The organism is Roseovarius sp. MS2, from assembly GCF_051447875.1.
Lineage (GTDB): Bacteria > Pseudomonadota > Alphaproteobacteria > Rhodobacterales > Rhodobacteraceae > Roseovarius > Roseovarius mucosus_A.
Map to the genome: position 1 here is coordinate 3,033,199 of NZ_JBKHVF010000001.1, position 57,671 is coordinate 3,090,869.

Sequence of the window (57,671 nt, forward strand, 5' to 3'; positions counted from 1 at the left end):
TCACCGTTCTTGACCATCTCGACCACCATAGGCGGCACCTGCCAGAGCGGGGTGTCCATCCTGGCCAGAGCCTTGAAATCCTGCAACATCGCGAGCATTCCGCGCTGATCGGCGGCAAACAACGGCCCACCGCGCGCGCGGTCATAGCCATAGCCGCGCACCATCAGAACATCGAGATCCGACGCGCGTTGCACCGCACCGCGCGCCAAAAGCTGCACCGCGGCCCCAACCAATGCGGCTTGCAAGGCGTGTCTTGGGGCCACCGTGCCCAATACCTCAGCCGGATCGCGCCCCGGTCCGGCTAGGTTTTTGGGCGGGCGTGGGCCCTCGCTCGGGTGGTCATAGAACCCGCGCCCAACCGCTCGGCCCACGGCCCCTTTGGCCAGCCGCTCGGCCAGAGGGTCATCCGCGCCGGGGGCAGGGCACCCAAGCCATTCCGCCACCGCACGCAGCCGGTTCGCGACCACCGGCAGCCCGTCAAAATCCATCATGAGGAAGGGTCCGGCGCGAAATCCAAGGCGCTGTGCCGCCTGATCTACCCGCTGGGGCGTCAGGCCAAGGCGGACCATTTCCAGCCCCGCGAGGCAAACCGCGCCCATCAGGATGTGACCCAGCCCCGGTCCCGCCGCAGGTTGCGCCGCGCGCACGAGTGTCACGCCCAGCCCGGTGCAAAGCTGCGCGAGACTGGCCACAATCGCAGGATCGGCGGTATCGGACACGGCCAGTTCCGCAAGGCGCAAGGTTTGCGCCGGTCGGTAAAGCCGTAGCCCCAGCGGCGCGCCCGCCAGCCCCCGCCCGTCATCGAGAGGCACTCTAAGCGTCCCGTCGGCAACCTCTGAGCCGCGCGTGCAGAGCGCCAGATCAACGGGTGCCATCCCGCTTGCCAACCGCGCGAGATGTGCAGCCCGGGTGGCGGCCTCCATCTTGCCGTGCGTGACCAATCCGTCGAGCGCGCGTGACACGCTGGCGCGCAGGTCGGGCGCATCGCTGCGCACCACTTTGCCGCCCTCTAGCAATAGCAGCGCCACATCCCCCAACCGCGCCCCGGCGAGGGCGATCCGACGTATGTCGCGGGTGGCTGCCTGCGCGCGCTCGGGCATGCCTGAGGCCCGGCGTTCGGCGGCGTAGATGTGCCGCTGCGCGCGGGCTTCGGGGCTGCGTAAACGATCCTCAAAAAGCGTCGCTTCAAAGGCTAACCCCTGCGCAAAGGGCAAAAGCTGCGCCGCCTCGACCGCGCGCAAGATATCCGACGCGGCACCGTTCTGGCCCTTGAGCCGCTCAGCCACTGTGGCGATGGCACGCTGATAGCCCGCCGGGTCGGACAGGCCGCGCGTGGCCTCTTGGCTGCGACGCCAGTGGCCTTGGTCGGCCAGCTTGCCGGCAAGGTCGACCGCGGCGGGCAGGGGATCATCGGCGGTGACTTGGGAAAAAAGGCGGCGCAGCCGTGGATCGGTGGCGCGCAGGGTTTGCCCCGCCAACATCACCTCAAGCGCCACCTGCGCCCCCAAAAGGCGCGGCAATCGTTGGGTAACGCCGCCTCCGGGTACCATGCCAAGCGTGATTTCAGGCGACGCCAATCGCGCCTCGGCCTGTGCGATACGCGCGTGCGCTGCCAAGGCGAGCGCCAAGCCCGCACCAAAGGTTGGCCCGTGCAACGCGGCGATCACCGGCTTGGGAAAGTCCTCGATCCGCGTGCAAAGCGCGTCAATCCACGGCTCTGCCAGCGACCCGTCGTATTCGGTAAGATCGACACCCGAAGAAAACCCGCTTCCAGACCCCGCAAGAACCACGGCGCGCACCTCAGCGGCGGTTGCCGCGTGATCCAAAGCGCCCGCCAGCTCTGCGCGCAATTCAGCCGATAGGGCATTGGCCACGGGGCGATCCAGCAGCAGCACCGCCACCCCGTTACGCAAGTCTTGGCGTATTTGCCCGGTCACACCGCCTCACCCCTGAAACGCTTCTACGCACAAGTTCTACGGGGAATTTCCCCATGCGCAAGCGTAGGAGGGAAAAAGCGGCGGATTCAGACCGGCATGTTGTCGAACTGCGCCTCAATGGCCTCGCATAACAGCATCTCGTGCAGGCTCTTGGTTTGGTCCGGAACGGCTATGCCTTCGTCATGCAAGCGCGCGATCATCCGGCGCAATTGCGGTTCCAGTTTGTGGCGGATGTCGGGATTGGCCTGCCCAATCTGATGCTCAAGGCGGTCAAGCTCGGTGCGCGTGTTGGTCATGATCATCCTCCCTGGTGAAATTACAACTATAGCGTGTTTTTGCTGTCGTTGGCGATAGTATAGAGACCTCGTAACAGCTGCGTGACTGGATCAAGGAACCTGTGCGGCACAGACCCGACAAAGCGGTGCTTCTGGAAGAACATCCAAACGCTCGACGGCGATCATTTCCTCACAGCGGGTGCAGGTGCCGAAACTACCTTTGCGAATGCGATCAAGCGCCGCACGGATTCGGCTGATTTCGTCCTGGCCTTGATGACCCAAATGCTCAAGCACCTCGTCACCTTCGCGCTCGATCGCGGCATCGTCCCAATCTTTGGATTTGGCCGAGTCGAGTTCTGCTTCAATGGCATGCAGGCGTTTGTCCAACTCACCGAGCCGCGCCATCAAGGCCAACCGATATCGTTCTTTGTCTAGCATCCGAAGCCTCCATGATTTTGAGTATCCTATCAGACGGCCATGTTTCGGTCATTGATACAGGTCAAGAGGGGGGCAGATCGGCGTCATGGTGCCGGCTCATATGGTCTCCCGAGGCCGGTCTTGGCTCTCGATGGGGATTAGATCGGTGCCTCTGCGCGGTTCTGTCGGTACAGGCTCCGGTTCGGTTTCGATAGAAGGTGGCAGGGGTGCGGCTGCGCCCGAAATCAGGCGCAATGCTCGCAATCCGTTCATCTGTCCAAGCTCTGCCGTGGCAACGATATGGCCGCGCGTGCCGACAAGTTGTGTGTCGTTCAGCGTCTCACGCTGGAAGGGCAGAAGATCACCGGGTTTGAGCGCCAGAATGTCACGTAAGGGCAGGCGCAACCGGGCCATGACAGCGTCAAGCATGACCGGTGCGTTGTTCACAACCTGTTCGAGATTTGCAGGGGCCTCGATTTTGGTGTTTGCGATCTTGCCCGAAGAGGCACGCGCCGGTGACGCGATCACGGGCAAGAGCAGATCAAGACGCCCCGTTTTTGCCCCCGGTCCCAGATCGACGGTGAGGCGTAGCAATTCGAAATCCGGGGCCACCAACAAGAGTGAGAGGCCGCGCAGATCCTCGACCATATCGCCAAACCCAAAACGGCGCGGTGGCGGCGCGTCGTGCTCTTGCGCCAGCTGACTTTCAAATTCTGTCAAAACTGCATCAATCAAGGGCGCGACCATCGCCGCGTCTGTGCGTGTGGCGGCGCGAGGCCGTGCCAATCCGGGGCGCACGGACCCGGTGGTCTGCACCTCGATCAGCCCGGCGAGGAATTGCGAATCAATACAGAGCGCGCCGCGTGCGCCCCCATCCCCCTCGAGCAGCACCAAGAGCCCCGCGTCACCCAAGCTGCGCCCGACGTGGGCAAGCGGTACACGCATCTGTTCGACAGTGGCCACAGTCAGGCCAAGGCCAAAGAGCGTATCTGCCGCACGCGCCAAGGACAGGCGCAGCGCCTTGACCGGTGTCATCTGGCGGCTGTCGGATCCGTCTCTTGCGGCCTGCGCCATCCGTTGAATGACCGAACTGTGATCCTGCGATCCCATACCCTGCGCCATCGCCCCTTTCTGAAGCTCTCGGGTGGACCCTAGGCAGGCTTGGTTACGATTTCATTTAAGCGGAGCAGAAACTTTGGCCTATTGCGCTGCCATGCGGGCGCTTAGTGGCAGGGTCACGCGGAATGCGGCGCCCTTTTGCCCGGGCAAATAGCTGACCGCGCCCCCCAACCGCGCCATAATCTCGCGGCAGATCGCAAGGCCAAGGCCCGCGCCGCCCGCCTTGTGCTGGCCGATACGCGAGAATTTCTCAAAAATCACGGCCTGTTGTGCGGGGGCGATGCCTGATCCGTTGTCGGTAAAGTCGATCACCAGTTCCCCATCGACGACCGCCGTACGAATCGTCAAAATCGGCGGTTGCCCGTCGCAATATTTGCGCGCATTGGCGATGAGATTGATGAATACTTGCACCAGCCGGTCCAGATCTGTGGTTAGGGCCACCGCCTCGGCCATGCGGTCGCGCATGACACGAAGCGTGCCACCCTGCACCCCGGCGGCGCGTTCCGCCCGGTCCAGCAGATCAGCCAGCGAACCGGTCTGCACATGCAGCACGACTTGGCCGTTTTCCAGCACGCTCAGATCCAAAAGATCATCCAAGAGCCGCGTCAGGCGCACGGCCTCGTCATGGATCACCGAGGCATATTTGCTTTGCTCCTCTGGGGTAAGATCGCCGGTATCGCGCAGAATTTCCGAGAATGCGCGGATCGACGTCATGGGCGTGCGCAGCTCATGACTGATCTGGCTTAGGAATCCGTCCTTTTGCACCGAAAGCTGCGTCAGTTTCTCATTGGCCTGTCGCAACTGCCGCGCGGTGCGGACCAGTTCCTGTGATTTTGCCTCAAGCTGGCTGGAATATTCCATGATCTGTGCGGTTTCATCTGCGACCGCCATCAGATCTTCCACCGAGACCGCGGCCCCGCCGACGATCTGACTGATCATCGCATGGGCCGTGGCAGCCCCGACAGAGCCCGACAATTCGCGCTCCAGCTCTTGCAGAAATGTGGGGCTGGGTTCGGGCAGATAGCCTGCCAAGCCTTGCCGCTGCGCTGCTTCTGCAAATAGCGCCTGCGCTTCGGTCGCCCCCATGATGCGCTGTGCCATGATCAACAGATCTTCGCTTTGCGCCATGCCGCCGGTCCAGCCGCCGGGCGTACCTGAATGATCGAACACATTGACGAATTGCGCCCCCTGCAACCGTTCCACAGGTTGAGGAAAGCTGAGCAGCGAGCCAAGGACAAAGGCGGCGGTGTTGAGCAGCAGTGACCACAGCACCGCATGCACCACCGGGTCCATCCCCTCAGAGCCAAAGAGCGCGCGGGGCCGCAGCCAGTGCAGCCCAAAGAGACCCTCGTCAAATACCACCTGGGGCAGCACCATTGAGGGGCCAAAGCTGGGCAGAAATAGGCAGTAGATCCAAACCACCGCCCCCACGATAAGGCCCGCCAAGGCCCCCGTGCGCGTGGCCCCTCGCCAAAAAAGCCCCCCCATCAGCGCGGGCATGAATTGCGCCACGCCCGCAAAAGCGATCAATCCAATCGCTGCTAGGGCGGTTCCGCCCCCAGAGAGCCGGAAATAGACATATCCAAGTAGAACGACACCCGCGATGCTCAGCCGACGGGCCAAAAGTGCCACGTGGCGCACGTCCCCGGACACCATTGCCGCCCCGCCCGAAAAATAAAGCCAAAGTGGCATCACCACATGGTTTGACACCATGGTCGAGAGCGCAATCGCCGCGACGATCACCATCGAGGTGGCGCTGGAAAAGCCACCCAGAAACGACAGGATCGCCAGCCCGTCGCGTCCGTCCATCAAGGGCAATGTCAGCACGAAAAGATCGGGGTTCGCTCCTTCTGGCATCAATTCCAGCCCCACCGCAGCGATGGGCACGACAAAGAGACTCATCAACATGAGATAGGTGGGAAACGCCCATGCTGCGGTGCGTAAATGGTCTTCGTCCTCGTTCTCGACCACCATCACCTGAAACATACGAGGGAGGCACAGGAAGGCCACTGCCGACAACATCGTCAGACCAATCCAGCGACTGCCCGAGACTTCAAAGTGGGCAATAGCCGAGGCATCAATCCGGTCGAGCGTCGCAGCCACTCCGCCCGACAGGCCCCAGACTACGAATATTCCTACCGCCAACAGCGCGCAGAGCTTGACCACCGCCTCAAGCGCGATGGCCATGACCACGCCATGATGTCTCTCGTTCGCATCCAGATTGCGTGTGCCAAAGAGAATGGTGAACAGCGCCAGCCCCCCCGCCACCCAAAGGGCTGTGGAGTGCATGTCAGGCAGGGTTGTGGCGGTGAGATCGGTTTCGGCAAACGCCGCGAAGGAGAGAGTGACGGATTGTAACTGCAGCGCGATATAGGGCGTCGTGCCGATCACCGCGACGACCGTTACAATCACTGCAAGCAGATTGGACTTGCCGTAGCGCGAAGATATCAGATCCGCGATCGACGTGATCCGCTGGCTACGGCCCACGCGGACCATCTTGCGCAGGGTCCACCACCAGCCGATCATGATCAATGTCGGCCCGAGATAGATTGTCACAAACTCCAGCCCCGAGCGTGCGGCAAACCCGACGGCGCCATAGAATGTCCATGCCGTGCAGTAAATCGACAGGGACAACGTGTAGACATAGGGCGACCGCAGCCAGCTTCCGCGCCCACGCAGCGCCGCGCGATCCGCAGCAAAGGCCACGGCGAAGAGAAAGACCACGTAGAGGATGCAAACAAGGATGAGGACGTTCAAGGTCGTCATCTAGCGCTCCTGTGAACCCTTCGGGTCTTCCTCGGTGTCCGTTGGGCGCAGCCGCGCCGAAATAACGCTCGCGATCACGGCAAGCACGATCCAAAGGCCAAAGATATAAAACATGGCCCGCGTGGTGCGCACCCCTTCGGTTTCCCACAAGAGCGGCACCGAGAACAGCACCGCCCCGGCAATCGGCAGCATCCGCGCCGCGTCTGACAGCCGCCGCAACCGATAGGTGCGCCGCGCCAGAAACATCGGGCCGCGCTCGGCGCTCATGGCACGACCAGCGCCCGCACCGCTGCCAGCACATCGGCATTTGAGAACGGCTTGGTCATGTATTGGCTGGCCCCGGCGCGCTCTGCCATCTCGCGATCCTTGGTCTGGCCGCGAGCCGTCAGCATCAGAACCGGCGTATCACCATAGACGGCATCGGCGCGGATTTCCTGAAGGATGTCAAAGCCACTTTTGCCGGGCAGCATCACGTCAAGAATGATGAGGTCGGGCGCGCGGGCGCGCACGGCGTCCATCGCATCATGGCCATTGGCGTGGGTCTTTACCTCCCAGCCATCCCGCGAGAGGATAAAGCTGACAGCTTCGATGATGTTCGGCTCGTCCTCGATCACCAGAACCCTCTTCGTCATGCAACCGGCCTCCCCTCCGTTGCGCGCGCGGTCACTGCCGTGCGTCTGATTTTCTCTGCGCCCATTCTGTCACATTCCTTCGGCGACAATCGACGGCTCGCGTCGTGCGGCGCAATCGGCCAGTGGACATATGCGGCAACTCACCCCAATCGGGCGCACCGCGCCGCCTGTCTCGCCGGGGTCTGGCAGCATCAGCATCAACGCCTGCATCAGGGGCGGGCGGTCGAAACCGGCGGGCCCGGTCTGCGCGGCTACGGCAAAGGCCTCGATCACTTCGGCTCCGCGTCCGGCCTGTCGCAGGCGCAGGCGCAGAGGCACCTGTGGTTGGCTCAGCACCTGATACAGCGGCCAGAGCGCGCAGGCACCGGCCATACGCGGTGTGGCAAACCCGGCAATCGGCTTGCGAAAGGTGAGCGTGCCAGAGGCATCGCAAATCACCAGCCCGACTTCGCCGACGTCGGTTTCCGGCAGGCTGGCCAGACGCCGGAACACCCGCGCCATATCTGCGCCCGTTGCCTCGGCCAACCGGTCGGGGCGCAGCCCGAGCGTGGCGACCCGTGCCAGAAACGCCCGAAGCGGCAGCGCTGCGGCATCCTCCATATACCGCAAGAGCGCCTCGCGTGTCAGGTTTTGGGCCGGGGTCGACATGCCCTCGGATGCGGCGGCGTCGATCAAACGCGCCACATCCCGCGGCCCCGCCATTTCGCGTTCCAGTTCGGGCAGGTGATAGCCGCGCGCTGCAAGATAGGCGTGCATCTCGTCCTGCGGCGAGGTCAATTCCGCCTCGGTATTGGGGGCCGCCTCGAGATACCGCACCAGCGCTTGCGCGCCTTCGGTCAGGCGGGCGCTGTCCTCGTTGATGTTGCGGTGAAATCGCGCCTGCCATTCCGGCTCAATCGCCTCGGTTTCCACGAGGATCGAGGACGTGGCGCGAATGGCCGTCACGGCCGAAATCACCTCGTGCAGGGAATCCGCAAGAAAAGGATCATGCGCCAGCCGGTCGGTCAGGGTCTCGATGGTGCGTTCCAGCGTCTGCGTGCGCCGATGCAGATCGCTCAAGAGGCTGGCCCAACCGGGATAGCGCCCGGCGAATTCCTCGGTTCGGTCCAGTTCTGGCCCATCGTTGCGAGGCTTGCCCGCCGCTTCGCGCAGCCCGGAAATCAGCGTGGCCTCAGCGCCTTGGGTCAGTTGTGACGGTTCAACCTTGAGCGCCTCTGCCAGCTTGAGCAGAGTCTTGCCCCCGATCCGGCGGTGATTGTGTTCGATCAGGTTGAGATACGACGGCGAAATCCCGGCCCTCTGCGCCAGATCGGATTGCCGCATGCCGTTCAGAACCCGCCGCTCGCGGATTCTGGTGCCGATCATGAGCCGGTCCGGCATCTGGCCTGTCCTTTTTCGGGGAAGAAGGGATGGTGCGAGAATTTTTTTACAATAGGCGCACGGCATTTGTCTATAAGTTTACAGGCCGTTTGTTCCATAAGATATTTGCTTTGCGCAAGATTGTTTCGCGTTTATCTGCAGGCGGTCTTTCCTGCAAGACATCCCGCTGAAACCGCTGTGGTACCGCCTCATCCGCCGTGTCGGCTCTGGCAACGGGTTGCTCTGTTTTTACGCATTCACGTCGCAAATTGACGCGACAGTCGGTTCCGATCCTCTCAGCCTGCAGAAAAGTGGCCTCGTGCCAACAGCCTAGAATTGGAACCCCATGGCCACGCTTTCGGCTCAGCCCGCCCCCGCGCCGTCGCGCGCGCTGCAAGGGATACTCTGCGTCGAGATCGCCATGCTGCTCTTTGTCGGGCAGGACGCCATGATGAAAACGCTGCTGACGATCTATCCGGTATGGCTGCTGATTTTCGTGCGCTCCATCGTGACACTTCTCGTGATGACACCGCTCATTCTATGGTTGGGCAAGCCGCATCGCCTGCTGACGCCTCTTTGGCCATTGCATCTGATCCGTGCGTTCCTTTTTGCCTCGGGATTTTCGATGTTCTATGCGGCTTTCCCGTTCATGGGCCTGGCCGAGGTCAGCACGATCTTTTTCTCTGCGCCGCTTATCACCGCGCTATTCGCGGCGGTGTTCCTGCGCGAAACCATCGGCTGGCATCGCGGGGTCGCCTTGGTGGCGGGGTTTGTGGGTGTGCTCATCGCGATGAATCCAACGGGCGAGAACTTTTCCCTTGTTGCGATCCTGCCGCTTCTGTGCGCCGTGACCTACGCAATTTCTCAGATCATCGCACGCCAGATCGGCGACCGGGAAAGCACGCTTACGGTGGGGCTTTATACCCTGACCTTTGCGGGGCTCTTGATCCTGCCCATGGGCTGGCTGGTCAATCAGGTGATCGAGATCACCCCGGCGACCTATCACCTGCGCTGGGAGATGCCGCCGCAGGCGTTGGACGATCTGCCGCGTCTTGCGCTGTTGGGGGCCATCGGGATGGCGGCCTACACGCTTGTCTCGCGCGCCTATCAGGTGGCGAATGCCAGCCTCGTCGCACCGTTTGACTATACCTATCTGCCCTTTGCCGCCCTGCTGGCCTATGTGCTCTGGGATGAAGTGCCCGCGCTGAATACGCTGGCAGGCATGGTGATCATCACCGCCTCTGGTCTGTACCTTGGATGGCGCGAACTACGAGCCTCGCGACATAGTGATGCCACGCCGGTTACGGCCGAGGCGATCTTTGCCCCCGGCAGCCCTCTGCCGCCGCAAATTCCCGAGGAAGAAACGAGCCGATGACCACTGTCACGATCCAACCTGAACGCGATATGCGTGGCTATGTCCTTGTTTTTCTTGCAGGGCTGGTCTGGTCTACGGTTGGCTTGGGCATTCGCTTGATCGACGAAGCACAGGTCTGGCAGATTCTGTTTTACCGCTCCGCGTCGATGACCCTGCTGCTCTATGTGGTGATCCGATTGCGCACGGGGCAAGATGCACTGCGTCTTGCGCTACAGATGGGCTGGCCGGGGGTGATTGGTGGGCTGTCGCTGGTGGCGGCCTATACCGGCGCAATCTTTGCCATTCAGACCACCTCTGTCGCCAATGCGATGATGCTCTTTGCCTGCTCGCCGCTTTTGGCTGCGATCCTCGGGCGGGTGATCCTGCGAGAATATGTGCGCCCGCAAACTTGGGTGGCTATCGTGGTGGCGGCCTGTGGCATTGCGGTCATGGTTTGGGACAAGTTCGGGGGAGCGGCGCTTGTGGGCAATCTGGCCGCCATCGGATCGGCAGTAGGGTTTGCGACCTTCACCATCACCCTGCGATGGGGCAAGGCAACCGAGATGATGCCGGCGATCTTTCTCTCGGGCCTTTTCGGCATGGCGCTCATGGCGGCGATTTGTTTCTGGCTGGGGTTATCGCTGCGGATATCCAGTGCGGATACGGCGCTTTCACTGGGTATGGGGGTGTTTCAGGTGGGGCTGGGGCTGATCCTTTACACGATTGGCTCGCGCACAGTGCCTGCCGCCGAACTCACGCTTTTGTCGTTGGCCGAGGTGGTGCTGGGGCCGGTCTGGGTCTGGCTGATACTGGGCGAGACGGCGACAACCAACACTTTGATCGGTGGAACGATCCTTTTGGGGGCGATCGCAGGTAATGCCTTGTCCGGGGCGCGGCGCAGGCCGCCGCCACCCATGCTCTGATCGGCAATCCGCTGCCGATACGGGTTCGTCCGATGGAACAAAACCCATCCCCCTGCGTTATCTTGGACAATGTGTTTGAACCAAGAACGGAAAGGGAAAGAACATGAACCGCAGTCTCATTCTTGCCAGCGTCACCAGCCTTGCCTTGGCAGGCTGCATGGAGGGCGTCAGTGACCGTGAACTGGTCGGTGGTGCCGCGGGTGCCGCTGGTGGTGCCTTGCTCGCCTCGGCCTTTGATGCCGATTCCGGCTGGACTGTCGTCTCGGCGCTCGCTGGGGCGGCGGCGGGCACGTTGGTGGCGCGCAACACCGCGCGCAATCAATGCGCCTATTCCAACGGCGACGGCACCTATCGCACGGTGCCGTGTTAACAACCGAGGCGGCGGGCGTTCTGCCCCCGCGTAGAGATTGTGGCGCCTGACCGGGGTCACATCGCCCCGGCCCCCCGCGCCGGGGCCCCCCACGCCCCCTCGGCGAGGTCCCGGGCCAAGCCCGGGGCATGTGCGGTTTCGGTCGAGCGCAACACGCCTTAAAACTGCTTGCGGGCCACGCGCTGAGCGATTTTGACAAAGTTGTGCACATGCACGCCCTGTTCGTCGAGGCGGTGATTGACTGATAGGCTGGTGTGGGCAATCTCTGGCTCAATGCGCAGAAACTTCATGCCCTTGCGCGGCGCGGTCGAGACCGATTCCGGCACGATGCACACGCCCTCGCCAATCGCCACAAGGCTGAGGGCTGTTTGCAAATCCATGCACCACAGGCGCAGAGGGGCGGTGAACCCTGCGCCCTCAATCGCCCTGAGCACAAAGTCGGCATAGCTGGGCCGGGGGTGTTCGGGGTAGAGCACAAGATTATGCGTCTCAAGTCGCTCCAGCTTGGCCACGGTGCGACCGCCGGTGTCGACCGTATCGGGCAGGGCCAAGATCAGCTTTTCCTCCATCAATTCCTTGGTAACGAATTCCGGATCGCGCAGCGCGGGCCGGGCAAAGGCCACGTCAAGCTCTCGCGAGACAAGCGCGCGATGCAGCTGCGCGTTGTTCATCGGGTTAAGGCTCAGATTGACCTCGGGGTAATTGGCGCGAAAGGATTTGATGATCGTTGGCAAGATGCCAAAGGTGGCCGATCCAACAAACCCCACACGCAGCCGCCCCTCTGCCCCTTGACCTAATCGGCGCACTTCAAGTTTGGTATCCTCGAGCTGTGCAAGTATCGACCGCCCGCGTTCGAGCAAGCGCTCGCCGGCCTGTGTCAGGCTGATGGCACTGCGGCCCCGGTTGAACAGGATCGCGCCCAACTCTTCTTCGATCTGTTTGATCTGGCGACTAAGCGGCGGCTGCGCCATGTCGAGCCGTTCCGCGGCGCGGCCAAAGTGCAACTCTTCTGCCACCGCTATGAAATAGGTTAGTTGCTTGAAATTCATGGCACCCTCCAGCCCCAAAACTAGCCTAGCCTGTTGCGGGCATAAAAAAAGCCCCCGCGTGACGGGGGCCTTGAAGTTCCAGGCAGGGAGGGTGGGTTATTCGGCGGCCACGGCCTGCGCCGCAGCGTCTGCCTTGAGCACAAAGTCGAATTCGAAATGCAGGTCTGTGCCAAGCTCTTTGGGGGCCGGTTTGAACTTGCCGATCAGGCTGTCCTTGACTGCGAACACGCTGTCATCATCCAGCCATTTGCTGTCACCGTCATAGATTTGGCTGATCAACTGACGATATCCGTCTTTCGAGATGATGAAATGCATATGTCCGGGGCGGTAGGGATGATGGCCCATGTAGCGCAGCAATTCGCCCGCCGTTTCCGTATCGGGGATCGGATAGGGCACGGGGCGCACGGCGACGAAGGCGTAGTGACCATTCTCATCGGTCTCGAACCGGCCGCGCAGGTTGTATTCCGGTTGATCGGGATCGAGGTTTTCGTAGATGCCATTGGGCGCATCTTCCCAGACATCAAGCGTGACACCGGCAATGCCGTTGCCTGCTGCGTCGCGGATATAGCCCTCGAAATAGGCGGTTTCCTCGGTGTCGTAATGTTTCTGGATGGTCGATGCCCCCTTGGGCAGCACAGGTGGATTCTCGCGGTAAAACGGCCCCAGCACGGTCGACTCGCTCTCGGGGCCGTCAATCGGGTTGGACAGCATGTCCACCAGCACTTCGACGCCGAGAATATCGCCCAAAAGGATGAATTCCTGCCGGTTCTCGTCGCAGGTCTGGCCTGCGCGCTTGAGGTATTCGCAGCCCTCAAGAAACTCGCCGTGTTGCAGGTTCACATCCTTGCAAAAGGCGTGCAGGTGGCGAATGAGCGCGGTCATGATGTCGCGCTGACGCTCAGTGATCTCACCGTGCTTGCCGAGGCTTGCGATCACCACATCGGTGATGTTCTCCAGATTTACGATTCCCATGGGTTCTCCTCCAAACGGGGTTTCATATGGCGTGGGGCAGGCCGGGGCGCACCCTGTGGTCCTCGTTGTCGATCAAGGCGGGTGTCAAACCAATGCCGCAGGCGGTATCGCGTGATACCCGTTCCGGCATAGATCAATCGCCCCCTTAAATGCCACCTCTAGCACAGACCTAGCATTATGAGGGAGGCAGAGGTGATCGACAGATTTCGCGAGATTGCGACACGGCTAGAGGACCAGCCCCATCTCTTGCGCCTTGGGCGGCTCTTTTCCGAGACGGTGCTGATCGAGATTGAGGGCGACGAAATTTATCTGACCTTTGACAAGGGCCGGATCGTGTCGGTTGTAGCCGGGCCAAGCCGCAAAACGCCGTGGCGCTTTGCGTTGCGCACTGATGCTGACGCACTGGAACAGTTCTGGCAGGCGCGCCCCGCGCCCGGATTTCACGATATCTTTGGGCTGGCCAAAATCGGGCGTGGGCGGATCGACGGCGACATTCTGAGCCTGGTCAAGAACCTGCGGTTTTTCAAAGAAGTCATGGCGCTTGCGCGGTGCAAAGAGGAGGCTGCCGCATGAGCATCGAGCCCATCACTGGACGTTACATCACGGTCGAGATCGCGGGCGCGCCGCGCCGCATTTATTTCGAAGAGGCGGGGCAGGGGCGGCCTGTTCTGTGCCTGCACACCGCCGGGGCCGATACGCGGCAATGGCGTCATCTGATGAACGATGCCAAGGTGACAGCGGACCATCGCCTGATCGCCTTTGACATGCCGTGGCATGGCAAATCCCTGCCGCCAGAGGGGTTCGAGACCGAAGAATACCTGCTTACGACCGAAGACTATATCGAGACGGTATTGGCGGTGGTGGCCGGATTGGGGCTGGAGCGCCCCATTCTGGCGGGCTGTTCCATGGGTGGGCGGATTGCGTTGCAACTGGCGGCGCTGCACCCGGAGCATTTCGGCGGATTTATCGCCATCGAGGCATCGGATTTTCAGCCCGCATGGTATGATATCGACTGGTTCCACCGTCCCGATGCCCATGGCGGCGAGATGGGCGCGGCGCTCGTGTCGGCCAATATCTCGCCCTATGCCCCAAATGCCGAACGCTGGAACACGCTCTGGATGTTCATGCAGTCGGGGCCGGGCGTGTTTCGGGGGGATCTGAGCTTTTACACGCGCGATGACAGTTTGATCGGGCGGTTGGCACAGATCGACACTGGCAAAACTCCGGTGCATCTGCTGGTCGGGGCCTATGATCTGACCTGCACGCCCGAGGATGCGAAACGCACGGCGGCCGCCATTCCCGGCGCGACGGTTTCGGTGATGGATGAGCTGGGCCATTTCCCGATGAGCGAGCATCCGCAGGGGTTTCGCCCGTTTTTTCTTGATGCCCTTGCGCGGATGCCGCGCGTGGCCGCGCAAGCGGCCTGAGAGGAGTTTCCGACATGACCAATCCCTGCATCATCTGCGTGGCAATCACGGGAAGCTTGCCGCAGAAATCCGACAATCCGGCGGTGCCGATCACTGTGACCGAACAGGTCGAATCGACCCATGAGGCGTTTGAGGCCGGGGCCACAATCGTGCATGCCCATGTGCGCAATGACGATGGCTCGCCCTCGTCCGACCCTGAGAAATTCGCGCGCCTCAAAGAGGGGATCGAGACCCATTGCCCCGGTATGATCATTCAATTTTCCACCGGTGGGCGCTCTGGTGCGGGTCAGACGCGGGGCGCGATGCTGTCCTTGCGGCCTGATATGGCCTCGCTTTCGGTCGGGTCCAACAACTTTCCCACACGGGTCTATGAGAACCCGCCCGATTTGGTCAACTGGCTGGCGGGGGAAATGCGCGAGTATGAGGTCAAGCCCGAGATCGAGGCGTTTGACCTAAGCCATATCCTCAAGGCCAAGGACATGGCCGATCAAGGCCAACTTCTTGGCACGCCCTATGTGCAGTTCGTGATGGGCGTTAAGAATGCGATGCCGGTCGACCGCGATGTGTTCGACTATTACATCCACACGGTCAAACGCCTGTTTGGCCCGGATGCGTCCTGGTGCGCGGCGGGAATCGGGCGGCATCAGGTCACGTTGAATGACTGGGCCGTGGCGGCAGGCGGGCATGCCCGCACCGGGCTTGAGGATAACGTGCGGCTGGATCGTGATACCCTCGCGCCCTCTAATGCCGCTTTGGTGCGGCGGGTGGTCGAGATCTGCGAGCGCCACGCCCGCCCTGTGGCCACCTGGCGCGAGGCGCGGCAGATGCTGGGCCTGCGTGCGCAACATGGTCTCAAGGATGGCAAAGCGGCGTGATTCTATGGTGAGTGGGCTGGTCCTTTGCCGGTCAGCCCGTCACCTGCCCATCCCCAACCACGATCTGCCGACGACAGAGCGATGCGATCTTGTCGTCATGGGTCGAAATCAGAAAGGTGGTGCCTTCCTCTTGGTTGATCTGGGTGATTAACTCCATCACCTGCATGGCTGACACACGGTCGAGATTGCCAGTCGGTTCGTCCGCCAGCACGAGTTCGGGGCTGTTCATCAGCGCCCGCGCCACGGCGACGCGCTGTTTTTGCCCGCCCGACAGGTTGGTGGCGGGGAAATTGATCCGCTCCGCCAGACCCATCCGCGCCAAAAGATCACGGCCCCGCGCCCGCGCAGCGGCGGTTTCCCGGCCCTCGCGCACGGCGGTGGGAAAGATCACATTCTCCAGCGCGGTAAAATCCGGCAAGAGATTGTGGAACTGAAAGACAAATCCGATATGGGCATTGCGAAACTCGGTCAGCGCCCGGTCATCGGCGGCGATCAGGTCTTCGCCCAGCATGACGTGACGGCCCGAAGTGGGTTTCATCAAAGTGCCAAGAATGGTCAAAAGCGTGCTCTTGCCCGATCCGGATGGCCCCAGCAAAGCCGCCATTTCACCTGTCTCAAGCCGCAGCGAAAGCCCGCGCAAGACCCGCGTTGCGGCCTCTCCGGTGCCGAAGGTCTTGACCAGATCGCGCACCTCCAGAAGCGCGCTCATTGGCCAATCGCCGTGACAGGATCGACCCGCGCCGCCGCGCGCGCAGGCAGGATCGAGGCAAGGACGGCCCCGATCACCGTGAGGGTAATGGCCAGCCCATACGAGCCTTGGGTGATGTCCATCGGCAGGGTGCCCGCCTTGAACGCGTCGCGCGGGGGAAAAGGCAGCAGCGCCAGATACCCAAGCCCCGCGCCCATCATCCCCCCATCAGCCCAATGAGCGCGCCTTGGGTCACGAAAACCACCACGACAAATCCGCGCCCCGCGCCCATCGCGCGCATGATCCCGATTTCCGGGCGGCGACGGTAGGTCGAGAGCAGCAGCGCCGAGGCCACGCCGATCACAATGGTGATGAGCGCGAATGTCTTGAGGAAATAGCCGGTCTGCGCCTGTGCGCTCAGCGCCTCCATCAACTGTTCGGCCCCATCGGTCCAGGGTACGGCATCGAGCCCGGTCAGGGTGCGAATGCGCAGCGCCGTGGCATCTGCGGCGTTGAGGTCCAAAAGCTTGATTTCGATCTGGCTCACGCCCTGTGGCATGGCAAAGAGCGTGCGTGCAGTCGACAGGCTGACAAAGGCGCGCGCCCCGTCCAAGGCCCCGTTGCCCGTCTCAAAGATACCCGAGAGGGTCAGCAGGGCCGTCACCCCCTCAGAGCTTTGCAGGCGCAGCGGCTGATTGAGCGACAGGTCGAGATCATCGGCAAGCTCTCGCCCCACCACGATCAGACCTGCGCCCAGCCTTGCGCGCCCCTCAACCATATACCCGTCCAGATCGAGGATCGCGGATTCGCGCCCTGGCTCAATCCCGGTCACGCTGACCTGCTCCACTTGTGCCCCGCGCGTCAGAAACCCTGCGCCGGTGATCTGTGGCGAGACCGCCTTGACCCCTGGCACCGCCTCAATCAGCGGCAGCCACGTTGCGGCCTCGGCCAAAGAGGCGGTGCGGGTGCGGCCCCGTTCTGCGACCATCAGCACATGGCCTTCGGGCGTGAACAAAAGCGTGGGATCATCCGGTTCCGCCTCGATTGTGACATGGGCGATATCACCCACGGTGCGCGACAGGATGAATTGCGCCAGCCCCCCGATGAGCGCTGACATGAAGATGAAGATAAAGACACCCACCGCCACCCCGAGCACCAAAAGCGCGGTCTGCGCCTTGCTGGCGGTCAGATAGCGTGCGGCGATCTTGAGCGCATAGAGCATCAGGGCGGCCCCGCTGTGACGGCCTGACCATCCGCGATGCCGGTGGCCTCTGTGATGAAAGTATCGCCTTGGGCCAGCCCCGCCGTCACGATCAGCCGAGCGGCGGGCCACTCGACCACTGAAATCGGCTGAAACCTCGCCGTGCCGTCGCGAATGACGAAAACGCCCGGTGCGCCTGCGTCAGAAACCAATGCGGTGCGGGGCACGGTCAGGGCTGCGTCGCGCTGATCCACGATGATATTGGTCGCCACGGTCAGGCCCACCGGCGCAAGGACGGGCGTGTCAAAGGATAACTCGACCGCCAGCCCGCCGGTTGCGATATCGACCCGCTTTGAGACATAGCTGACCTGTCCCGCGCGGGTCTGCGTTTCGCCCGCCAATTGCAGAAGGGCGGGCTGCGCCACGGCGATTTGGGTGGCATAGGCCTCGTCCACATCGGCCTCGACCAAAAGCGCGCTGAGGTCGGCAAGCGTCAGGATGGGCGTGGCGGGGCTGACAAGTTGGCCCTGCTCGACATCGAGCATTACAACACTGCCTGCGACAGGCGCGCGGATTGTGTGATTGGCCAGCAAAACGCGCGCCTGATCGAGCGCCGCACCAAGACGGGCGACCTCTTGGGTCGCGGCCTCGAGCCTGTAGCCATAGGTGTCGCGCACAGAGCGGGCGATTGTGGTGGTGAGCGACGTGGCGCGATCAAATTCAGCCTGCGCTTCGCGGAGTGCGTCGCGCGCGGCGTCTAGGGCGGCTTGTGCCTGGCGCACGCTGGCGCTCTGCGCCTCGGCATCAACTTGGGCCAAGATCTGACCCGCCTCGACACGGTCGCCCTCGATCACAGGCAATGCCACAAGCGTGCCGGTGACGGTTGACGTCACCTCAACCGAATTGACAGCCGCGATCCGGCCATTCACAGCCAAGACGCGGGTGACAGGGGCCAGCGCTGCCGTCTCGACCAAGACAGTTGGCGGGCGGGCCATCCACGCCTGAGCGGTGATGAGCCCAGCAATGGCCATGCCGACAAGCGCCGCCGCCACCCATATCCACCGCTGCCCGGATTTCCGAACAGCAGCGTCCCGGCGCGGCACTGGCAACGGCGAAGGAGATGCAGGGTCTTTCTGCGCGGTCGCAGGCGCGTTGTGTCGGGCAGGTTTCTGGTCAGCCGGGGCCAAACGGGGTTCCTTTGCTCAGGGCACATATGCCGGGGGCGGCGGATTTTGCGCCGCCTCCCGTTCCTCTAGCATAGGCGGGCAAATCGCAACTGCCTTGACGTGGATCAGGGGCGGATAGACTGCCCGCGCGCCTCCATTGACCCATGCAGGCACCCCGGGCATAACCGACGTAGAGCGGCGGTGACCCGACGCTTTGACACAGGCATGCTGCCCCGGCGGATCAAAGCCCAGGTAGCCAGAAAGATTGAGCCGGACCATGCGCAGCACCAAGATCATCCATGTCGTTTCCTGTCATGCCGAGGGCGAGGTGGGCGATGTCATCGTGGGCGGCGTAACCCCGCCCCCCGGCGATACGATCTGGGAGCAGCGCAAATGGATCGCCGAGGACCAGAGCCTGCGCAATTTCATGCTGAACGAGCCGCGTGGCGGCGTGTTCCGGCATGTCAATCTGCTGGTGCCGCCCAAGCATCCAGAGGCACAGGCCGCCTGGATCATCATGGAGCCCGAGGATACACCACCGATGTCGGGATCAAACTCGATCTGCGTGTCGACCGTGCTGCTAGACAGCGGCATCATCCCGATGCAAGAGCCGGTGACGCATATGGTGCTTGAGGCGCCGGGTGGGCTTGTGCGGGTGCGCGCCGAGTGCGCCAACGGCAAGGCCGAGCGCATCTTTGTCGAGAACTTGCCCTCCTTTGCCAGCCGTTTGGGCGTGCCGCTTGATGTGCCGGGTGTCGGGCAGATTACTGTGGATACGGCCTTTGGCGGGGATAGTTTCGTGGTGGTCGATCCCGTGGCGCTTGGCGTCGATCTGGTCGAGGATAACGCGCGCCGGATTGCAGAGCTTGGCATCCGCATCACCAATGCCGCCAATGCCCAGTTCCGGTTCGAGCATCCCGAAAAGCCAGATTGGGCGCATCATTCGTTCTGCCTTTTTGCCGGGCCGATCACGCGCGAGGGGAGCGCCCTGCGCGCGCAATCGGTGGTCGCCATTCAGCCCGGCAAGCTGGATCGGTCGCCGACCGGCACGGCGGTCTCGGCGCGCATGGCGATCCTCGCGGCGCGCGGTGAGATGGGCGAGCAGGACCGCTTTACCGGCGTGTCGATCATCGGGTCAGAATTTCACGGGCGGATTCTCGGGCGGGTGCAGGTTGGCGGGCAAGAGGCCATTCGCCCCGAGATTAGTGGGCGCGCCTGGATCACCGGCACGGCACAGCATATGCTGGACCCCAGCGATCCGTGGCCGGGCGGTTATCGGCTTTCGGATACATGGCCACGGATCAGCTAAGGGGCAGGGGCGTGTGCATAGCGCCCCTGCGCTCAGACTGTGACCGCAGCCAGCCCTTCGGATTCGAACCGCGCCAGTTGCGCCAGTTCTGCATCGCTCAGGGCAATGCCGCCGCTCAGGGCGTTTGCCCGCGCCGCAAAGCGCCGTTCAGAGGGCAGGCGCGCGCCCTGGCCACTGATGGCGCTCAACAGGCGCTCGCCTTCGGCAATCGGATCGCGCCCACTGCGTGCGGCGAAGGTCGCCGGATCGAGCGCTAAAACCAATGCGCCATGACGCGGCAAGAGGCTGGTGCCGCCGGAAAACTCTAGCGCTTCCTTGCTCATGAATTCACCCAGCATGGCACCGGCCAGCAATTCGACCATGGTCGAAATCGCCGATCCCTTGTGCCCGCCAAAGGGCAGCATCGCGCCCGCCAGTGCCGCCTCGGGATCGGTGGTGGGGTGGCCGTCCTTGTCCATCGCCCAGCCTTCGGGGATGGGCATGCCTGCGCGGCGGTGCAATTCGATCTCGCCCCGCGCGGCGACGCTTGTGGCAAAATCGAACACATAAGGATGCGGGCCGGGACGCGGCCAGCCAAAGGCAATCGGGTTGGTGCCCAAGAGCGGCTCTTTGCCGCCCGTGGGCGCGACCGAGGAATAGCTGGGGCACATCGAGAGCGACGCAAGGCCCCGCGCGGCCAAAGCCTCGACATCGTGCCAGAGCGCCGAGAAATGCAGGCAATCACGGATCACCAGCGCCGCCAGCCCGGTGTCACGCGCTCGCGCGGCCAAGGCATCGACAGCCGCGTCAAAGGCCGGATTGGAAAATCCGCCGCCCGCGTCCACCTCGATCACCGCGCGGCCTGTATCCTGTAGCACCGGCACAGCATCCGGCACCACCTTACCTGCCGCGATCACCCGCAAACAGCCCTCGATCCGGTAGATGCCGTGCGATTTGCAATGATCCCGCTCGCCCGCGACGATCACCCGCGCCACCGCTGCGGCACTCTCGGGGCGCACGCCGCAAGTCTCGAAAATCGACGTCACCCGCGCCAAGAGGTCATCAACGGAAATCGCGGTCTGCTCGGCCATGCGGGCTGTCTCCTTTTGCTTGGGCGGGTTATTTGTCGACGTCGGTATAGGTGCAGGCCCAGAACACCTTGGTCTCGGTGTCATCGAGTGCCCGCAGCCCGTGCTTGATGGTGCTGTCGAAATAGGCGCAATCGCCGGGTTCCATGATCACCGGCTCATAATGCTCGACCGTCAACTCGACCCGGCCCGAGAGGACATAGAGCGTTTCCTCGCCGTCATGTGATTCCAACTCGTCGCGCGTAAGGGGCGCGCGTTTCTCGACCAGCGTCACCAGTGGGATGATCTTTTTCTCGGCCAGTGCGTTGCGCAGCACCTCGTATTCGAAATTCTTGGCGCGCACCTTGCGGCCTTGGCCTGCGCGCGTCACGGTCATGCGCGTGGTCTGTGTCGCGTCATGATCGGCGGAAAAGAGCCGCTCCATGCCAATATCATAGGCGCGGGCGATCTTGATGAGGTTCTCATAGCTGGGTGAAACGCGCCCGTTCTCGATTTTGTGTATGGTCGAAAGCGCCAGACCCGTGCGCTGCGCCGCCACTTCGAGCGTATAGCCACAGGCCTGCCGCACGGCCTTCATGCGTGCGCCCAAATCCGCGCGCAGTTGATGGCGCTCTACGTCCCAATCATCCGCGGCACTCTCGACGGAGGTTTTTTCTGTTTCGGCCATAATTTTTCTTTTCTTACCAGTCATGATTGTTTAAGCATATATTTGTGTTGGGCACAACAGTAGCAATCCTGATATTGCAGGGGGAGACGGAATATCGGACTTTTCCGTCTTCCGGACCGAATTTCTCAGGAAACAAACTTCAACAAAGGGTGATCTCATGCCAGACCTGATTGTTGCCGCCGAGGTTCAGGGGCCAATCCTGCTCTGCGATGAGGGGCTGAGCGTCTGGGGCGGTGTTGATCCTCTGAGCGGTCGGATCATCGACGCGCATCACCCGCAGCAGGGGCAATCGCTGGCCGGTCACGTCGTGATGATGCCGACAAGTCGCGGCTCTTGCACCGGAAGTGGCGTGCTCTTGGGACTGGCCTTTGCCGGAACCGCGCCCAAGGCGCTGGTTTTCCGCGAGGGCGAGGATATCCTCACCTTGGGCGCGCTTGTTGCGACGCGGCTTTTTGAAAGGCCGATTGCTGTTCTGCGCCTTTCGGCCTCTGACTACGACCGTCTGGCACGCGAATCCCACGCCACGATCACCGCCACCCATCTGCGGGCGGGTGATCTGGAGTGGCCGCTGACCTCTGTTGCCTCTGAGGGTCTGACCCTCTCGGACGTTGACCGCGCCTTTCTGGCCGGGGACCATGGCGAGGCGGCGCAATTGGCGATGGAGATCATCACCACACTTGCCGCCGCCCAAGGTGCGCCAAGCCTGACGGATGTGACCCGCGTGCATATCGACGGCTGCATTTATGCCAGCCCCGCCTTTCTGACCTTTGCCCGCGCCATGGCGGACAAGGGCGGGCGGGTGCGGGTGCCCACCACGATGAACGCCATTTCCGTCGATCACGCCAATTGGCGCGCGCAGGGAGTGGCCGAAGATTTCGGCATTCCCGCCAGCCAATTGGCCGATGCCTATGTCGAAATGGGCGCGCGTCCCAGTTTCACCTGTGCGCCCTATCTGCTTGAGGACAAGCCGGTCGCGGGCGAGGATATTGCCTGGGCCGAAAGCAATGCAGTGATCTACGCCAACACGGTTCTGGGTGCGCGCACCGTGAAGCATGCCGATTTCATGGACCTCTGCATTGCGCTGACAGGGCGTGCCGCACGCTCTGGCGTCTATCTCGACCAGAACCGCGCAGCCCGCCGGATCATCGACATCGATGTGCCTGAAGGGATCGACGATGCCTTTTGGCCGATGCTGGGCTGGATCGTTGGTCAGGTCGCCCCCGACCGCATCCCGCTCTTGCGCGGGCTGGAGGGGCTGAATCCCTCCGAGGATGATCTCAAGGCGCTTTGCGCGGCCTATGGCACCACCTCTGCCTCGCCGATGATGCATATTGAAGGGATCACGCCCGAGGCGGACATGCCGCCCACGCCCGATTCCGATCACGCCCGCATCACGGCGGCTGATTTTGCCCGGCTTTGGTCAGGGTTCAATCAAGGTGCGGAAAAGGTCGATCTGGTGGCGCTTGGCAGTCCGCATTTTTCCGCCGCCGAATGCAGCGCCTTTGCGGCATTGATGGAGGGGCGGCAGGTCAATCCCGCCGTAGCCACGATCATCACCCTTGGTCGCGGCACGCTGAGCACCATCACCGCGAGCGGCGTCAAAGCACGGCTTGAGGCCGCCGGTGTGACCATCGTGCCCGATATCTGCTGGTGCTCGATTTCCGAGCCGGTTTTTCCGCCTTCGGCAAAGGTTCTGATGACCAACTCTGGCAAATATGCGCATTACGCGCCGGGTCTCAGCAATCGTGCCGTGCGGTTTGGCTCGCTCGCGCAATGTGCGCAGACCGCGCAATCTGGCATGGCCCCCACAACCTCACCGCCGTGGATTGCCGCGGCTCCAGCCCTTGCTGGCCACTGATCCGCCTCCACAGGCACAACGCCACGCATCCAAAGGAGTTTTCCGATGAACAAAGACGTCTTTCACGGCACCATCCCCGCCCTGCTGACCCCCTGCACCCCGGACCGCAAACCCGATTTTGACGCGCTGGTGCGCAAGGGGCAGGAAATGATCGCGGCAGGCATGTCGGGCGTGGTCTATTGCGGGTCCTGCGGTGACTGGCCGCTTTTGACGGACGCCGAGCGGATGGAGGGCGTCGAACGCCTGACCAAGGCCGGCGTGCCCGTGGTTGTGGGCACTGGCGCCATCAACACGAAATCCGCCGTGGCCCATGCCGCACACGCACAAAAAGTGGGCGCGGCGGGCCTTATGGTGATCCCGCGCGTTCTGTCGCGGGGCCTGTCTGTCGCCGCACAGCGCAACCATTTCAAGGCCATTCTAGAGGCGGCCCCAGATGTGCCCGCGATCATCTACAACAGTCCCTATTACGGCTATTCGACCAAGGCCGATCTCTTCTTTGCCCTGCGCGCCGAGCATAAGAACCTGATCGGCTTCAAAGAGTTTGGCGGCAAGAATGATCTGAGCTACGCCGCTGAACACATCACCTCGCAGGATGATGACGTGATCCTGATGGTGGGGGTCGATACCGAGGTTTACCACGGCTTTGTCAAATGCGGGGCGGTCGGGGCGATTACCGGCATCGGCACGATGTTCCCCAAAGAGGCGCTTTTGCAGGTGGCACTGTCCCGCCGCGCAGCAACGGGTTGCCCCGAGGCGGACATGCGCGCGCGCGAATTGGCCGATGCGTTTTCCGTGATTGCCAAGTTCGACGAAGGCGTCGATCTGGTGCTCTATTTCAAGCATCTCATGGTGCTGAAGGGCGAAGAGGAATACCGCCTCAACATCAACGAGACTGATGCGCTCTCGCCCTCTCAGGCGCGGTTCTGCGAGGCGCAGTTCCATCAGTTCAACGCATGGTTCGCCAATTGGGTCAAACAGGGCGGGGTGATCGCTGAATGCATGTGATCGACAGCCACACTGGCGGAGAGCCAACACGCGTTATTCTGGACGGGGGGCCGGACCTTGGGTCTGGTGCCCTGTCCGAGCGCGCTCGGCTGTTGGCCTCGGAGCATCGCGATTTTTACCAGTCGGTCAGCCTCGAGCCGCGTGGTCAGGTGGCGATGGTTTGTGCTCTGATGGTGCCGCCAACAGACCCGACTTGCGTGACCGGCGTGATCTATTTCGACGCCGAGGCGGTGTTGGGCATGTGTGGCCATGGCACCATCGGCCTTGTGGTCACTCTGGCACATATGGGCCGGATCAAACCGGGCATTCACCGGATCGAGACGCCCGTAGGTATCGTCACCGTCGATCTTATCGACGCCAACACCGTCACCGTCACCAATATCGAGAGCCGCCGCACCCATACCGGCGTCACGGTCGAGATTGAGGGGCTTGGCGTTGTCACCGGCGATGTCGCTTATGGCGGCAATCTTTTTTTCCTTGTCGATCCCAGCCCCGTTCAAGTCCATTCCAGCAATATCCGCGCGCTGACTGATGCCACCATCGCTGTGCGCGAAGCGGTGCAGGCGCAGGGAATAGACGTGGATCACGTGATCTTTTACGGCCCCTCTGATGATGCGGCGGCGCATAGCCGCAACTTTGTCCTTTGCCCTGACAACGCCTATGACCGCTCGCCCTGTGGCACCGGATGTTCGGCGCGGCTCGCCTGTCTGGCGGCTGAGGGGCGGCTGGACGCAGGGCAAGAGATCATGCAGGAAAGCGTGATCGGCAGCACCTATCGGCTGTCCTATACCCCCGGCCCGAACGGCGGCGTGATCCCCTCGATCACTGGGCGCGCCTATGTGATGGCCGAAAGCACATTGCTTTTTGATCCCAACGATCCGTTTCGCAACGGTATCCGTCTCTAACCCTTATAACAAAGGTGCCGCATGGCCCGCTCAGACATCATCGTCATCGGTGCCGGCATCATCGGCGTGACCAGCGCGCTTGCGCTGCAACGGGAGGGTCACCGCGTCCGCATTCTGGACCGCAAGGGCGTGGCGGCAGAAACCTCGCGTGGCAATGCAGGCGCGTTCGCCTATACCGATATCGAGCCGCTGGCGACGCCGGGCATCCTGCGCAAGGCACCGAAATGGCTGCTTGATCCCTTGGGGCCGCTGTCGATCCCACCGGCCTATGCGCTGCCGCTTTTGCCGTGGATGCTGCGGTTCTGGCGGGCGAGTTGGCAGGATCGCTACGCGGCGGCTGTGGCGGCGCAGGCGAGCCTGATGCACCATTCGCGTGCAGCCTTGGAGCGTTTGATCGCCAATGTCGACGGCGAGCCGTTGATGCGCCGCGAAGGGCAGTTGCAGGTCTATGAGGGCGAGGCGGCCTATCGCGCGAGCCTGCCCGCATGGACCCTGCGCCGTCAGCATGGCGTGCGCTTTGACCTCTTGGAAAGCCCCGCTGCCTTGGCCGAGATTCAACCCGGTCTCAGCCCACGGTTTACACATGCGGGCTATACCCCCGAGTGGATGAACACCGTCGATCCGGCGCGGTGGACCGAATATCTGGCGCAACAGTTTGTGGCCGCTGGTGGCGTGATCGAGTCCGCAGATATTCGCGCGCTGCGACAGGCGGGCGACGGCGTCGAGATTGAGACCGCCACCGGCACGATATGCGCCGATCAGGTGGTTCTGGCTGCCGGTGCTTGGTCGCACCATCTGGCGCGCACGCTGGGGGACACGATCCCGCTCGAAACCGAGCGCGGTTACAACACCACATTTCCCACCGCCAGTTTCGATCTGCGCACCCATCTGACCTTTGCCGATCACGGCTTTGTCGTGAGCAAGATTGGCGAGGGGCTGCGCGTGGGTGGGGCGGTGGAACTGGGCGGCCTGCGCCTTGCGCCCAACTACAAACGCGCGGAAACGCTGCTGCGCAAGGCCCGCGATTTCCTGCCGGGGTTTGATCCACAGGGCGGCACGCAATGGATGGGCTTTCGCCCCTCGTTGCCTGATAGCCTGCCGATCATTTCGCGCGCGCCGCGCGCCGACCGGGTGATCTATGCCTTTGGTCACGGGCATCTGGGGCTGACGCAATCGGCGGGCACGGCTGAATTGGTGGCGGCGCTTGCCGCACACCGTGATCCGGCGATAGAACTGCAGGCGTTTGACGCCGCGCGATTTTAAAGGGTGCGGGGTTGGGAGGCGTCAACCGCCCCAACCCGGCCTTTCCCTCTTACCGAACATTGGCCAGAAACTTCTGCGTCTCGGGGTGTTGCGGATCGCCAAAGAGCTGATCCGGCGCGCCGATTTCGGCCATGATGCCCTGATGAAAGAACGCCACGCGGTTCGACACATCGCGGGCAAAGCCCATCTCATGCGTCACGCAGATCATGGTCATGCCTTCTTCGGCCAGCATCTTGAGGGTTTCCAGCACTTCGCCCACGAGCTGCGGATCAAGCGCGGATGTCACCTCGTCAAAGAGCATGTAATCGGGCGACATCGCCAAAGCACGGGCAATGGCCATGCGCTGTTGTTGCCCGCCCGAGAGGCGCGAGGGATAGGTCGTCAGCTTGTCGCCCAGCCCCACATGGCGCAGCTGCTTTTCGGCGATCGTTTCGGCCTCTGCCTTGGCCATGCCCAGCACCTTGCGCGGGGCAAGGGTGACATTTTCCAGCACCGTCAGATGCGGAAAGGCGTTCCATTGCTGAAACACGATGCCCACCTTGCGACGCAGCTTGTTGAGATTGGTGGATTTGGCATGCACCTCGGTGCCGTCGATGGTGATCCGGCCACTATCAATCGGCTCTAGCCCGTTGATGCAGGTCAGCAGGGTAGATTTACCTGACCCAGACCCGCCGATTACGGTCACCACCTCACCACGCTGCACCGTCAGGTCGATCCCCTTGAGAACCTCCAGATCGCCAAAGGATTTACGGACATTCTGGATCTCAATCATTGGACCACCTTTTTTCGAGATAGCCGCCGAAACGGGCAAGCGGGAAGCTGATGACAAAGTAGAACGCGCCGCAGATCAACAGCAGGAACAGTGGTTCTTGCAGGCGCGTGATGAGGATTTGGGTGGATTTCAACAGTTCGGTAACCTGCACCACATAGACCAGCGCCGAGTCCTTCATCACCCCAAGCGCCAGACCGATCCACGAGGGCAGGGCGACGCGCGTGGCCAGCGGCAGCACGATATAGCGCATGTCCTGCCCCCATGTCAGGCCAAGGGACCGCGCCGCGCGACGGGTGATTTCCGGCACCGCATCAATCCCGCCACGCACGATTTCGGCGCAATAGGCCGAGGTGTAGAGCGACAGCACGATGCAGGCCACGGTAAAGCCGGAAATCTGAAGTTGCAGCACCATGCCGACAAAGGCGTTGCCCAAGACCAGTTGGATAAGAAGCGGCACAGAGCGGAAAATGTCGAGAAAGAAGGTCAGCGGTGCGGCCAGAACGGGGCCAAGCTGCATTCGGATCACCCCAAAGAGGATGCCCAAGAGGGTGCCGATGACCACGGAAATTGCCGTGACAAGGATCGTGATCCCTGCGCCCTTGGCGAGAAAGACCAGATCATTGGCGGTGAGGGCGGTGTCGAACATGCGCGTCTCCCCTCAGTACCGGAACAGACGCGCCGCGATCAGGCGGCCGCCGATGGTGATGGTTTTGGTGATCAGGTAAAAGATCACGGCGGCCAGCGCGAACAGCTCGAATGTGCGGAACGTCAGTGCGTTAAGATCCTGCGTGACCCCGTAAAGATCACTGTTCATGCCCACGGTGACGCCCAAAGAGGTCATCAGGATCGCCCAGACCATCTGATTGGTCATCGGCAGGAAGGAAATGCGCAGCATCTGCGGCAGGATGATGTAGCGAAAGGATTGCAACTGCGTCAGGCCCAGAGACCGCCCCGCGCGCCCCTGCGTATCTGGGATCGCCTTGAGTGCGCCGCGAAAATTCTCGGTCAGATAGCCCGCATTGTTGAAGGTGATGCCGATCAGGATCGACACGAAGGGGCTGAAATGGATGCCAAAGCTGGCCACGCCAAAATGCGCCATATAGATTTGAAAGAGCGCAGGCGTATTGCGCGCAATTTCCACCCAAGTGGTTGCAAAGGCCATCAGCGGGCGTGACCCCGATAACCGGAAGACGGTAAGCAGGATGGCAAGTGCTATGCCCAAGGCCATCGAGAGGATCGCGATTTCCATCGTGACCAGCGCCCCGTCAAGCATCTGCGGCAGGCGGTTCAGGGCCTGTTTCCATTGGAAGGTATAGTTGAACATCAGGACACCCCGCCCCTAGGGCAAATAGCAAATGGCGGCGCGGGGTGTCCGCGCCGCCAATCCTAGCGCAAGCTATCAGCGATAGGCGTTCGGCACCATCAGTTTCGGTACTTCGCCGCCAACCCACTTCTCGTAAAGCTCGTCATACCGGCCGGTGCGCACCTGCTGGTTCACGAAAAGATCGAGATAGTTGAGAAAGCCGTATTCGTCCCGCTTGGCAAATAGCGCCACATAGTCGGTGTCGAAAGGGGCAAAACCTACAACGGTGATGTCCTTGTAATTGCCCGACTGCACGTTGGCCTGTGCTACGGTGGATGTCGACACGGTCGCGTCAAGCTGGCCTTGGCTCAGCGCCAGGAACACATCGGCCTGCGTCTGATAGGGGCGGAATTCGCCCTCGCCCCATTCCTTGACCTGTGCCTCAAGCGCGATGGCCTCGTAGGTGCCTGCAACCGCGCCGACGGTGTGGCCCTTCATCCCCTCGTAAGAGGTGATGCCGGTGCCGGAACTGGCGGTTACGGCCATTTCAAAGGCGAAATAGGGGATCGAGAAACCGACCGTCTTGGCCCGCTCCAGCGTGTCCGAGGTCGAGGCGACGCCCACATCGACGCGGCCAGACATCAGCGCCGGAATACGCTCGGGGAAGGGGGTTTCGACGATTTCTGCCTCTACGCCAAGAGCGGCGGCCAGATCGTTGCAATAATCGACGTCAAAGCCGATCGGCACGTTGTTGGCATCGCGCATCCCCATTGGCGGGAAATCGAGCACGACAGCGCAGCGCAATGTGCCCGAGGAAATAATGTCATCGAGTTTGTCCGCCTGAGCGGTGCCTGCGATGCTGGTCATGCCCAGCAAGGCAGCAAAAAGCGTCACTTTTTTCATTGGTGGTCCCCTCTCTGTTGATTCTTTTCTCAGCATGAGGCCTTTGGTTCTTTTTTGCAATAATTTTCCTAAAAGAAAAATACTGGCATGTCGGGAAAAAAATCGGTAAGCCATGAAAACCCCGCATCAGGCCTTTGATCGCGGTCGTATCTTCCCTCGAACCGAAAGGATTTCCCATGACCTTTACCCCCCATGGCAAGCATCTGATTGCAGGCACGTGGACAGGCACCGAAGAGACAGTGCTGTCTGATCCGGCAGAGGGCGCAGGCCATGCGTTTTCGGTCGGCACGCCGGACCTTGTCGATAGGGCGGCGCGGGCCGCGGAAGAGGCGTTCTGGACCTTTGGCACCACCAGCCGGGCCACGCGCGCGGCGTTTCTGCATGCTATCGCCGATGAAATCGAGGCGCGCGGCGCACAGATCACCGAGATCGGTTGCGCCGAGACCGGCCTGCCTGCTGCGCGGCTTGAGGGCGAGCGTGGGCGCACGACCGGGCAATTGCGGCTCTTTGCCGAGCATATCCTAAGGGGCGATTACCTCGACCGTCGCCATGATGCTCCGCTGCCAGACCGCAAACCCCTGCCACGCCCCGATTTGCGGATGATGCAACGGCCCATCGGTCCGGTGGCGGTCTTTGGCGCATCGAATTTCCCGCTCGCCTTTTCCACGGCAGGCGGGGATACGGCGGCTGCCCTCGCGGCGGGTTGTCCGGTGGTGGTCAAGGGCCACGGCGCGCATCCCGGCACCTCCGAAGTGGTGGCCGAGGCCATCCATGCGGCGATTGTGAAATCTGCGATGCCAAGCGGCGTGTTTAGCCTTGTGCAGGGTGGCAATCGTGCGGTTGGACAGGCGTTGGTGCAGCATCCCTTGATCCGGGCGGTTGGCTTTACCGGCTCTCTGGCAGGGGGTCGCGCGCTCTTTGATCTCTGCGCGGCGCGCCCCGATCCGATCCCGTTTTTCGGCGAATTGGGCAGCGTCAATCCGATGTTTCTGTTGCCCGAGGCAATGGCGGCGCGCGGGGCGGCCATCGCAACCGGCTGGGCCGGATCGCTGACGATGGGCGCGGGGCAGTTTTGCACCAATCCGGGCATTGCGGTTGTCCTCAAAGGACCAGAGGCAGAGACCTTTGCAGAAGCAACGCGCGCGGCGCTGAGTGAGAGCGGTGCGCAAGTGATGCTGACCGATGGAATTGCTGCGGCCTACGTGGCGGGTGCGGCGCAGATGGCGGCGCAGACGGGGGTGCAAGACCTGTTGACCGCGATTTGTGATCAACGTCAGGCCAAGCCCTTTCTCTACCGGGTCGCTGCGCGCGACTGGCTGGGCAATCATGCGCTTGGCGAAGAGGTCTTTGGGCCCCTTGGCCTGATCGTTGTGGCCGAGAATGCCGAGGAAATGGCAGCCGTCGCGCAGAGCCTCAAGGGCCAGTTGACCGCCACCCTGCACATGGACGCAGGCGACACGCCTCTTGCGCGCTGCCTGTTGCCCGTGTTGGAACGCAAGGCGGGCCGGGTGCTGACCAATGGCTTTCCAACCGGCGTTGAAGTCTGCGATGCGATGGTCCACGGCGGGCCGTATCCGGCCTCGACCAATTTCGGTGCCACCTCTGTGGGCACCCTCTCGATCCGCCGCTTCCTGCGGCCCGTCTGTTACCAGAACATCCCCGAGGCCCTCTTGCCAGAAGATTTGGTTTAGGGTTCGCAGCGTTCTAAAACACACAGGCCGGGAAAATCCCGGCCTGTTGCTTTTAGAGCTATGTCAGCACATCACGGCTTGCCGCGCTTCGGTGGGGTGCTGCCGCCAAATCCCGCGCGGGCTTTGGGTGCAGCACCTTTGCCTTTGGGCTTTCCAGCGGCAGGCTTTCCCGCGCCGGGTTTGCCAGCAAAGGTCTTGCCTGTGCCGGGTTTGCCGGGCTTTTTCGCCGCTCCGGGTGGAACAAACCGTTTGGACGTATCGGCCGCAAGATTGGGTCTGGGCGCGGCTGGTTCCGCGTCACGGGGCGCAGGGCGCGCGCGCGGCTTGTCAAAGGGTTTGTCCGACGGTTTCGCCCCCGGCTTGCCATAGGGCTTTGTGCCGGGTTTGCTATCCGACTTGTCATAGGGCCGGCCTTCGGGCTTGCCAAAGGATTTACCGGGTTTGCGATCCCCGGCGGGCTTGCCAAAGGGCTTGTTGGCAGGTTTGCCAGCGGGCTTGTCACCGGACCAAGGTTTTTTGGCCGGGCGTGGCGCATCGCCCGCCTCTGCACGCGGTTTGCGATACGGGGTCACCGTGCCATCCTCGACCGCGCGGGTCATTGCCGCGGGCGGCGCACCTGCCGGTTTCGGGCGCGGCTTCGGGGCGGTGCGTGGGGCAGAATGGTCGCGCGAGCCGCCATACTCGCGGGGCGCGCGCGCAGGGCGGTCCTCTCGCGGGGCGCGGGGCGCACGTTCGGGACGATCTTCGCGCGGGGCGCGCGGGGCAGGGGCAAATGCCGGGGCACTATCCAGAGCGCGGGCGATGATGCCCTCATCCAGTTGCCCGCCTTCACCGAGCGACGAAAGAAATCCGGGAACGGCGGCCTCTGCCAGTTCGACAAAGGTTTCGGCAGCCTGCACGCGGATGGCCCCAATCGCGGATTTGTCGAGATTGCCAGCACGGCACAAAAGCGGAAGCAACCACCGCGCCTCGGCCCGGTCGTCATTGCCAACCGACAGCGCAAACCAGCGGCTTGGGCCAAAGGCCGACCGCTCGCGCGCCGGAGCTGGCGCGCCGGGTGCGCTCAGTTCCTCGGGTGCGGACCAGCGCGATTTGTAAAGACGCAGATAGGCGGCGGCGATCACCTCGGGGCTGTGCAGCGCCAGCAATTCAGCGGCAAAGGCACCTTCGGTCTCGGACGGCGTTTCGGACCAGACCGGGTCGGACAACAGGCGCTCGCGATCCTTGGCCTCGATATCCTCGGGCGTGGGGGGCGTGGTCCATTCTGCGGTGATCTTTGCGAATTTGAGCAGGCGCTCTGCCTTGTTTGCCGATTTGAGTGGAACGATAAGGGCAGAGATGCCCTTGCGTCCGGCGCGACCCGTGCGGCCCGAGCGGTGCAAGAGGCCTTCGGAATTGGTGGGCAGTTCGGCATGCACGACCAGATCAAGGTTGGGCAGGTCGATACCCCGCGCGGCGACATCGGTGGCGACACAGACCCGGGCCCGCCCGTCGCGCATTGCCTGCAGGGCATGGGTGCGCTCGGACTGGCTCAACTCGCCTGAGAGCGAGACCACGGCAAAGCCGCGATTGGACAGGCGTGCCGTCAGGCGGGCCACCATGGCGCGGGTATTGGCGAACACAATCGCATTCTGGGCATCGTGATAACGCAGCAGGTTGATCACGGCGCCCTCGGCATCTTGCGGCGACACAGTCAGCGCCTGATAGGCGATATCGGCATGCTGTTTCGCGCCGGTGAGCGTGGTCACACGGTGCGCATCGCGCTGGAATTTCTCAGCCAGCTTGGCGATCATCGGCGGCACGGTGGCCGAGAACATCAGCGTGCGGCGATCTTCGGGCGCTGCGGCCAGCATGAATTCGAGGTCTTCGCGAAAGCCGAGATCGAGCATCTCATCGGCCTCGTCAAGCACGATGGCGCGCAGGCTTGTCATATCGAGCGCGCCGCGATTGATGTGGTCACACAGACGTCCGGGCGTGCCGACAACAATATGCGCCCCGCGCTCCAGCGCGCGCCGCTCGTCACGGGCATCCATCCCGCCAACGCAAGTGACCAAACGCGCGCCGGCTTCGGCATAAAGCCAGCTCAGCTCGCGCATGACCTGAAGCGCCAGCTCTCGCGTCGGGGCCACGATCAGGGCCAGCGGTGCGGCGGCAGGCGGCAATCGGTCCTCACCCCCCAGCAGGGTGGGCGCGATCGCAAGGCCAAACCCTACGGTTTTACCAGATCCGGTCTGGGCCGAGACCAGAAGATCAGAGCCAGACAGCGCGGGGTCCGTTACCGCCTCTTGCACAGGCGTCAGGGTTTCATAGCCGCGCGCGGCAAGAGCATTGGAGAGGGCAGGCAGGATCATGGGGGAGGTCGGTTCCGAAAAAGGGGTGCGGCTTGCGCGTCAAGCCGCGACGCATAGCTCAGTCACGCGCTGTTGTATATGGCAAATACGTCTGTCTGGCAGTGCCCCTTGTGGTCGCATCGGGATTGCGCCACCTTGGGGAAAATCCCGAATTTGCGAACAGGAGGCTGACCGATGCCCGTCAAGAACCGCTTTGCCGAATTGCACACTGACATAACAGAATGGCGCCGCGATATCCATGCCCATCCCGAGATCCTCTATGAGACGCATCGCACCAGCGCACTGGTTGCCGAAAAGCTCAAGGCGTTCGGCTGTGACGAGGTGGTGACAGGCATTGGTCGCACCGGCGTGGTGGGGGTGATCAAGGGCCGCAGCACCGCATCGGGCCGGGTGGTCGGCCTGCGCGCCGATATGGACGCGCTGCCCATTCACGAGGCCACTGGCGTGGACTATGCCAGCAAGACCCCCGGTGCGATGCATGCCTGCGGCCATGACGGGCATACCGCGATGCTGCTTGGGGCCGCGCAATATCTGGCAGAGACCCGCAATTTCGATGGCACGGCCGTGGTCATCTTTCAGCCTGCCGAGGAAGGTGGGGCAGGCGGGCGCGAGATGTGCGAGGATGGCATGATGGACCGCTTCGGCATTCAGGAAGTTTACGGCATGCACAACTGGCCGGGCCGCCCGGTGGGCAGCTTTGCCATTCGCCCCGGTGCGTTTTTTGCGGCGACAGACCAGTTCGACATCGCGCTGACTGGCAAGGGTGGACATGCCGCAAAGCCGCATGAAACCGTGGATACCACTGTCATGGCTGCGCATCTGGTCACGATGTTCCAAACCATCGCCAGCCGCAACGCTGATCCTGTGGATCAGATAGTGGTGTCGGTCACGTCGTTTCAGACCTCTTCGACCGCTTTCAACGTAATCCCGCAGGGGGTGCATCTGCGTGGCACTGTCCGCACCATGAGCCCTGAGATGCGCAATCTGGCCGAGCAGCGCATTCGCGCGCTCTGCGAGCATGTGACGGCGGGTTTCGGCGGCAAGGCCGAAGTAAGCTATCACCGGGGTTATCCGGTGATGATCAACCACGAGGAACAGACAGAGTTTGCAGCGAGCGTTGCGGCCAAGGTCAGCGGCGGGTGTGAAGAGGCACCTTTGGTCATGGGCGGCGAAGATTTCGCCTTCATGCTCGAAGAGCGCCCCGGCGCCTATATTCTGGTCGGTAACGGCGATACCGCCATGGTCCACAGCCCCGATTACAATTTCAATGACGAGGCTATTCCGGCGGGTTGTAGCTGGTGGGCGGGGATCGTCGAAGAACGTATGCCAGCGTGATCCCAACCCGGATCACACCGGCTCTGCCATAAGCCAGACGCCCCCCTGGGGCCGCAACGTCAGGATCATCACCGGGTCGGGGTCACGCCCCGGCACCGGGGTGAACCTGAACCGCGAGAGCAGCGTTGCAAGAATGATCACCGCCTCTTGCAGGGCAAAACTGGCACCAATGCAAATACGCGGCCCATCGCCAAAGGGCAGATAGGCATAGCGCTCGATGGTCTTGCGATCGGCAAAACGGTCGGGGTTGAACGCGTCTGGCTCTGGCCAGAGCTGGTGGTTTCGGTGCAGCGCATAGATCGGGATGATCACCGTATCACCGGGTCGAATGTCACGCCCGCACAGCGTATCGGCAACTTGCGCAGTGCGCGAGATGATGCCCGCAGGCGGATAGAGGCGCAGCGCCTCGTCGATGATCTGGCGAGTATAGGGCAGGCGGGCCACATCCGCGCCTGTCGCGGCACGGCCCCCCAGCACGGCTTGCGCCTCGGCGCGGGCGCGGTCCTGCACAGCTTGATCAAAGGCGCAGAGGTAGAGCGACCAGCCCAGCGTCAGCGCTGTTGTCTCGTGCCCCGCGACAATGAAAGTCAGGAGGTTGTCGCGCAACTCGGGCGTGCTCATCCGGCGCTTCGTCTCGGGGTCTTCGCCGTCTAGCAAAAGATCAAGAAGGTCTGGCACGCCCTCTGACCCGCGCGCGCGCCGCGCCTCGACGGCCTCGTCTGCCACGCGCTTCATCTCAGCCACCGAGCCACCCGACATCACGCGCCCCGGGCGCGGCACCCAATCGGGAAAGCCCAAGATATCAAAAAGCGAGATTTTGCCCGCCTCTGAAATATAGGCATCAATACCGCGATGCACGGCGTCCACATCGAACATGCCGTCGCCGGAAAAGGTCACGTCGGCGATGACATCAAAGGTGGTGCGCACCATTTCGGCGGCCATATCCACCGCACGCGGGCCTGCTGCCGCCACACGCGCGGCACTTTGTTCGGCAGCGGCTGTCATGATCGGCGCGAGGTTCATCACGTTGCGATGAGAAAAGACCGGCGCGGCCGTGCGCCGTTGCCAGCGCCAATGCGCGCCCTCGGCAATAAAGAGCGACTCGCCAATGGCGGGGCGCAGAAGGTTCTTTGTGACAATGGATTTGGGGTAATTGTCCAGCTCTTCCAAGAGCATCCGGCGGATCGCGCCGGGGTCCATCACCATGTGCCAGCGTTTGCCGGTACGTCCCGAGACCATGGGTTGCCGTGTGGCAATCTCGGGGATGATCGACAGGATGTTGCGCCGCGCGGCCTTCAGGCTGGCCAGCACGCCCATCGGCTCTGTCACCAAGGGCACATGCGCGGGCAAAGTCTGGGGCGTCTGGCGGGGAATGGGGGACATCGGGCACCTCTGGGCAACTGGGTCTTAGATAGGGCGCAGGAGGGGCGGGGGCAAATGATTGCGTGTCGGCGATGTCTGGGCTATCCCTGCCCGAACTGTCACCTCTGGGGAATTGCTTGATGATCCGTCTCTTCGCGCTCTTCGGGCTTGCCCTGATGGCCGCCTGCACCAATCCCAACGATCTTGACGAGGCCCCGGCCTATTTGGGCAATTTCCATCTGGGGCATAATGTTGTGGTGGCCCCGAACCTGACCAAGGGCCCCGCATCGCGCGAGGCGTCCAAGGAGGAATGGATCGCCGCGATGACCGAGGCGATGACGGATCGGTTCGGGCGCTATGAGGGCACCAAACTCTATCATCTGGGGGTAAGTGTCGAAGGCTATGTGCTGGCCATTCCGGGCGTGCCGTTGGTTGCGTCGCCGAAATCGGCGCTGATCCTCAATGTCACCGCTTGGGATGATGCCAAGGGCGGCAAGCTCAACGCCAAGCCGCATCTGGTGACAGTGGTCGAGAGCTTTTCCGGCAATACGTTCCTTGGCTCGGGCCTGACCCAGAGCAAGGAAAAGCAACTCGAGAACCTCAGCCGCAACGCGGCCAAGCAGATCCAGAACTGGCTGGTGCAACAGAATAACGAGTTTGGCTGGTTCGAAGACGATGGCGTGCCTGCAAATGACAAGGAGCGCCCCGAGGCGCGTTCGGTGGAACCGCCCGCACCGGATGCGGATAGCGCGCCCGCAACGAGCGCGACAGAAGCCCCAAGCGCGGCCGATCTGGCCGAAGCCGCCGCTGAGGTGATTGAGGAACCGACTGTTGCACCCGTTTCCGCAGAGTGACGCCAAGGCGGCGAGTAAGGCTTGATTTTCCCGGCGCAACCCAATAAACGGCGCGCGATGTAACCCTCGGGCCACCCTGGCCCCCCAACTGACAAGGCGTCCTGAGATATGGCAAAGGAAAAGTTTGCACGTAACAAGCCGCATGTGAACATCGGCACGATTGGTCACGTTGACCACGGCAAGACGACGTTGACGGCGGCGATCACCAAGTATTTCGGCGAGTTCCGGGCCTATGACCAGATTGACGGGGCGCCTGAAGAGAAGGCGCGCGGGATCACGATCTCGACCGCGCATGTGGAGTATGAGACCGAGGCGCGTCACTATGCGCATGTCGACTGCCCCGGCCACGCCGACTATGTGAAGAACATGATCACCGGTGCCGCCCAGATGGATGGCGCGATCTTGGTTGTGAACGCGGCTGACGGCCCGATGCCGCAGACGCGCGAGCACATCCTGCTTGGTCGTCAGGTGGGCATCCCCTTCATGGTCGTCTACATGAACAAGGTCGATCAGGTGGATGACGAAGAGCTGCTCGAGCTGGTCGAGATGGAGATCCGCGAGCTGCTGACCTCCTACGACTATCCCGGCGACGATATTCCGATCGTGCGCGGCTCGGCGCTGCATGCGATGAACGGCACCCAGCCGGAGATCGGCGAGAACTCGATCCGCGCGCTGATGGAAGCGGTCGACAGCTATATCCCGACGCCCGCACGCGCCGTGGACCAGCCGTTCCTGATGCCGATCGAAGACGTGTTCTCGATCTCGGGCCGTGGCACGGTTGTGACCGGTCGTATCGAGCGTGGCGTGATCAACGTCGGCGACAGCATCGAGATCGTGGGCATCCGCGACACCAAGACCACCACCTGCACGGGCGTCGAGATGTTCCGCAAGCTCTTGGATCGTGGGGAAGCGGGCGACAACATCGGCGCACTCTTGCGCGGTGTGGACCGTGAGGGTGTCGAGCGCGGCCAGGTGCTGTGCAAGCCCGGTTCGGTCAAGCCGCACACCAAGTTCGAGGCTGAGGCCTATATCCTGACCAAGGAAGAGGGTGGCCGTCACACGCCGTTCTTTGCCAACTACCGCCCGCAGTTCTACTTCCGCACCACGGACGTGACCGGCACGGTGATGCTGCCCGAGGGCACCGAAATGGTGATGCCGGGCGACAACCTGAAGTTCACGGTTGAGCTGATCGCGCCCATCGCCATGGAAGACGGCCTGCGCTTCGCCATCCGCGAAGGCGGCCGCACCGTCGGCGCCGGCGTCGTGTCGAAGATCATCGAGTAACGTCTGATCCGCTCTGACTGACAGGGGGCGTGCGGGTCACTGCGCGCCCCCTTTGCATTTCGGAGTCGGATATGAAGCGAATTTTTCAGTATTTCGAGGCGCGTATCGACGCCTATCCCGCGTTGCAACCCAGCCAGCCGCCGGCGCGGTTTTGGCCGTTTCTATGGCATTACGCGCGCCCTGTGGCGCCATGGCTCATCGCAATGTCGGTGATTTCGGCGGTGTTTGCGGCTGTTGAAATTGTTCTGCTCGGCTATCTCGGCACGCTGGTCAATCGCATGTCGGAGCTTGGACCAGAGCGGTTTCTGGGTGAAGAGGCCGCGCGCCTTGGCGGCATGGGCGTGCTGCTTTTGATCGTGCTGCCGCTGCTCAGCGTCATGGGCGCGCTGATCATGTATCAGACCCTGATGGGCAATTTCCCGCAGCGCATCCGCTGGCAGGGGCATCGTTGGCTCTTGGGGCAGTCGATGGGCTATTTCCAAGAAGAGTTTGCCGGTCGCATTGCCACCCGGCTGATGCAGACATCCTTGGCCGTGCGGGAAACCGTGATGAAACTGATGGATGTGGCGGTCTATATTCTGGCCTATTTCATCGGAACGCTCGTTCTGGCGGGCACGCAAGATATCCGCCTTGCCGCACCCTTTGCCATTTGGGCGCTGGCCTATGGTGCTCTTTTGGGCGTCATCGTGCCACGTCTGGGGCGGGTTGCACAGGAACAGGCGCATGCCCGGGCTGATATGACGGGACGGATTGTTGACAGCTACACCAATATCGCCACGGTCAAGCTGTTCAGCCATGCCGCACGCGAAGAGGCGTATGCCCGCGCCGGTTTGGATGGGTTCCTTCAGACCGTGCATCGGCAAATGCGTCTTGTGGCGGTGCAGGATATGTCGGTCAACCTGCTCAATGCCCTGCTGACCGGGGCGGTCACGGGGCTTGGCCTTTGGCTCTGGGTGCAGGGGCGGATTGATCTTGGCGCACTCGCGGTGGCCATTCCGCTTGCCTTGCGGCTTGGAAACATGTCGCATTGGATCATGTGGGAATTCGCCGCGCTGTTCGAAAATGTCGGCACCGCGCGCGACGGGTTGGCCACGCTTGCCATGCCGCGCACGGTGCAAGATAGCCCGACGGCGACGCCGTTGATGGTGCATAAGGGGGCCGTGCGCTGCGAAGCGGTGCGCTTTGTCTACGACAGCAGCAGCACACGCAAGGTGCCGGTGATCGACGGTCTTGATCTGACGCTGGCACCGGGGGAAAAGGTGGGGCTGGTCGGGCGCTCTGGCGCTGGAAAATCGACGCTCATCAACCTCTTGCTGCGGTTTCACGACCTGAGCGGCGGGCGCATCCTGATCGACGGTCAGGATGTTTCGCAGGTGACACAAGACAGCCTGCGCGCGGCCATCGGCGTGGTGACGCAGGATACCGCGCTTTTGCATCGGTCCGTGCGCGAGAATATCGCCTATGGCCGCCCCGATGCGACCGACGCTGAAATTCGCGCCGCCACCGATCTGGCCGAGGCGACGGAGTTTATAGCCGGGCTGGAGGATGCGCGCGGACGCAGGGGCCTAGAGGCGCATGTGGGCGAGCGCGGCGTCAAGCTCTCGGGTGGGCAACGTCAGCGGATTGCGATTGCGCGCGCGGCGCTTAAGGATGCGCCGCTGTTGGTGTTGGACGAGGCGACATCGGCGCTTGATTCCGAGGTGGAGGCCGCCATTCAGACACAGCTTTACCGGCTGATGCAGGGCAAGACCGTGATCGCGATCGCGCATCGCCTCTCGACGATTGCCGCAATGGACCGGCTTATCGTCATGGACGAGGGCCGAATCGTCGAGCAGGGCACGCATGCGCAACTGCTGGCGCAAGACGGGCTTTATGCCCGTCTCTGGGCGCGGCAATCGGGCGGCTTCCTGATGGATTGAGGGAAAGCGGCGTGGTAGGTCATTCTGCCGCGCCTCTTCCAACCTGCGGAAAGCGGTTTTCAGGTGCAGCACCAGCAGGCCGGATCGCGCCCCGGTCCTTGAATTCTCGATCAAAATCAAGCGCAGCCCGATTTGCTGCAGGAGCAAAGGCCGCGCGGCATACCGTTGTATTCACATAAGCCATTGAAATATTGACTTTATTTCAATTCCTGTCAGTCTGAAATGATATCGGCATGCGGCCCTTTGGCCGCGGTGCAGGGACCGGCACGCGGGAGGGCACGGCATGGGCGGGATACTCAAAGGAATGCGCGTTGTCGAAGGATCGGCCTTTGTTGCTGTGCCGCTGGCGGGAATGACGCTGGCACAGATGGGGGCCGAGGTCATCCGGTTTGACCGCATGGGAGGCGGGCTTGATGCGGGTCGTTGGCCGCTGGCCCCGTCTGGGCAAAGCCTCTTTTGGGCGGGGCTGAACAAGGGCAAGAAATCCATCGCCGTGGATATGACCCGCCCCGAGGGGCAGGACCTGGTGACGCGGATCATCACTGCGCCGGGCGAGGATGCCGGCCTTTTTCTGACCAACCTGCGGGTGCGCGGCTGGATGGATTATGAAACCCTCAGCCAATACCGCGCGGATTTGGTGATGGTCACGCTCATGGGGGATCGTCACGGTCGCCCGGCTGTGGATTATACCGTCAACCCCGCCCTTGGGATACCCGAGATGACGGGGCCTGTGGGCTGGCCCGAGCCTGTGGCCCATGCCTTGCCCGCTTGGGATATTGCTGCGGGGCACTTGGTGGTGTCCTCGCTCTTGGCGGCAGAGCGCGAGCGTTTGCGCCGGGGCAGGGGGCAAGAGGTTGAACTGTCGCTCAAGGATGTGGCAGCGGCCACCATCGGGCATCTGGGGCTGATCGGTGATGCCGCCCTCAATGACAAGGAGCGCGGCAAGTCTGGCAATGCGCTATACGGGGCGTATGGCCAGGATTTCGTCTGTGCTTGCGGGCGGCGGGTAATGGTGATCGGTCTGACCCATCGCCAATGGCGTGGGCTGGTCAAGGCCACGGGCACCGAGGCCGCGATGGCAGCCTTGGCCGCGCGCAGCGGTCGCGATCTGAATGATGAGGGCAATCGCTGGCACCTGCGCCGCGAGATCACGGCGATCCTGCGCCCATGGTTTGCGACGCGCGAATTGAGCAGCTTTGCCGAGGCGTTTGATGCGGCAGGCCTGACCTGGTCGGTTTTTCGAACCGTGCGCGAGGCTTTGTCCGAAGATCCGGATCTGAGCGAAGATAATCCTATGTTCAAACTCTTGATGCAGCCGGGTTTGGGCCGGTTTCCGGTGCCCGGGCATCCTGCGGCATTTTCGGCCCACGAACGAGCAGCACCCCAGCCCGCGCCGCAACTTGGCGCGCATACCGAAGAAGTTTTGGGCGATGTGGCTGGCCTCAGCGACACAGAGATTGCGCAGCTTTTTGATACTGGCGTCGTACAAAGCCCCCGCTTCGGGGCACGTCCGGCCGCCTGAACAGGAAATTGTGGATTTCATGACGAAATCCGCCTCAGGGCGCTTGATTCCCGGTCCAAGCTGGCGTAATCCGGCGCTCGGCCTTAGGGGTATAGCTCAGCTGGTAGAGCGACGGTCTCCAAAACCGTAGGTCGCGGGTTCGAACCCTGCTGCCCCTGCCAATTTTCAACACGCGTTGACCGTTTGTCGTGACCTGAGGTGAATCAGGGCGCGTCAAAAGCGCTTAAAATCAGCCTCAAATACGGTTTTATTTGGACATGCCGCATTTTCGCCGGCGGTTTGCCATGTTTTTGCCGCAATTGCGCCCCATCACGACCATTAATCGGTTTCGACGTCCGGGGGGACTGAGACCGATCCGCGTGGGGGCGTGGAAGAAATAGGGGATAGCTGCCATGGAAACGCATTTGCCGCGGGTTCCGAACCAAAAAACGTATTTTTCACATCACAATTCCGAATTGCCGGGTCGTTCGCCCGCTGATGCTGTCTCGACCGAACAGGCAGTGGAAAATGCGATGTCCACAATTCGCGAAATTCTGACAGAAGAGCGGCGCAAGACACGCCGGCACGTTCTTCCAGACCTCGCGCCGCATGTGCCTGTTGAACATCTGGAGCCGGTTCGGGCGCAGACGCCCAAACGGCGCGCCGCCGTTCTTTCGCGCCTTATGAACTTGCGCCCTCGTGCCTTAAAACTGAAGGCGCACCATGCTGGATGGCTGGCCGCTTTCGCTTTGGTCCTGTGGCAGCCCATGCCGGTGTTGATCGCCTTGTTCATTGGGTTCTGGATGGTCTTTCTCGGATATGCTCTCTTTGGCCCCGAACGCATGACGCATCTTCGGTCGCGGGTGAAGCGGCGGATGGCGCGTTTGCTGGAACAGCGTCGCGCTTTGCCCGAACTGCGTCTGCGCCGCGAACCAGAGCCTGATGTTTTTGCCGATCGTCCGGATCCGTTCGAGCGGATCGCGCCCAAGACACGCTGAGACAGCAGGGCAGGGGGCCGCTGCCTTCTGCCCTTGAATTCGCGGGCCAGCCCGCGTATGTCGCGCTGAGCATCAAATTCAGAGAAGACAGCGCAGATGGCACGCACGAACCCGGTTCAATTCATTCAGCAGGTCCGCTCGGAAGTGGCCAAGGTCGTTTGGCCTAACCGCCGTGAGGTGATGCTGACCACGGTCATGGTGTTTATCATGGCCACGATTACGGCGATCTTCTTTGCCTTGGTCGACTTGGGCATCCGTAGTGGTTTGCAAGGGGTGCTGAGCCTGTTCGGCTGAGACGGCGAAAATCTTGTTCAGGCTCTTGAATTCGCAGGCAATCAGGGGTAGTTGACCCCACACTCTGAAACATGGCGCGCGGCGATTCGTGTTGCGCGCCGATTTTTGTTTTAGGTGGTGCAGGCTCAAGGGTCTGAAAGAATACGGAAATCCGATCACTGTATCGGTAAGAACAAAGGCATAGGGCGACGATGGCAAAGCGGTGGTACTCGGTCAGTGTTCTCTCGAATTTCGAGAAGAAGATCGCCGAGCAAATCAGACAGTCCGTCACCGAGAACGGCCTTGAGGATGAAATCGACGAAGTTCTGGTTCCCACCGAAGAGGTGATCGAGATCCGTCGTGGAAAAAAAGTGACCGCCGAGCGTCGCTTCATGCCCGGTTACGTGCTGGTGCATATGGAGATGTCGGATCGTGGCTATCACCTGATCAGCTCGATTAACCGTGTTACCGGGTTTCTGGGGCCGCAGGGCCGCCCGATGCCGATGCGGGACGCCGAGGTGAACGCCATCCTGAACCGAGTGCAAGAGGGTGAAGAAAGCCCGCGCACCCTGATCCACTTCGAGATCGGCGAGAAGGTTAAGGTTAACGACGGCCCGTTCGAGGATTTCGACGGCATGGTCGAGGAAGTGGACGAAGACAACCAGCGCCTCAAGGTCTCGGTGTCGATCTTTGGCCGGGAAACGCCGGTTGAACTGGAATTCACTCAGGTCACGAAACAGATGTGATTTGGGTTGTCCGGTGCCACCTAGCGGTGGCCCGGATCAGAGCCGTGGGAGGTAAGGTGGCCGCGGCCACCAAGCCGCACCACACAACACGAGAGCCAGAGGGGCGCGCCCCGATGGTGTTGGACCAAAAGGAGAGGCCATATGGCCAAGAAACTTATCGGGACGCTCAAGCTGCAGGTGAAAGCCGGGCAAGCCAACCCCAGCCCGCCCGTAGGCCCTGCATTGGGTCAGCGCGGCATCAATATCATGGAATTCTGCAAGGCGTTCAACGCCAAGACTGCGGATCTCGAGCCGGGCGCACCGTGCCCTGTTGTGATTTCCTACTATCAGGACAAGTCCTTTGAGTTGGCGATCAAGACGCCGCCTGCGTCCTATTTCCTCAAGAAAGCGGCCAAGCTTCAATCCGGGTCCAAGACACCGGGTCGTGCGTCTGCTGGCACCGTGACCATCGCGCAGGTGCGCGAAATCGCGGAAGCCAAGTGGAAAGACCTGAACGCGAACGACATCGACGCCGCTATGCAGATCATTCTGGGCAGCGCGCGGTCCATGGGCATCGAGGTGAAGTAAGATGGCAAAGCTTGGAAAACGGACCCGCGCCCTGCGTGAAGCCTTTGACGGCAAGGATAACATGAGCGTCGAAGACGCGATTGCCCTGATCAAAGGTAATGCGACCGCTAAATTTGACGAAACCGTCGAAATCTCGATGAACCTCGGGGTTGATCCTCGTCACGCCGATCAAATGGTGCGCGGCGTTGTCGGCCTGCCCAATGGCACCGGCAAGACCGTGCGCGTTGCAGTCTTTGCACGCGGCACCAAGGCTGACGAGGCTCAGGCTGCCGGTGCCGATATCGTCGGCGCAGAGGATCTGATGGAGACCATCCAGAGCGGCAAGATCGATTTTGATCGCTGCATCGCCACCCCCGACATGATGCCCATCGTGGGTCGTCTGGGCAAGGTTCTGGGCCCGCGCAACCTGATGCCGAACCCCAAGATTGGCACGGTGACGATGGATGTCGCGCAGGCGGTCAAGGATGCCAAGGGCGGTCAGGTACAGTTCAAGGCCGAAAAAGCCGGTGTTGTGCATGCCGGTATCGGCAAGGCGTCGTTCGATGCGGCCAAACTGGCCGAGAACGTGCGCGCTTTTGTGTCTGCTGTGCAGCGTGCCAAGCCGACCGGTGCCAAGGGCACTTACGTCAAGAAAATCTCGCTCTCGTCCACCATGGGCGCAGGCGTGACGGTCGACGTCAACAGCGCTGTTGTCGAGTAAGAATTTGTTCCCGGATCACTGATCCGGGGATAAACGGCAGGGCCGAGTTTGGCCTTGTCCTGTCCGAGACGGAGGGTTCAGGCATCCGCCTGAATAAATCCTTCCTGAGATGGGGAACGAGATGAGATTTCCAGCCGGGGCTTGCGTCCTCGGGTGATCTTGGCCTCGGGACCCGTGTTTTGGACCCGAACGCCGACCCTTCGGGAGCGGCAAAAACTGAGCCGGGGGGAGACCCCCAAATTTGGAGTGAAACTGTGGATAGAGCCCAGAAAGAGAAAGTGGTCGAGGAACTCGGCCAGATCTTTGAAAGCTCTGGCGTTGTAGTGGTCGCCCACTACGCGGGTCTTACAGTTGCCGAAATGCAGGATCTGCGTGCCCGCGCCCGTGCGGCAGAGGCATCAGTTCGTGTAGCCAAGAACAAGCTCGCCAAGATCGCCCTTGAGGGCAAGCCGTGCGCAAGCATTGCGAACTACCTCACGGGCATGACCGTGCTTACCTTCTCCGAGGACCCCGTGGCAGCCGCCAAGGTGTGCGAGGACTTTGCCAAGGCGAACAAAAAGTTCGAAATCCTTGGTGGGGCCATGGGTGGCACGGCTCTGAACCGGGCCGGCGTCGAAGCCGTGTCGAAAATGCCCTCGCGTGAAGAGCTTATTGCTTCGATCGTGGGCTGTATCGGCGCACCTGCTTCGAACATCGCCGGTGCGATTGGCGCGCCTGCTTCGAATATCGCGGGCATCCTTTCGACGATCATCGAAAAGGCTGAGGCCGCGTAAGGCAAACTGTAATCACCGCGTAGGGGTTGTCTTCCCGACGTTGGAACACATCTAGAAAACGGAAAGAGTCAAAAATGGCTGATCTGAAGAAACTGGCAGAAGAGATCGTTGGTCTGACGCTTCTCGAAGCACAAGAACTGAAAACCATCCTCAAGGATGAATATGGTATCGAGCCCGCTGCTGGCGGCGCGATCATGATGGCTGGCCCGGCGGGCGATGCTGGCGGGTCGGATGCTGAAGAGCAGACCGAGTTCGACGTCATCCTGAAGTCGGCTGGTGCCTCCAAGATCAACGTGATCAAGGAAGTGCGCGCAATCACCGGTCTGGGCCTGAAAGAAGCCAAAGACCTGGTCGACGCAGGCGGCAAAGCTGTCAAAGAGCAAGTCTCGAAAGACGAGGCCGACGACATCAAAGCCAAGCTGGAAGCAGCTGGCGCAGAGGTCGAAATCAAGTAATCCGTGTCGGGGCAACCCGCACAGGATTTTAAGGCTGGAACCGGGGTTTCCCGGTTCCGGCCAAACCTGTCTCAGAGAGGCCCTGCACAAGACGGGGCTTTTCTAAGGCGAGGTTTATATGATCGGGAGGCTGTCATTGGGACGATGGCCATGAATGGATCAAACCCAGCCGTCTCGGATGGACGCGGTGCTGAGCCCCAACAGCACGCGCGACCGGTGAGAAATGAAAGGTGACATCGACCATGGCTCAAAGCTTCCTTGGCCAGAAACGCTTGCGCAGATATTACGGCAAAATCCGCGAAGTGCTGGAGATGCCGAATCTGATCGAGGTTCAGAAATCCTCGTATGACCTGTTCCTGAAATCCGGCGACCAGCCCCAACCGCAGGACGGCGAGGGCATCAAGGGCGTCTTCCAGTCGGTCTTTCCGATCAAGGATTTCAACGAAACCAGCGTGCTGGAATTCGTCAGCTATGAGCTGGAAAAGCCCAAGTATGACGTCGATGAGTGCATGCAGCGCGACATGACCTATGCAGCACCCCTCAAGGTCAAGCTGCGTCTCATCGTGTTCGATATCGACGAAGATACCGGCGCCAAATCGGTCAAGGATATCAAGGAACAAGACGTGTTCATGGGCGATATGCCCCTGATGACGCCCAATGGCACCTTTGTGGTCAACGGCACCGAGCGCGTGATCGTATCCCAGATGCACCGCAGCCCCGGCGTGTTCTTTGACCATGACAAGGGCAAGACCCATTCTTCGGGCAAGCTGCTCTTTACCTGCCGGATCATTCCCTATCGCGGGTCGTGGTTGGACTTTGAGTTTGACGCCAAGGACATCGTGTTCGCCCGTATCGACCGTCGCCGCAAATTGCCGGTGACGACGCTGCTGTATTCGCTTGGTCTCGATCAAGAAGGCATCATGAATGCCTATTACGACACCGTTGATTACAAGCTGAAAAAGAAAAAGGGCTGGGTCACCAAGTTCTTCCCCGAGCGCGTGCGCGGCACCCGCCCGACCTATGACCTGATTGATGCCAATACCGGCGAAGTGATCTTTGAAGCGAGCAAAAAGATCACGCCGCGCGCGGTCAAGCAGCTGATCGACGAGGGCAATGTCACCGAGCTTTTGGTGCCGTTTGAGCATATCGTTGGCAAGTTCGTGGCGCGCGACATCATCGACGAAGAGACCGGCGCAATTTATGTCGAAGCGGGCGATGAGCTGACGCTTGAGTATGGCAAGGATGGCGAGATTTCGGGTGGCACGTTGCAAGACCTGCTTGACGCCGGGATCACGGACATTCCGGTTCTCGATATCGACGGCATTAACGTCGGCGCTTACATCCGCAACACCATGGCAGCGGACAAGAACATGAACCGCGAGAGCGCGCTCATGGACATCTACCGCGTCATGCGCCCCGGCGAGCCGCCCACCGAAGAGGCCTCGGCGGCGCTCTTTGATACGTTGTTCTTTGATGCGGAACGCTATGACCTGTCTGCCGTTGGCCGGGTCAAGATGAACATGCGTCTGAATCTCGATAAGCCGGATACTCAGCGCACATTGGATCGCGATGATATCGTCGCCTGCGTCAAGGCGTTGGTGGAACTGCGTGACGGCAAGGGCGATATTGACGATATCGACCACCTCGGCAACCGCCGGGTCCGGTCGGTCGGCGAATTGATGGAGAACCAGTATCGCGTTGGCCTTCTGCGGATGGAACGTGCGATCAAAGAGCGTATGTCATCGGTCGAGATTGACACGGTGATGCCTCAGGATCTGATCAACGCCAAGCCGGCAGCGGCGGCGGTACGTGAATTCTTCGGCTCTTCGCAGCTGTCGCAGTTCATGGACCAGACCAACCCGCTTTCGGAAGTCACCCACAAGCGCCGTCTTTCGGCGCTCGGGCCGGGTGGTTTGACACGCGAACGCGCGGGCTTTGAGGTGCGCGACGTGCACCCGACCCACTATGGCCGGATGTGCCCGATTGAGACGCCGGAAGGGCCGAACATCGGTCTGATCAACAGCCTCGCCACCTTTGCGCGGGTCAATAAATATGGCTTTATCGAAACGCCGTATCGCAAGGTGATCGACGGTCAGGTGACGGACGAAGTGCAGTACATGTCCGCCACAGAAGAGATGCGCCACACCGTGGCGCAGGCCAACGCCAATCTCGACGAGGGCGGGCGGTTCGTTAACGATCTGGTCTCGACCCGTCAGTCGGGCGAATACATGCTCGCTCCGCGCGAGAGTGTGGACCTGATCGACGTGAGCCCCAAGCAGCTTGTCTCGGTTGCGGCTTCGCTCATTCCCTTCCTTGAGAATGACGACGCCAACCGCGCGCTGATGGGCTCTAACATGCAACGTCAGGCGGTTCCGACACTGCGTGCCGAGGCGCCGCTGGTCGGCACCGGTATCGAGGGCGTCGTTGCCCGCGATTCCGGCGCTGCCATCATGGCGAAACGGGCCGGGGTAATCGACCAGGTCGATGCACAGCGGATCGTGATCCGTGCCACCGCTGATCTTGAAATCGGCGATCCGGGCGTGGACATCTACCGCATGCGCAAGTTCCAGCGCTCGAACCAGAACAGCTGCATCAACCAGCAGCCGCTGGTCAAGGTGGGCGATACTGTCCAGAAGGGCGAGGTCATCGCTGATGGTCCTTGCACCGATATGGGCGAACTGGCGCTTGGCAAGAACGTGATCACGGCCTTCATGCCGTGGAACGGCTATAACTACGAAGACTCGATCCTGATTTCCGAGCGGATCGTGCGCGACGACGTCTTTACCTCGATCCATATCGAGGAATTCGAGGTCGCCGCCCGCGATACGAAACTCGGGCCGGAAGAGATCACGCGCGATATCCCGAACGTCGGCGAGGAAGCTCTGCGCAACCTCGACGAAGCGGGCATCGTCTATATCGGTGCTGACGTTGAGCCGGGCGATATCCTTGTGGGCAAGATCACCCCCAAGGGCGAAAGCCCGATGACGCCGGAGGAAAAACTCCTCCGCGCCATCTTTGGCGAAAAGGCCAGCGACGTGCGCGATACCTCCTTGCGCGTCAAGCCGGGTGATTACGGCACAGTCGTCGAAGTGCGGGTGTTCAACCGTCACGGTGTGGAAAAGGACGAGCGCGCGCTTCAGATCGAGCGCGAAGAGGTCGAGCGTCTGGCGCGCGACCGCGACGACGAGCTGGCGATCCTGGATCGCAACATCTATGCCCGTCTGCGCACTCTGATCATGGGCAAAGTTGCCGTGAAAGGCCCCAAGGGCGTCAAGGCGAATTCGGACATCACCGAAGAGTTGCTCTCGACGCTGACCAAGGGCCAGTGGTGGCAGCTTGCCCTCAAGGACGAGGCCGACGCCAAAATCGTCGAGGCGCTGCATGATCAGTATGAGGCGCAAAAGCGCACGCTGGATGCACGGTTCGAAGACAAGGTTGAAAAAGTCCGTCGCGGCGATGATCTGCCGCCGGGTGTCATGAAGATGGTCAAAGTCTTTATCGCGGTGAAGCGCAAGCTGCAGCCGGGTGACAAGATGGCCGGTCGTCACGGCAACAAGGGTGTGGTCTCCAAGGTGATCCCGATCGAGGACATGCCGTTCCTTGCGGATGGGACACCGGTTGATATCTGTCTCAATCCGCTCGGCGTGCCGAGCCGGATGAACGTGGGTCAGATTCTGGAAACCCACATGGGCTGGGCCGCGCGCTCGCTCGGTCTCAAGATCGACGAGGCGTTGCAGGACTATCGCCGCTCCGGCGATCTAACCCCTGTGCGCGAGGCTATGCGCATTGCTTATGGCGATGATGTCTATGCCGAAGGGATCGAGGGCATGGATGAGACAACGCTGATCGAGTCTGCAGGCACCGTGACCAGCGGTGTGCCGATTGCCACTCCGGTCTTTGACGGGGCGAAAGAGGCGGATGTCAACGACGCCCTGCGGCGTGCAGGCTTTGACACGAGCGGTCAGTCGGTGCTGTTCGACGGGCGCACGGGCGAGCAGTTCTCGCGCCCTGTGACCGTGGGCATCAAGTATCTGCTCAAACTGCATCACCTTGTCGATGACAAGATCCACGCACGCTCGACCGGGCCCTACAGCCTTGTCACGCAGCAGCCTCTGGGCGGTAAAGCCCAGTTCGGCGGCCAGCGGTTCGGGGAAATGGAGGTCTGGGCACTTGAGGCCTATGGCGCCGCCTATACCCTGCAAGAGATGCTGACGGTCAAGTCGGATGACGTGGCTGGCCGGACCAAGGTCTATGAGAGCATCGTCAAAGGCGAGGACAATTTCGAGGCCGGTATCCCGGAATCGTTCAACGTTCTCGTCAAAGAGGTCCGGGGCCTTGGCCTCAACATGGAACTCCTGGATGCGGAGGAGGATGAGTAAGCGGATCGCATGGTGCGTTGTCACCCACCCTACGGCACGACGTAGGGTGGGTAAAACGCACCGTTTGCTGCGCCACACATCCTCCTCTCGCCCGAATTCAAGGATTTGAAAATGAACCAGGAACTGACAAACAACCCGTTCAACCCGGTGGCCCCTGCCAAGGTGTTCGACGAAATCAAGGTCAGCCTTGCCAGCCCGGAGCGTATCCTGAGCTGGTCTTACGGCGAGATCAAAAAGCCCGAGACCATCAACTACCGCACGTTCAAGCCCGAGCGTGACGGTCTTTTCTGCGCGCGGATCTTTGGCCCGATCAAGGATTACGAATGCCTTTGCGGCAAATACAAGCGCATGAAATATCGCGGCGTTGTCTGCGAGAAATGCGGCGTTGAAGTCACGCTGCAAAAGGTACGTCGCGAGCGTATGGGCCATATCGAGCTGGCCGCCCCCTGCGCCCATATCTGGTTCCTGAAATCGCTGCCGTCGCGCATCGGTCTTATGCTGGACATGACGCTGCGTGATCTGGAGCGGGTGCTCTATTTCGAAAACTACGTGGTGATCGAGCCCGGTCTGACCGATCTGACCTATGGCCAGATGCTGACCGAAGAAGAGTTCATGGATGCGCAGGACGCATATGGCATGGACGCCTTTACCGCCAATATCGGCGCCGAGGCGATCCGCGAGATGCTCCAGAATATCGACCTCGAGGCCGAGGCCGAGCAACTGCGCGCTGACCTCAAGGAAGCCACAGGCGAATTGAAGCCCAAGAAAATCATCAAGCGCCTTAAGGTGGTTGAGTCCTTCATCGAATCCGGCAACCGTCCGGAATGGATGGTGATGACGGTGATCCCGGTCATTCCGCCAGAACTGCGCCCGCTGGTGCCGCTGGACGGGGGCCGTTTTGCCACGTCGGACCTCAACGATCTCTATCGCCGGGTGATCAACCGGAACAACCGCCTCAAGCGGCTGATCGAGCTGCGCGCGCCCGATATCATCGTGCGCAACGAAAAGCGGATGCTTCAGGAATCGGTCGATGCGCTGTTTGACAACGGCCGCCGCGGCCGCGTCATCACCGGGGCCAACAAGCGCCCGCTGAAATCGCTCTCGGACATGCTCAAGGGCAAGCAGGGCCGCTTCCGTCAGAACCTTCTGGGTAAGCGGGTCGACTTCTCGGGTCGTTCGGTGATCGTAACCGGTCCGGAACTGAAACTGCATCAGTGCGGCCTACCCAAGAAGATGGCACTCGAGCTGTTCAAGCCGTTCATCTACTCGCGGCTTGAGGCAAAGGGCCTGTCCAGCACTGTCAAGCAGGCCAAGAAACTGGTCGAAAAAGAGCGTCCCGAGGTTTGGGACATTCTGGATGAGGTCATTCGCGAGCATCCTGTCATGCTCAACCGCGCACCGACCCTGCACCGTTTGGGCATTCAGGCGTTTGAGCCGGTGCTGATCGAAGGCAAGGCAATCCAGCTTCATCCGCTGGTCTGTTCGGCCTTCAACGCCGACTTTGACGGCGACCAGATGGCCGTGCACGTGCCGCTGAGCCTTGAGGCGCAGCTTGAGGCGCGGGTGCTCATGATGTCCACGAACAACGTGCTTTCGCCCGCCAACGGCGCGCCGATCATCGTTCCGTCGCAGGATATGATCCTTGGCCTCTATTACGTCACGCTGCAGCGCGACGGGATGAAAGGTGAAGGCATGGTCTTCTCGTCCTTGGGTGAGGTGCAGCATGCGCTTGACGCAGGCGAGGTGCATCTGCACTCCAAGGTGACGGTACGCGTGCCGCAGATCGACGAGCACGGCAACGAGGTCATGGTTCGGGTTGTCACCACGCCGGGCCGGGCCCGTCTTGGGGCACTTCTGCCACAGAATGCCAAGGCCCCCTTTAGCCTTGTCAACCGTCTGTTGCGCAAGAAAGAAGTGCAGCAGGTCATCGACACCGTCTATCGCTATTGCGGCCAAAAAGAGAGCGTCATTTTCTGCGATCAGATCATGACTCTCGGCTTCCGCGAGGCGTTCAAGGCGGGGATTTCCTTCGGCAAGGATGACATGGTCGTTCCTGACAACAAGTGGAGCATCGTCGAAGAGACCCGCAGTCAGGTCAAAGGCTTTGAACAGCAGTATATGGACGGCCTGATCACCCAAGGTGAGAAGTACAACAAGGTCGTCGATGCCTGGTCGAAGTGTAACGATCAGGTCACCGAGGCCATGATGTCCACCATTTCGGCGGAACTGCGGGACGAGAACGGTGCTGTCCGCGAACCGAACAGCGTCTATATGATGGCGCACTCGGGCGCGCGGGGCTCGGTCACTCAGATGAAGCAGTTGGGCGGTATGCGCGGTCTGATGGCCAAGCCGAACGGCGACATCATCGAGACGCCGATCATCTCGAACTTCAAGGAAGGTCTGACCGTTCTTGAATACTTCAACTCAACCCACGGTGCCCGTAAGGGTCTGTCGGATACGGCTCTGAAAACGGCAAACTCGGGCTATCTGACCCGGCGTCTTGTGGACGTCGCGCAGGACTGTATCGTGCGTGAGCATGATTGCGGCACCGAGCGCGCGGTGACGGTTGAAGCGGCGGTAAACGACGGCGAAGTCGTGGCCTCCTTGGCAGAGCGTTGCCTTGGCCGGGTTGCGGCTGAGGATATCTTTGATCCGATCAGCGATGCGGTCTTGATCGCGCGTGGCCAGTTGATTGACGAGCGTATGGCGGATTCGCTGGAAGAAGCGGCTGTCCAGACTGTGCGCCTGCGTTCGCCGCTGACCTGTGAGGCCGAGGATGGCGTCTGTGCTATGTGCTATGGTCGTGACCTTGCGCGCGGCACCATGGTCAACATCGGCGAGGCTGTTGGCATCATCGCCGCGCAGTCGATTGGCGAGCCCGGCACACAGCTCACGATGCGGACCTTCCACATCGGCGGCGTGGCGCAGGGGGGGCAACAGTCCTTCCTTGAGGCAAGCCAAGAGGGCACGATCACCTATGATCAACCCCAGACGCTGGAAAACGCCAATGGCGAGACCCTCGTTATGGGCCGGAACATGAAACTCCGGATCATTGGCGATAAGGGTGTTGAACTTGCCAGCCACAAGGTCGGCTACGGCACCAAGCTCTTTGTCAAAGAAGGGGCCAAGGTTACGCGCGGTCAGAAACTGTTCGAGTGGGACCCCTACACCCTGCCGATCCTCGCCGAGAAATCGGGCACCGCGAAATTCGTGGACCTGACCTCGGGTGTTTCTGTGCGGGACGTGACCGACGAAGCCACTGGCATGACCCAAAAGATCGTGACCGATTGGCGGGCAGCACCACGCGGCAACGAGCTGAAACCCGAAGTGTTCATCGTGGGCGAAGATGGTGAGCCCATGCGCAATGACGCAGGCAACCCTGTGACCTATCCGATGTCCGTGGATGCCATTCTGTCGGTCGAAGAAGGCCAGCAGGTGCAAGCGGGTGATGTGATTGCGCGTATTCCGCGTGAAGGTGGCAAGACCAAAGACATCACCGGTGGTCTGCCGCGTGTGGCTGAACTCTTTGAGGCACGTCGCCCCAAGGATCACGCCATCATCGCGGAAATCGACGGGTATGTTCGCTATGGCCGCGACTACAAGAACAAGCGTCGCGTTACGATCGAACCCACCGACGAAAGCCTTGAGCCCGTGGAATACATGGTGCCCAAGGGCAAGCACATCCCGGTGCAGGAAGGTGACTATGTCCAGAAGGGCGATTACATCATGGACGGCAATCCCGCGCCGCATGATATTCTTGCCATCATGGGCGTCGAAGCGCTTGCCAATTACATGATCGACGAGGTGCAGGAGGTTTACCGTCTGCAGGGCGTGAAGATCAACGACAAGCACATCGAGGTCATCGTGCGTCAGATGCTCCAGAAATGGGAAATCCAGGACTCGGGCGACACGACGCTTCTCAAGGGCGAGCATGTGGACAAGGTCGAGTTTGACGAGGCCAATGCCAAGGCTGAGGCCAAGGGCGGACGTCCGGCTATGGGTGAACCGATCCTTCTCGGTATCACCAAGGCATCGCTGCAAACCCGGTCGTTCATCTCGGCGGCATCCTTCCAGGAAACTACCCGCGTTCTCACCGAAGCCTCTGTTCAGGGCAAACGTGACAAGCTGGTCGGTCTCAAGGAAAACGTCATCGTGGGCCGCCTGATCCCGGCGGGCACGGGTGGTGCGACCCAAGAGATGCGCCGCATTGCGACAGCGCGCGACAGCATCGTGATCGAGGCGCGTCAGGAAGAGGCGGCTGCGGCTGCGGCTCTGGCCGCACCTGTGATCGACAATGATGTGGTTGGTGGCGACGAGTTTGACAATTTCGTCGAAACCCCGGAGAGCCGCGATCAGTAAGATTTGCGGATGAAATTTGGAAAAGCCCGGTCCTTTGACCGGGCTTTTTCGTTGGGGAGAGCCGTGCTTTGAAAAAGAAAACCTGTCGAAATCCGTTCAAGATTTCTGGGTCAGGGATTGAAAATCACGTAATTCGGCAACCGGAATATGGCAGTGGATGAGATGCTCATTGCCAGCGTCGCGCGCGGGCGGCGTTTCGGTTTCGCAAATCTCACCGCGCTTGACCGGGCAGCGGCGTTGGAACGGACACCCGCGCGCGGGGGGCGACAGTTCCACCGTATCCTGTGCCAGAAGCCGGGGTGCAAGATCCGGGTCCGGTTCCAGCACTGCACCCAGCAACGCCTCGGTATAGGGGTGTGAAGGCGCGGTATAGACCGCTGCAACCGGGCCAATTTCACATAACCGCCCCTGATAGAGCACTGCAACCCGGTCAGACAGGGCCCGTACCACGGTCAGGTCATGGCTGACAAAGACAAAAGCCGTGCCATGCAGGCCTTTGAGATCGTTTAGCAATTCCAGAACGGCCGCCTGCACCGAGACATCGAGCGCCGAGGTGATCTCGTCGCAGAGCACGACGTCTGGTTCGGCGGCAAAGGCGCGTGCTACGGCCACACGCTGTTTTTCGCCCCCCGACAGCTGCCCCGGTCGGCGGTCAAGGTAATGTGCCCCAAGCCGTACCGTTTCGAGCAATTCGGCGGCGCGGTCGCGCAGGGCGCGATCCTTGAGCCCGAAATAAAGCCTGAGGGGCTGTGCCAGAATGTCCTGCACCGTCTGGCGCGGATTGAGGCTGTCGTCGGGGTTCTGGAAAATCATCTGAAGGCGCCGCAAATGATCGGGGCGGCGGTGTTCGACCATCGAGGGCAGTGCCGTGCCATCCCCAAGACTGATCTGACCCTTGGCAGGCGGCAAGAGACCGGCGATGGATTTGAGTATGGTGGATTTGCCGCTGCCGGATTCACCCACCAATCCCAAAGTCTCGCCGCGCCGAAGGTTCAGCGTGATCCCATCCACGGTCGCGGGCGGTAATGGCTGCCCTGTGAGCCGCGCGAAAACACCGGGACGGCCATAGCGGATTGCGACGCTGTCGAGCGATAGGGCAAGGGGACTGTCCCCCGTGCAACATGTCAGCGCCTGCCCTGCCTGCGCCGGGGGCATCGCCGCAACCTGATCGGGGTAATGGCACCGGGTCATTTGCCCCGCTTCACCTTCTACCAAGGGGGGGCGCACTGTCTGACAGGTTTCGGTTGCCAAGGCACAGCGCGGGGCAAAAGCACAGCCCACGCGGGCCGTTGCAGGCCCCGGCGGCCGTCCCTCCAACGCGCGCGGCAGGGTGCGGTCTCCGAGGCGGGGGATAGAGGCGAGAAGGCTGCGTGCATAGGGATGTGCGGGACGGCGCAGCAGGTCTCGGGTTGGTCCTGTCAGCACAGCTTCACCGGCATAGAGCACTTGCACCCGGTCGCAGACCCGCGCGATGACGCCCAGATCATGGCTGACATAGACCATTGCCATGTTGCGCGTGCGCGCCAGATCGCGCAACAGGTCAAGGATATGCGCCTGTGTGGTGACATCAAGGCCGGTGGTTGGCTCGTCCAGCAAAAGCGCGTCTGGCTCGCCAGCGAGGGCCATGGCGATCGCTACACGCTGTTGTTGCCCGCCAGAAAGCTCATGCGGATAGCGCCGCAGGATGGCGTCAGGATCGGGCAGGCGTACTTGGGCCAAAAGATCGCGGGCCCGTTTGGGATGTTCCGCCCTAGGCAGGTTGCAATGCAGGCGCAGAGCCTCGAAAATTTGCCGACCGATGCGCAATGTCGGGGTCAGCGATTGCCCCGAGTTTTGCGGAATGAGGCCCAATTGCCCCCCGCGGATTTTCGCGAGCTCCCGATCCGAACGCGCGAACATGTCCGCCCCGTCATAGATCACCTCGCCCGAGAGCTTTTGCAGACCGTGCTTGAGATAGCCCATCGCGGCCAGTGCCAGCGTACTCTTGCCAGAGCCGCTTTCGCCAACGATCCCAAGGGTTTCCCCGCGACACACAGTCAGGTCGACCTCGTGGAGCACAGGCAAGACCTGACCTGAACGCCCACGAAAGCCAATGCAAAGCCGCCGGATGTCGAGGAGGGGGGGCTGGCTCATGTCACACCACTGCTGCCCGGCTTTGATCAAGGCCAAGCGTCTTGGCAAGCGCATCCGCCGTAAGATTGATCCCGATGATCAGGCTGGACAGGGCCACAACCGGGGCGATCACCCCCCATGGTGCCAATGACATATAAACACGGGCATCCGAGACCATCAGCCCCCAATCCGGACGGGGCGGGGCCACGCCAAAGCCCAGAAACGACAGCGCTGAAAAGCCCAAGAGCATCCAAGACCAGCGCATTGCGCCTTCAACCAACAGGACATCGGTCACATTGGGCAAGAGTTCGCGGCGCACGATGTCAATCGGGCGATGTCCGCGTGCGCGCGCGGCGGCGATGAAATCGCGGGCGACCACCTCATGGGCTGCGGCGCGGGCGACGCGGATCACTGGAATCCCAAAGAAAAA

At 61.6% G+C, this 57,671-nt stretch carries 50 protein-coding genes and 1 tRNA gene (2 of these 51 only partly in view); 27 read left to right on the forward strand and 24 right to left on the reverse strand.

Annotated elements, in window-relative coordinates; genetic code table 11:
• The 8 genes from ACLGGT_RS14925 to ACLGGT_RS14960 all read right to left on the reverse strand — a co-directional run.
• On the reverse strand, positions 1–1,937 hold the 5' portion of the coding sequence (locus ACLGGT_RS14925) for an enoyl-CoA hydratase-related protein (protein ID WP_437196695.1). Its footprint begins 28 nt before the window's first position; only the first 1,937 of its 1,965 coding nucleotides appear in the window; it begins with the start codon at positions 1,935–1,937; its stop codon lies beyond the left edge, outside the window.
• Positions 1,938–2,023: 86 nt separating this feature from the next.
• A complete protein-coding gene (locus tag ACLGGT_RS14930) occupies positions 2,024–2,233 on the reverse strand; it encodes a hypothetical protein (RefSeq protein ID WP_237183483.1) in 210 nt (69 codons plus the stop codon).
• 90 nt (positions 2,234–2,323) lie between these two features.
• Positions 2,324–2,650, reverse strand: coding sequence for a TraR/DksA family transcriptional regulator (locus tag ACLGGT_RS14935; RefSeq protein ID WP_437196696.1), 327 nt, complete (start codon positions 2,648–2,650; stop codon positions 2,324–2,326).
• Between the two features lie 96 nt (positions 2,651–2,746).
• Complete coding sequence (locus tag ACLGGT_RS14940) at positions 2,747–3,751, reverse strand: FliM/FliN family flagellar motor switch protein (RefSeq protein WP_437196697.1); 1,005 nt, start codon at positions 3,749–3,751, stop codon at positions 2,747–2,749.
• Between the two features lie 78 nt (positions 3,752–3,829).
• The gene (locus ACLGGT_RS14945) at positions 3,830–6,514 is read right to left on the reverse strand and encodes an ATP-binding protein (RefSeq protein WP_437196698.1); all 2,685 of its coding nucleotides are present in this window, start codon (positions 6,512–6,514) and stop codon (positions 3,830–3,832) included.
• Complete coding sequence (locus ACLGGT_RS14950) at positions 6,515–6,781, reverse strand: hypothetical protein (RefSeq protein ID WP_437196699.1); 267 nt, start codon at positions 6,779–6,781, stop codon at positions 6,515–6,517.
• Positions 6,778–7,146: a response regulator transcription factor gene (locus tag ACLGGT_RS14955; RefSeq protein WP_008281984.1), complete on the reverse strand. Its 369-nt coding sequence runs from the start codon at positions 7,144–7,146 to the stop codon at positions 6,778–6,780. The genes ACLGGT_RS14950 and ACLGGT_RS14955 overlap by 4 nt, the downstream gene beginning before the upstream one ends.
• A gap of 69 nt (positions 7,147–7,215) precedes the next feature.
• Positions 7,216–8,526 (reverse strand): helix-turn-helix domain-containing protein, encoded by a 1,311-nt coding sequence (locus ACLGGT_RS14960; protein WP_437196700.1) that lies wholly within the window; start codon positions 8,524–8,526, stop codon positions 7,216–7,218.
• Positions 8,527–8,851: 325 nt separating this feature from the next.
• On the opposite strand from ACLGGT_RS14960, the gene ACLGGT_RS14965 reads away from it, so the two are divergent.
• From ACLGGT_RS14965 to ACLGGT_RS14975, 3 genes are all read left to right on the forward strand, one after another.
• Positions 8,852–9,880, forward strand: coding sequence for a DMT family transporter (locus ACLGGT_RS14965; protein WP_008281986.1), 1,029 nt, complete (start codon positions 8,852–8,854; stop codon positions 9,878–9,880).
• Complete coding sequence (locus tag ACLGGT_RS14970) at positions 9,877–10,782, forward strand: DMT family transporter (RefSeq protein ID WP_437196701.1); 906 nt, start codon at positions 9,877–9,879, stop codon at positions 10,780–10,782. Before ACLGGT_RS14965 ends, ACLGGT_RS14970 begins: the two co-directional genes overlap by 4 nt.
• A gap of 103 nt (positions 10,783–10,885) precedes the next feature.
• Entirely contained in the window at positions 10,886–11,152 is a 267-nt protein-coding gene (locus ACLGGT_RS14975; protein WP_081508319.1) for a glycine zipper 2TM domain-containing protein, read from the forward strand.
• Between the two features lie 158 nt (positions 11,153–11,310).
• Here ACLGGT_RS14975 and ACLGGT_RS14980 read toward each other — a convergent pair whose 3' ends face one another.
• Positions 11,311–12,201, reverse strand: coding sequence for a LysR family transcriptional regulator (locus ACLGGT_RS14980; protein ID WP_437196702.1), 891 nt, complete (start codon positions 12,199–12,201; stop codon positions 11,311–11,313).
• Positions 12,202–12,297: 96 nt separating this feature from the next.
• Entirely contained in the window at positions 12,298–13,173 is an 876-nt protein-coding gene (locus ACLGGT_RS14985) for a dioxygenase (RefSeq protein WP_008281990.1), read from the reverse strand.
• Positions 13,174–13,365: 192 nt separating this feature from the next.
• Between ACLGGT_RS14985 and ACLGGT_RS14990 the strand changes: the two genes are divergently transcribed.
• The 3 genes from ACLGGT_RS14990 to ACLGGT_RS15000 are packed head-to-tail and all read left to right on the forward strand — an operon-like array spanning position 13,366 to position 15,475.
• Entirely contained in the window at positions 13,366–13,746 is a 381-nt protein-coding gene (locus tag ACLGGT_RS14990; RefSeq protein ID WP_422001853.1) for a hypothetical protein, read from the forward strand.
• Positions 13,743–14,600, forward strand: a complete 858-nt coding sequence (locus ACLGGT_RS14995; RefSeq protein ID WP_081508322.1) for an alpha/beta fold hydrolase — start codon at positions 13,743–13,745, stop codon at positions 14,598–14,600. The genes ACLGGT_RS14990 and ACLGGT_RS14995 overlap by 4 nt, the downstream gene beginning before the upstream one ends.
• A gap of 14 nt (positions 14,601–14,614) precedes the next feature.
• A complete protein-coding gene (locus ACLGGT_RS15000; RefSeq protein ID WP_437196703.1) occupies positions 14,615–15,475 on the forward strand; it encodes a 3-keto-5-aminohexanoate cleavage protein in 861 nt (286 codons plus the stop codon).
• 31 nt (positions 15,476–15,506) lie between these two features.
• Here the strand turns inward: ACLGGT_RS15000 and ACLGGT_RS15005 are convergent, their stop codons facing one another.
• The 4 genes from ACLGGT_RS15005 to ACLGGT_RS15020 are packed head-to-tail and all read right to left on the reverse strand — an operon-like array spanning position 15,507 to position 18,551.
• Positions 15,507–16,184: an ABC transporter ATP-binding protein gene (locus ACLGGT_RS15005; protein WP_437196704.1), complete on the reverse strand. Its 678-nt coding sequence runs from the start codon at positions 16,182–16,184 to the stop codon at positions 15,507–15,509.
• On the reverse strand, positions 16,181–16,381 hold the full coding sequence (locus tag ACLGGT_RS15010; RefSeq protein ID WP_437196705.1) for a hypothetical protein: 201 nt from the start codon (positions 16,379–16,381) through the stop codon (positions 16,181–16,183). Before ACLGGT_RS15010 ends, ACLGGT_RS15005 begins: the two co-directional genes overlap by 4 nt.
• Positions 16,381–17,385 (reverse strand): ABC transporter permease, encoded by a 1,005-nt coding sequence (locus ACLGGT_RS15015; RefSeq protein WP_437196706.1) that lies wholly within the window; start codon positions 17,383–17,385, stop codon positions 16,381–16,383. Before ACLGGT_RS15015 ends, ACLGGT_RS15010 begins: the two co-directional genes overlap by 1 nt.
• Positions 17,385–18,551 (reverse strand): efflux RND transporter periplasmic adaptor subunit, encoded by a 1,167-nt coding sequence (locus tag ACLGGT_RS15020; protein ID WP_437196707.1) that lies wholly within the window; start codon positions 18,549–18,551, stop codon positions 17,385–17,387. The genes ACLGGT_RS15015 and ACLGGT_RS15020 overlap by 1 nt, the downstream gene beginning before the upstream one ends.
• Positions 18,552–18,807: 256 nt before the next feature.
• Here ACLGGT_RS15020 and ACLGGT_RS15025 point away from each other — a divergent pair, with 256 nt between their 5' ends.
• Positions 18,808–19,839 carry a trans-3-hydroxy-L-proline dehydratase gene (locus ACLGGT_RS15025; protein WP_437196708.1) on the forward strand — a complete coding sequence of 344 codons (1,032 nt, stop codon included), beginning with the start codon at positions 18,808–18,810 and terminating at the stop codon, positions 19,837–19,839.
• 32 nt (positions 19,840–19,871) lie between these two features.
• Here the strand turns inward: ACLGGT_RS15025 and ACLGGT_RS15030 are convergent, their stop codons facing one another.
• Positions 19,872–20,909 (reverse strand): Ldh family oxidoreductase, encoded by a 1,038-nt coding sequence (locus ACLGGT_RS15030; RefSeq protein WP_437196709.1) that lies wholly within the window; start codon positions 20,907–20,909, stop codon positions 19,872–19,874.
• Positions 20,910–20,937: 28 nt separating this feature from the next.
• Positions 20,938–21,573 (reverse strand): helix-turn-helix domain-containing protein, encoded by a 636-nt coding sequence (locus tag ACLGGT_RS15035; protein WP_437196710.1) that lies wholly within the window; start codon positions 21,571–21,573, stop codon positions 20,938–20,940.
• 157 nt (positions 21,574–21,730) lie between these two features.
• Here ACLGGT_RS15035 and lhpI point away from each other — a divergent pair, with 157 nt between their 5' ends.
• Genes lhpI through ACLGGT_RS15055 form a run of 4 tightly spaced genes read left to right on the forward strand, consistent with a single transcriptional unit; the run spans position 21,731 to position 26,604 of the window.
• On the forward strand, positions 21,731–23,431 hold the full coding sequence (gene lhpI, locus ACLGGT_RS15040; RefSeq protein WP_437196711.1) for a cis-3-hydroxy-L-proline dehydratase: 1,701 nt from the start codon (positions 21,731–21,733) through the stop codon (positions 23,429–23,431).
• A gap of 45 nt (positions 23,432–23,476) precedes the next feature.
• Positions 23,477–24,436: a dihydrodipicolinate synthase family protein gene (locus ACLGGT_RS15045; RefSeq protein ID WP_008282002.1), complete on the forward strand. Its 960-nt coding sequence runs from the start codon at positions 23,477–23,479 to the stop codon at positions 24,434–24,436.
• Positions 24,427–25,341, forward strand: coding sequence for a proline racemase family protein (locus tag ACLGGT_RS15050; RefSeq protein WP_437196713.1), 915 nt, complete (start codon positions 24,427–24,429; stop codon positions 25,339–25,341). Before ACLGGT_RS15045 ends, ACLGGT_RS15050 begins: the two co-directional genes overlap by 10 nt.
• Positions 25,342–25,362: 21 nt before the next feature.
• A complete protein-coding gene (locus tag ACLGGT_RS15055; RefSeq protein WP_437196714.1) occupies positions 25,363–26,604 on the forward strand; it encodes an NAD(P)/FAD-dependent oxidoreductase in 1,242 nt (413 codons plus the stop codon).
• A gap of 49 nt (positions 26,605–26,653) precedes the next feature.
• Here ACLGGT_RS15055 and ACLGGT_RS15060 read toward each other — a convergent pair whose 3' ends face one another.
• The 4 genes from ACLGGT_RS15060 to ACLGGT_RS15075 form a co-directional block, all read right to left on the reverse strand.
• Complete coding sequence (locus tag ACLGGT_RS15060) at positions 26,654–27,376, reverse strand: amino acid ABC transporter ATP-binding protein (RefSeq protein WP_437196715.1); 723 nt, start codon at positions 27,374–27,376, stop codon at positions 26,654–26,656.
• The gene (locus tag ACLGGT_RS15065) at positions 27,369–28,022 is read right to left on the reverse strand and encodes an amino acid ABC transporter permease (protein WP_008282006.1); all 654 of its coding nucleotides are present in this window, start codon (positions 28,020–28,022) and stop codon (positions 27,369–27,371) included. The genes ACLGGT_RS15060 and ACLGGT_RS15065 overlap by 8 nt, the downstream gene beginning before the upstream one ends.
• A gap of 12 nt (positions 28,023–28,034) precedes the next feature.
• A complete protein-coding gene (locus tag ACLGGT_RS15070; protein ID WP_008282007.1) occupies positions 28,035–28,700 on the reverse strand; it encodes an amino acid ABC transporter permease in 666 nt (221 codons plus the stop codon).
• A gap of 75 nt (positions 28,701–28,775) precedes the next feature.
• The gene (locus ACLGGT_RS15075; protein WP_437196716.1) at positions 28,776–29,582 is read right to left on the reverse strand and encodes an ABC transporter substrate-binding protein; all 807 of its coding nucleotides are present in this window, start codon (positions 29,580–29,582) and stop codon (positions 28,776–28,778) included.
• Between the two features lie 176 nt (positions 29,583–29,758).
• Here ACLGGT_RS15075 and ACLGGT_RS15080 point away from each other — a divergent pair, with 176 nt between their 5' ends.
• Positions 29,759–31,273, forward strand: coding sequence for an aldehyde dehydrogenase (NADP(+)) (locus ACLGGT_RS15080; protein WP_437196717.1), 1,515 nt, complete (start codon positions 29,759–29,761; stop codon positions 31,271–31,273).
• 71 nt (positions 31,274–31,344) lie between these two features.
• Here ACLGGT_RS15080 and ACLGGT_RS15085 read toward each other — a convergent pair whose 3' ends face one another.
• The gene (locus ACLGGT_RS15085) at positions 31,345–33,624 is read right to left on the reverse strand and encodes a DEAD/DEAH box helicase (RefSeq protein ID WP_437196718.1); all 2,280 of its coding nucleotides are present in this window, start codon (positions 33,622–33,624) and stop codon (positions 31,345–31,347) included.
• Positions 33,625–33,798: 174 nt separating this feature from the next.
• Between ACLGGT_RS15085 and ACLGGT_RS15090 the strand changes: the two genes are divergently transcribed.
• Complete coding sequence (locus ACLGGT_RS15090) at positions 33,799–34,959, forward strand: M20 aminoacylase family protein (RefSeq protein WP_081508332.1); 1,161 nt, start codon at positions 33,799–33,801, stop codon at positions 34,957–34,959.
• 12 nt (positions 34,960–34,971) lie between these two features.
• Here the strand turns inward: ACLGGT_RS15090 and ACLGGT_RS15095 are convergent, their stop codons facing one another.
• Positions 34,972–36,342, reverse strand: a complete 1,371-nt coding sequence (locus ACLGGT_RS15095; RefSeq protein ID WP_375553826.1) for a cytochrome P450 — start codon at positions 36,340–36,342, stop codon at positions 34,972–34,974.
• 119 nt (positions 36,343–36,461) lie between these two features.
• Between ACLGGT_RS15095 and ACLGGT_RS15100 the strand changes: the two genes are divergently transcribed.
• The 14 genes from ACLGGT_RS15100 to rpoC all read left to right on the forward strand — a co-directional run bounded on the left by ACLGGT_RS15100 (position 36,462) and on the right by rpoC (position 55,129).
• Complete coding sequence (locus ACLGGT_RS15100) at positions 36,462–37,175, forward strand: hypothetical protein (protein ID WP_437196719.1); 714 nt, start codon at positions 36,462–36,464, stop codon at positions 37,173–37,175.
• A 108-nt stretch (positions 37,176–37,283) separates the two neighbouring features.
• Positions 37,284–38,459: an elongation factor Tu gene (gene tuf, locus ACLGGT_RS15105; RefSeq protein ID WP_008281866.1), complete on the forward strand. Its 1,176-nt coding sequence runs from the start codon at positions 37,284–37,286 to the stop codon at positions 38,457–38,459.
• Positions 38,460–38,530: 71 nt separating this feature from the next.
• Positions 38,531–40,378 (forward strand): ABC transporter ATP-binding protein, encoded by a 1,848-nt coding sequence (locus tag ACLGGT_RS15110; RefSeq protein WP_008282015.1) that lies wholly within the window; start codon positions 38,531–38,533, stop codon positions 40,376–40,378.
• 283 nt (positions 40,379–40,661) lie between these two features.
• The gene (locus tag ACLGGT_RS15115) at positions 40,662–41,900 is read left to right on the forward strand and encodes a CoA transferase (RefSeq protein WP_437196720.1); all 1,239 of its coding nucleotides are present in this window, start codon (positions 40,662–40,664) and stop codon (positions 41,898–41,900) included.
• 85 nt (positions 41,901–41,985) lie between these two features.
• A tRNA-Trp gene (locus tag ACLGGT_RS15120) sits at positions 41,986–42,061 on the forward strand.
• A gap of 351 nt (positions 42,062–42,412) precedes the next feature.
• Positions 42,413–42,877, forward strand: a complete 465-nt coding sequence (locus tag ACLGGT_RS15125; RefSeq protein WP_437196721.1) for a hypothetical protein — start codon at positions 42,413–42,415, stop codon at positions 42,875–42,877.
• Between the two features lie 96 nt (positions 42,878–42,973).
• Positions 42,974–43,171 carry a preprotein translocase subunit SecE gene (gene secE, locus ACLGGT_RS15130; RefSeq protein WP_008282018.1) on the forward strand — a complete coding sequence of 66 codons (198 nt, stop codon included), beginning with the start codon at positions 42,974–42,976 and terminating at the stop codon, positions 43,169–43,171.
• A 191-nt stretch (positions 43,172–43,362) separates the two neighbouring features.
• Positions 43,363–43,896 (forward strand): transcription termination/antitermination protein NusG, encoded by a 534-nt coding sequence (gene nusG / locus ACLGGT_RS15135; protein ID WP_008282019.1) that lies wholly within the window; start codon positions 43,363–43,365, stop codon positions 43,894–43,896.
• Between the two features lie 141 nt (positions 43,897–44,037).
• Positions 44,038–44,463: a 50S ribosomal protein L11 gene (gene rplK, locus ACLGGT_RS15140; RefSeq protein ID WP_008282021.1), complete on the forward strand. Its 426-nt coding sequence runs from the start codon at positions 44,038–44,040 to the stop codon at positions 44,461–44,463.
• Between the two features lies 1 nt (position 44,464).
• The gene (gene rplA / locus ACLGGT_RS15145; RefSeq protein WP_008282022.1) at positions 44,465–45,163 is read left to right on the forward strand and encodes a 50S ribosomal protein L1; all 699 of its coding nucleotides are present in this window, start codon (positions 44,465–44,467) and stop codon (positions 45,161–45,163) included.
• Between the two features lie 254 nt (positions 45,164–45,417).
• Positions 45,418–45,936, forward strand: a complete 519-nt coding sequence (rplJ, locus tag ACLGGT_RS15150) for a 50S ribosomal protein L10 (RefSeq protein WP_037298274.1) — start codon at positions 45,418–45,420, stop codon at positions 45,934–45,936.
• A gap of 74 nt (positions 45,937–46,010) precedes the next feature.
• On the forward strand, positions 46,011–46,391 hold the full coding sequence (gene rplL / locus ACLGGT_RS15155; protein ID WP_008282024.1) for a 50S ribosomal protein L7/L12: 381 nt from the start codon (positions 46,011–46,013) through the stop codon (positions 46,389–46,391).
• Positions 46,392–46,633: 242 nt separating this feature from the next.
• On the forward strand, positions 46,634–50,770 hold the full coding sequence (gene rpoB / locus ACLGGT_RS15160) for a DNA-directed RNA polymerase subunit beta (protein ID WP_081508336.1): 4,137 nt from the start codon (positions 46,634–46,636) through the stop codon (positions 50,768–50,770).
• Positions 50,771–50,881: 111 nt separating this feature from the next.
• Positions 50,882–55,129 carry a DNA-directed RNA polymerase subunit beta' gene (gene rpoC / locus ACLGGT_RS15165; protein WP_008282026.1) on the forward strand — a complete coding sequence of 1,416 codons (4,248 nt, stop codon included), beginning with the start codon at positions 50,882–50,884 and terminating at the stop codon, positions 55,127–55,129.
• A 96-nt stretch (positions 55,130–55,225) separates the two neighbouring features.
• Here rpoC and ACLGGT_RS15170 read toward each other — a convergent pair whose 3' ends face one another.
• Complete coding sequence (locus ACLGGT_RS15170; protein ID WP_151979113.1) at positions 55,226–57,262, reverse strand: dipeptide ABC transporter ATP-binding protein; 2,037 nt, start codon at positions 57,260–57,262, stop codon at positions 55,226–55,228.
• Position 57,263: 1 nt separating this feature from the next.
• A protein-coding gene (locus tag ACLGGT_RS15175; protein ID WP_437196722.1) for an ABC transporter permease crosses the window boundary here: on the reverse strand, positions 57,264–57,671 show its 3' portion. 444 nt of this gene lie beyond the right edge of the window; the window shows 408 of its 852 coding nt (coding positions 445–852); its start codon lies beyond the right edge, outside the window — the gene reads right to left on this strand; it ends in the stop codon at positions 57,264–57,266.

Coding starts and splice junctions, on each gene's coding strand:
- ACLGGT_RS14930 (WP_237183483.1), bottom strand. CDS start 2,233: ATGACCAACACGCGCACCGAGCTTGACCGCCTTGAGCATCAGATTGGG.
- ACLGGT_RS14935 (WP_437196696.1), bottom strand. CDS start 2,650: ATGCTAGACAAAGAACGATATCGGTTGGCCTTGATGGCGCGGCTCGGT.
- ACLGGT_RS14940 (WP_437196697.1), bottom strand. CDS start 3,751: ATGGCGCAGGGTATGGGATCGCAGGATCACAGTTCGGTCATTCAACGG.
- ACLGGT_RS14945 (WP_437196698.1), bottom strand. CDS start 6,514: ATGACGACCTTGAACGTCCTCATCCTTGTTTGCATCCTCTACGTGGTC.
- ACLGGT_RS14950 (WP_437196699.1), bottom strand. CDS start 6,781: ATGAGCGCCGAGCGCGGCCCGATGTTTCTGGCGCGGCGCACCTATCGG.
- ACLGGT_RS14955 (WP_008281984.1), bottom strand. CDS start 7,146: ATGACGAAGAGGGTTCTGGTGATCGAGGACGAGCCGAACATCATCGAA.
- ACLGGT_RS14960 (WP_437196700.1), bottom strand. CDS start 8,526: ATGCCGGACCGGCTCATGATCGGCACCAGAATCCGCGAGCGGCGGGTT.
- ACLGGT_RS14965 (WP_008281986.1), top strand. CDS start 8,852: ATGGCCACGCTTTCGGCTCAGCCCGCCCCCGCGCCGTCGCGCGCGCTG.
- ACLGGT_RS14970 (WP_437196701.1), top strand. CDS start 9,877: ATGACCACTGTCACGATCCAACCTGAACGCGATATGCGTGGCTATGTC.
- ACLGGT_RS14975 (WP_081508319.1), top strand. CDS start 10,886: ATGAACCGCAGTCTCATTCTTGCCAGCGTCACCAGCCTTGCCTTGGCA.
- ACLGGT_RS14980 (WP_437196702.1), bottom strand. CDS start 12,201: ATGAATTTCAAGCAACTAACCTATTTCATAGCGGTGGCAGAAGAGTTG.
- ACLGGT_RS14985 (WP_008281990.1), bottom strand. CDS start 13,173: ATGGGAATCGTAAATCTGGAGAACATCACCGATGTGGTGATCGCAAGC.
- ACLGGT_RS14995 (WP_081508322.1), top strand. CDS start 13,743: ATGAGCATCGAGCCCATCACTGGACGTTACATCACGGTCGAGATCGCG.
- ACLGGT_RS15000 (WP_437196703.1), top strand. CDS start 14,615: ATGACCAATCCCTGCATCATCTGCGTGGCAATCACGGGAAGCTTGCCG.
- ACLGGT_RS15005 (WP_437196704.1), bottom strand. CDS start 16,184: ATGAGCGCGCTTCTGGAGGTGCGCGATCTGGTCAAGACCTTCGGCACC.
- ACLGGT_RS15010 (WP_437196705.1), bottom strand. CDS start 16,381: ATGGGCGCGGGGCTTGGGTATCTGGCGCTGCTGCCTTTTCCCCCGCGC.
- ACLGGT_RS15015 (WP_437196706.1), bottom strand. CDS start 17,385: ATGCTCTATGCGCTCAAGATCGCCGCACGCTATCTGACCGCCAGCAAG.
- ACLGGT_RS15025 (WP_437196708.1), top strand. CDS start 18,808: ATGCGCAGCACCAAGATCATCCATGTCGTTTCCTGTCATGCCGAGGGC.
- ACLGGT_RS15030 (WP_437196709.1), bottom strand. CDS start 20,909: ATGGCCGAGCAGACCGCGATTTCCGTTGATGACCTCTTGGCGCGGGTG.
- ACLGGT_RS15035 (WP_437196710.1), bottom strand. CDS start 21,573: ATGGCCGAAACAGAAAAAACCTCCGTCGAGAGTGCCGCGGATGATTGG.
- lhpI (WP_437196711.1), top strand. CDS start 21,731: ATGCCAGACCTGATTGTTGCCGCCGAGGTTCAGGGGCCAATCCTGCTC.
- ACLGGT_RS15045 (WP_008282002.1), top strand. CDS start 23,477: ATGAACAAAGACGTCTTTCACGGCACCATCCCCGCCCTGCTGACCCCC.
- ACLGGT_RS15050 (WP_437196713.1), top strand. CDS start 24,427: ATGCATGTGATCGACAGCCACACTGGCGGAGAGCCAACACGCGTTATT.
- ACLGGT_RS15055 (WP_437196714.1), top strand. CDS start 25,363: ATGGCCCGCTCAGACATCATCGTCATCGGTGCCGGCATCATCGGCGTG.
- ACLGGT_RS15060 (WP_437196715.1), bottom strand. CDS start 27,376: ATGATTGAGATCCAGAATGTCCGTAAATCCTTTGGCGATCTGGAGGTT.
- ACLGGT_RS15065 (WP_008282006.1), bottom strand. CDS start 28,022: ATGTTCGACACCGCCCTCACCGCCAATGATCTGGTCTTTCTCGCCAAG.
- ACLGGT_RS15070 (WP_008282007.1), bottom strand. CDS start 28,700: ATGTTCAACTATACCTTCCAATGGAAACAGGCCCTGAACCGCCTGCCG.
- ACLGGT_RS15075 (WP_437196716.1), bottom strand. CDS start 29,582: ATGAAAAAAGTGACGCTTTTTGCTGCCTTGCTGGGCATGACCAGCATC.
- ACLGGT_RS15080 (WP_437196717.1), top strand. CDS start 29,759: ATGACCTTTACCCCCCATGGCAAGCATCTGATTGCAGGCACGTGGACA.
- ACLGGT_RS15085 (WP_437196718.1), bottom strand. CDS start 33,624: ATGATCCTGCCTGCCCTCTCCAATGCTCTTGCCGCGCGCGGCTATGAA.
- ACLGGT_RS15090 (WP_081508332.1), top strand. CDS start 33,799: ATGCCCGTCAAGAACCGCTTTGCCGAATTGCACACTGACATAACAGAA.
- ACLGGT_RS15095 (WP_375553826.1), bottom strand. CDS start 36,342: ATGTCCCCCATTCCCCGCCAGACGCCCCAGACTTTGCCCGCGCATGTG.
- ACLGGT_RS15100 (WP_437196719.1), top strand. CDS start 36,462: ATGATCCGTCTCTTCGCGCTCTTCGGGCTTGCCCTGATGGCCGCCTGC.
- tuf (WP_008281866.1), top strand. CDS start 37,284: ATGGCAAAGGAAAAGTTTGCACGTAACAAGCCGCATGTGAACATCGGC.
- ACLGGT_RS15110 (WP_008282015.1), top strand. CDS start 38,531: ATGAAGCGAATTTTTCAGTATTTCGAGGCGCGTATCGACGCCTATCCC.
- ACLGGT_RS15115 (WP_437196720.1), top strand. CDS start 40,662: ATGGGCGGGATACTCAAAGGAATGCGCGTTGTCGAAGGATCGGCCTTT.
- ACLGGT_RS15125 (WP_437196721.1), top strand. CDS start 42,413: ATGTCCACAATTCGCGAAATTCTGACAGAAGAGCGGCGCAAGACACGC.
- secE (WP_008282018.1), top strand. CDS start 42,974: ATGGCACGCACGAACCCGGTTCAATTCATTCAGCAGGTCCGCTCGGAA.
- nusG (WP_008282019.1), top strand. CDS start 43,363: ATGGCAAAGCGGTGGTACTCGGTCAGTGTTCTCTCGAATTTCGAGAAG.
- rplK (WP_008282021.1), top strand. CDS start 44,038: ATGGCCAAGAAACTTATCGGGACGCTCAAGCTGCAGGTGAAAGCCGGG.
- rplA (WP_008282022.1), top strand. CDS start 44,465: ATGGCAAAGCTTGGAAAACGGACCCGCGCCCTGCGTGAAGCCTTTGAC.
- rplL (WP_008282024.1), top strand. CDS start 46,011: ATGGCTGATCTGAAGAAACTGGCAGAAGAGATCGTTGGTCTGACGCTT.
- rpoB (WP_081508336.1), top strand. CDS start 46,634: ATGGCTCAAAGCTTCCTTGGCCAGAAACGCTTGCGCAGATATTACGGC.
- rpoC (WP_008282026.1), top strand. CDS start 50,882: ATGAACCAGGAACTGACAAACAACCCGTTCAACCCGGTGGCCCCTGCC.
- ACLGGT_RS15170 (WP_151979113.1), bottom strand. CDS start 57,262: ATGAGCCAGCCCCCCCTCCTCGACATCCGGCGGCTTTGCATTGGCTTT.